General features: G+C 62.6%; 51 protein-coding genes and 3 pseudogenes (1 of these 54 only partly in view). 28 read left to right on the forward strand and 26 right to left on the reverse strand.

Annotation, left to right across the window (positions count from 1 at the left end; all coding sequences use genetic code 11):
* The first annotated feature begins 267 nt into the window (after positions 1-267).
* The 12 genes from ACF8EA_RS10820 (at position 268) to ACF8EA_RS10875 (ending at position 12,040) form a co-directional block, all read left to right on the forward strand.
* Positions 268-837: a YqgE/AlgH family protein gene (locus ACF8EA_RS10820; protein ID WP_021783751.1), complete on the forward strand. Its 570-nt coding sequence runs from the start codon at positions 268-270 to the stop codon at positions 835-837.
* On the forward strand, positions 837-1,262 hold the full coding sequence (gene ruvX / locus ACF8EA_RS10825) for a Holliday junction resolvase RuvX (RefSeq protein WP_003249316.1): 426 nt from the start codon (positions 837-839) through the stop codon (positions 1,260-1,262). Before ACF8EA_RS10820 ends, ruvX begins: the two co-directional genes overlap by 1 nt.
* A 49-nt stretch (positions 1,263-1,311) precedes the next feature.
* Positions 1,312-1,830: a bifunctional pyr operon transcriptional regulator/uracil phosphoribosyltransferase PyrR gene (pyrR, locus tag ACF8EA_RS10830; RefSeq protein ID WP_021783750.1), complete on the forward strand. Its 519-nt coding sequence runs from the start codon at positions 1,312-1,314 to the stop codon at positions 1,828-1,830.
* 12 nt (positions 1,831-1,842) lie between these two features.
* The gene (locus tag ACF8EA_RS10835; RefSeq protein ID WP_021783749.1) at positions 1,843-2,847 is read left to right on the forward strand and encodes an aspartate carbamoyltransferase catalytic subunit; all 1,005 of its coding nucleotides are present in this window, start codon (positions 1,843-1,845) and stop codon (positions 2,845-2,847) included.
* Positions 2,844-4,115 carry a dihydroorotase gene (locus ACF8EA_RS10840; RefSeq protein ID WP_084850237.1) on the forward strand — a complete coding sequence of 424 codons (1,272 nt, stop codon included), beginning with the start codon at positions 2,844-2,846 and terminating at the stop codon, positions 4,113-4,115. Before ACF8EA_RS10835 ends, ACF8EA_RS10840 begins: the two co-directional genes overlap by 4 nt.
* Positions 4,116-4,325: 210 nt before the next feature.
* The gene (gene hslV / locus ACF8EA_RS10845) at positions 4,326-4,856 is read left to right on the forward strand and encodes an ATP-dependent protease subunit HslV (protein ID WP_003249309.1); all 531 of its coding nucleotides are present in this window, start codon (positions 4,326-4,328) and stop codon (positions 4,854-4,856) included.
* A 76-nt stretch (positions 4,857-4,932) separates the two neighbouring features.
* Entirely contained in the window at positions 4,933-6,276 is a 1,344-nt protein-coding gene (gene hslU, locus ACF8EA_RS10850) for an ATP-dependent protease ATPase subunit HslU (RefSeq protein WP_003249308.1), read from the forward strand.
* 166 nt (positions 6,277-6,442) lie between these two features.
* The gene (locus tag ACF8EA_RS10855; RefSeq protein WP_392521998.1) at positions 6,443-6,820 is read left to right on the forward strand and encodes a gamma-butyrobetaine hydroxylase-like domain-containing protein; all 378 of its coding nucleotides are present in this window, start codon (positions 6,443-6,445) and stop codon (positions 6,818-6,820) included.
* A 268-nt stretch (positions 6,821-7,088) separates the two neighbouring features.
* Positions 7,089-8,768, forward strand: coding sequence for a class II poly(R)-hydroxyalkanoic acid synthase (gene phaC / locus ACF8EA_RS10860; RefSeq protein WP_084850236.1), 1,680 nt, complete (start codon positions 7,089-7,091; stop codon positions 8,766-8,768).
* A 62-nt stretch (positions 8,769-8,830) separates the two neighbouring features.
* Positions 8,831-9,682 (forward strand): poly(3-hydroxyalkanoate) depolymerase, encoded by an 852-nt coding sequence (gene phaZ, locus ACF8EA_RS10865; RefSeq protein ID WP_021783746.1) that lies wholly within the window; start codon positions 8,831-8,833, stop codon positions 9,680-9,682.
* 48 nt (positions 9,683-9,730) lie between these two features.
* Positions 9,731-11,413 (forward strand): class II poly(R)-hydroxyalkanoic acid synthase, encoded by a 1,683-nt coding sequence (phaC, locus tag ACF8EA_RS10870; RefSeq protein ID WP_031322405.1) that lies wholly within the window; start codon positions 9,731-9,733, stop codon positions 11,411-11,413.
* Between the two features lie 12 nt (positions 11,414-11,425).
* On the forward strand, positions 11,426-12,040 hold the full coding sequence (locus ACF8EA_RS10875; protein ID WP_021783744.1) for a TetR/AcrR family transcriptional regulator: 615 nt from the start codon (positions 11,426-11,428) through the stop codon (positions 12,038-12,040).
* Positions 12,041-12,151: 111 nt separating this feature from the next.
* Here ACF8EA_RS10875 and ACF8EA_RS10880 read toward each other — a convergent pair whose 3' ends face one another.
* Positions 12,152-12,943, reverse strand: a complete 792-nt coding sequence (locus tag ACF8EA_RS10880) for a phasin family protein (protein ID WP_101196370.1) — start codon at positions 12,941-12,943, stop codon at positions 12,152-12,154.
* Between the two features lie 10 nt (positions 12,944-12,953).
* Entirely contained in the window at positions 12,954-13,373 is a 420-nt protein-coding gene (locus ACF8EA_RS10885; protein ID WP_014592667.1) for a phasin family protein, read from the reverse strand.
* A 179-nt stretch (positions 13,374-13,552) separates the two neighbouring features.
* On the opposite strand from ACF8EA_RS10885, the gene ACF8EA_RS10890 reads away from it, so the two are divergent.
* Complete coding sequence (locus ACF8EA_RS10890) at positions 13,553-18,313, forward strand: hypothetical protein (RefSeq protein ID WP_392522000.1); 4,761 nt, start codon at positions 13,553-13,555, stop codon at positions 18,311-18,313.
* Between the two features lie 18 nt (positions 18,314-18,331).
* On the opposite strand, the gene ACF8EA_RS10895 is transcribed toward ACF8EA_RS10890, so the two are convergent.
* Entirely contained in the window at positions 18,332-18,607 is a 276-nt protein-coding gene (locus tag ACF8EA_RS10895) for a polyhydroxyalkanoic acid system family protein (protein ID WP_003249289.1), read from the reverse strand.
* A gap of 124 nt (positions 18,608-18,731) precedes the next feature.
* On the opposite strand from ACF8EA_RS10895, the gene ubiE reads away from it, so the two are divergent.
* The 13 genes and pseudogenes from ubiE (at position 18,732) to ACF8EA_RS10960 (ending at position 28,934) form a co-directional block, all read left to right on the forward strand.
* A complete protein-coding gene (gene ubiE / locus ACF8EA_RS10900; protein ID WP_009682367.1) occupies positions 18,732-19,502 on the forward strand; it encodes a bifunctional demethylmenaquinone methyltransferase/2-methoxy-6-polyprenyl-1,4-benzoquinol methylase UbiE in 771 nt (256 codons plus the stop codon).
* Positions 19,502-20,125, forward strand: a complete 624-nt coding sequence (locus ACF8EA_RS10905; protein ID WP_021783741.1) for an SCP2 domain-containing protein — start codon at positions 19,502-19,504, stop codon at positions 20,123-20,125. Before ubiE ends, ACF8EA_RS10905 begins: the two co-directional genes overlap by 1 nt.
* Positions 20,122-21,744, forward strand: coding sequence for a ubiquinone biosynthesis regulatory protein kinase UbiB (gene ubiB, locus ACF8EA_RS10910; RefSeq protein WP_103443686.1), 1,623 nt, complete (start codon positions 20,122-20,124; stop codon positions 21,742-21,744). Before ACF8EA_RS10905 ends, ubiB begins: the two co-directional genes overlap by 4 nt.
* Positions 21,745-21,816: 72 nt before the next feature.
* Positions 21,817-22,209 (forward strand): phosphoribosyl-AMP cyclohydrolase, encoded by a 393-nt coding sequence (gene hisI, locus ACF8EA_RS10915; RefSeq protein WP_021783739.1) that lies wholly within the window; start codon positions 21,817-21,819, stop codon positions 22,207-22,209.
* A 1-nt stretch (position 22,210) separates the two neighbouring features.
* A complete protein-coding gene (locus ACF8EA_RS10920) occupies positions 22,211-22,546 on the forward strand; it encodes a phosphoribosyl-ATP diphosphatase (protein WP_003249283.1) in 336 nt (111 codons plus the stop codon).
* A gap of 81 nt (positions 22,547-22,627) precedes the next feature.
* Positions 22,628-22,900, forward strand: coding sequence for a twin-arginine translocase TatA/TatE family subunit (locus ACF8EA_RS10925; RefSeq protein ID WP_016489564.1), 273 nt, complete (start codon positions 22,628-22,630; stop codon positions 22,898-22,900).
* Between the two features lie 3 nt (positions 22,901-22,903).
* Complete coding sequence (tatB, locus tag ACF8EA_RS10930) at positions 22,904-23,281, forward strand: Sec-independent protein translocase protein TatB (RefSeq protein ID WP_010955576.1); 378 nt, start codon at positions 22,904-22,906, stop codon at positions 23,279-23,281.
* A complete protein-coding gene (gene tatC / locus ACF8EA_RS10935) occupies positions 23,278-24,066 on the forward strand; it encodes a twin-arginine translocase subunit TatC (protein WP_103469607.1) in 789 nt (262 codons plus the stop codon). Before tatB ends, tatC begins: the two co-directional genes overlap by 4 nt.
* Entirely contained in the window at positions 24,063-24,770 is a 708-nt protein-coding gene (locus ACF8EA_RS10940; protein WP_021783737.1) for a 16S rRNA (uracil(1498)-N(3))-methyltransferase, read from the forward strand. The genes tatC and ACF8EA_RS10940 overlap by 4 nt, the downstream gene beginning before the upstream one ends.
* A gap of 218 nt (positions 24,771-24,988) precedes the next feature.
* Positions 24,989-25,933: pseudogene (locus ACF8EA_RS10945) on the forward strand (methyl-accepting chemotaxis protein); the annotation flags it as partial.
* Positions 25,934-26,074: 141 nt separating this feature from the next.
* Positions 26,075-26,788 carry a methyl-accepting chemotaxis protein gene (locus ACF8EA_RS10950; protein ID WP_392522026.1) on the forward strand — a complete coding sequence of 238 codons (714 nt, stop codon included), beginning with the start codon at positions 26,075-26,077 and terminating at the stop codon, positions 26,786-26,788.
* Positions 26,789-26,990: 202 nt separating this feature from the next.
* Positions 26,991-28,031: pseudogene (locus ACF8EA_RS10955) on the forward strand (methyl-accepting chemotaxis protein); the annotation flags it as partial.
* 198 nt (positions 28,032-28,229) lie between these two features.
* Complete coding sequence (locus ACF8EA_RS10960) at positions 28,230-28,934, forward strand: methyl-accepting chemotaxis protein (RefSeq protein ID WP_373604728.1); 705 nt, start codon at positions 28,230-28,232, stop codon at positions 28,932-28,934.
* 109 nt (positions 28,935-29,043) lie between these two features.
* Here the strand turns inward: ACF8EA_RS10960 and ACF8EA_RS10965 are convergent, their stop codons facing one another.
* The 18 genes and pseudogenes from ACF8EA_RS10965 to hutC form a co-directional block, all read right to left on the reverse strand.
* Entirely contained in the window at positions 29,044-29,778 is a 735-nt protein-coding gene (locus ACF8EA_RS10965; protein ID WP_003249271.1) for an amino acid ABC transporter ATP-binding protein, read from the reverse strand.
* Positions 29,771-30,733, reverse strand: coding sequence for an amino acid ABC transporter permease (locus tag ACF8EA_RS10970; protein ID WP_021783734.1), 963 nt, complete (start codon positions 30,731-30,733; stop codon positions 29,771-29,773). The genes ACF8EA_RS10965 and ACF8EA_RS10970 overlap by 8 nt, the downstream gene beginning before the upstream one ends.
* 79 nt (positions 30,734-30,812) lie before the next feature.
* A complete protein-coding gene (locus ACF8EA_RS10975; protein ID WP_033730273.1) occupies positions 30,813-31,610 on the reverse strand; it encodes a transporter substrate-binding domain-containing protein in 798 nt (265 codons plus the stop codon).
* Between the two features lie 238 nt (positions 31,611-31,848).
* Complete coding sequence (mdoH, locus tag ACF8EA_RS10980; RefSeq protein ID WP_021783732.1) at positions 31,849-34,422, reverse strand: glucans biosynthesis glucosyltransferase MdoH; 2,574 nt, start codon at positions 34,420-34,422, stop codon at positions 31,849-31,851.
* On the reverse strand, positions 34,415-36,154 hold the full coding sequence (locus ACF8EA_RS10985; protein ID WP_392522002.1) for a glucan biosynthesis protein G: 1,740 nt from the start codon (positions 36,152-36,154) through the stop codon (positions 34,415-34,417). Before ACF8EA_RS10985 ends, mdoH begins: the two co-directional genes overlap by 8 nt.
* Positions 36,155-36,417: 263 nt before the next feature.
* Complete coding sequence (gene dtd, locus ACF8EA_RS10990; protein ID WP_021783730.1) at positions 36,418-36,855, reverse strand: D-aminoacyl-tRNA deacylase; 438 nt, start codon at positions 36,853-36,855, stop codon at positions 36,418-36,420.
* On the reverse strand, positions 36,852-37,823 hold the full coding sequence (gene pip, locus ACF8EA_RS10995; RefSeq protein ID WP_392522004.1) for a prolyl aminopeptidase: 972 nt from the start codon (positions 37,821-37,823) through the stop codon (positions 36,852-36,854). The genes dtd and pip overlap by 4 nt, the downstream gene beginning before the upstream one ends.
* A gap of 168 nt (positions 37,824-37,991) precedes the next feature.
* The gene (gene hutG / locus ACF8EA_RS11000; protein WP_392522006.1) at positions 37,992-38,795 is read right to left on the reverse strand and encodes an N-formylglutamate deformylase; all 804 of its coding nucleotides are present in this window, start codon (positions 38,793-38,795) and stop codon (positions 37,992-37,994) included.
* 10 nt (positions 38,796-38,805) lie between these two features.
* The gene (hutI, locus tag ACF8EA_RS11005; protein ID WP_053870496.1) at positions 38,806-40,011 is read right to left on the reverse strand and encodes an imidazolonepropionase; all 1,206 of its coding nucleotides are present in this window, start codon (positions 40,009-40,011) and stop codon (positions 38,806-38,808) included.
* Between the two features lie 30 nt (positions 40,012-40,041).
* Positions 40,042-40,194: pseudogene (proY, locus tag ACF8EA_RS11010) on the reverse strand (proline-specific permease ProY); the annotation flags it as partial.
* A 27-nt stretch (positions 40,195-40,221) separates the two neighbouring features.
* The gene (hutH, locus tag ACF8EA_RS11015) at positions 40,222-41,754 is read right to left on the reverse strand and encodes a histidine ammonia-lyase (protein WP_392522008.1); all 1,533 of its coding nucleotides are present in this window, start codon (positions 41,752-41,754) and stop codon (positions 40,222-40,224) included.
* Between the two features lie 13 nt (positions 41,755-41,767).
* The gene (hutH, locus tag ACF8EA_RS11020) at positions 41,768-43,300 is read right to left on the reverse strand and encodes a histidine ammonia-lyase (protein ID WP_392522010.1); all 1,533 of its coding nucleotides are present in this window, start codon (positions 43,298-43,300) and stop codon (positions 41,768-41,770) included.
* A gap of 8 nt (positions 43,301-43,308) precedes the next feature.
* Complete coding sequence (locus ACF8EA_RS11025) at positions 43,309-44,139, reverse strand: glycine betaine/L-proline ABC transporter ATP-binding protein (protein ID WP_392522012.1); 831 nt, start codon at positions 44,137-44,139, stop codon at positions 43,309-43,311.
* A complete protein-coding gene (locus tag ACF8EA_RS11030; RefSeq protein WP_392522014.1) occupies positions 44,136-44,987 on the reverse strand; it encodes an ABC transporter permease in 852 nt (283 codons plus the stop codon). Before ACF8EA_RS11030 ends, ACF8EA_RS11025 begins: the two co-directional genes overlap by 4 nt.
* A gap of 26 nt (positions 44,988-45,013) precedes the next feature.
* Entirely contained in the window at positions 45,014-45,982 is a 969-nt protein-coding gene (locus tag ACF8EA_RS11035; RefSeq protein ID WP_392522016.1) for an ABC transporter substrate-binding protein, read from the reverse strand.
* Between the two features lie 107 nt (positions 45,983-46,089).
* Positions 46,090-47,769, reverse strand: a complete 1,680-nt coding sequence (gene hutU / locus ACF8EA_RS11040; protein WP_392522018.1) for a urocanate hydratase — start codon at positions 47,767-47,769, stop codon at positions 46,090-46,092.
* A 384-nt stretch (positions 47,770-48,153) separates the two neighbouring features.
* Complete coding sequence (locus ACF8EA_RS11045) at positions 48,154-48,729, reverse strand: HutD family protein (RefSeq protein ID WP_392522020.1); 576 nt, start codon at positions 48,727-48,729, stop codon at positions 48,154-48,156.
* On the reverse strand, positions 48,726-49,436 hold the full coding sequence (hutC, locus tag ACF8EA_RS11050) for a histidine utilization repressor (RefSeq protein WP_392522028.1): 711 nt from the start codon (positions 49,434-49,436) through the stop codon (positions 48,726-48,728). The genes ACF8EA_RS11045 and hutC overlap by 4 nt, the downstream gene beginning before the upstream one ends.
* Positions 49,437-49,578: 142 nt before the next feature.
* Between hutC and ACF8EA_RS11055 the strand changes: the two genes are divergently transcribed.
* Positions 49,579-50,943, forward strand: coding sequence for a formimidoylglutamate deiminase (locus tag ACF8EA_RS11055; protein WP_392522021.1), 1,365 nt, complete (start codon positions 49,579-49,581; stop codon positions 50,941-50,943).
* A gap of 156 nt (positions 50,944-51,099) precedes the next feature.
* On the opposite strand, the gene ACF8EA_RS11060 is transcribed toward ACF8EA_RS11055, so the two are convergent.
* The 5 genes from ACF8EA_RS11060 to ACF8EA_RS11080 all read right to left on the reverse strand — a co-directional run bounded on the left by ACF8EA_RS11060 (position 51,100) and on the right by ACF8EA_RS11080 (position 56,448).
* Complete coding sequence (locus ACF8EA_RS11060) at positions 51,100-51,672, reverse strand: lipocalin family protein (RefSeq protein ID WP_392522023.1); 573 nt, start codon at positions 51,670-51,672, stop codon at positions 51,100-51,102.
* Entirely contained in the window at positions 51,669-51,923 is a 255-nt protein-coding gene (bamE, locus tag ACF8EA_RS11065) for an outer membrane protein assembly factor BamE (RefSeq protein WP_009681214.1), read from the reverse strand. The genes ACF8EA_RS11060 and bamE overlap by 4 nt, the downstream gene beginning before the upstream one ends.
* Before the next feature lie 227 nt (positions 51,924-52,150).
* Complete coding sequence (locus tag ACF8EA_RS11070; RefSeq protein ID WP_021783720.1) at positions 52,151-52,747, reverse strand: DUF924 family protein; 597 nt, start codon at positions 52,745-52,747, stop codon at positions 52,151-52,153.
* Positions 52,748-52,750: 3 nt separating this feature from the next.
* Entirely contained in the window at positions 52,751-53,761 is a 1,011-nt protein-coding gene (locus tag ACF8EA_RS11075; protein ID WP_003249230.1) for a class 1 fructose-bisphosphatase, read from the reverse strand.
* 236 nt (positions 53,762-53,997) lie between these two features.
* Positions 53,998-56,448 (reverse strand): glycogen/starch/alpha-glucan phosphorylase, encoded by a 2,451-nt coding sequence (locus tag ACF8EA_RS11080; protein ID WP_392522025.1) that lies wholly within the window; start codon positions 56,446-56,448, stop codon positions 53,998-54,000.
* Positions 56,449-56,632: 184 nt separating this feature from the next.
* On the opposite strand from ACF8EA_RS11080, the gene ACF8EA_RS11085 reads away from it, so the two are divergent.
* On the forward strand, positions 56,633-56,967 hold the 5' portion of the coding sequence (locus ACF8EA_RS11085; RefSeq protein WP_049870388.1) for a YkgJ family cysteine cluster protein. The gene runs 70 nt beyond the window's last position; the window shows 335 of its 405 coding nt (coding positions 1-335); the start codon lies at positions 56,633-56,635; its stop codon lies off the right edge, out of view.

Below are 56,967 nucleotides of genomic sequence, written 5' to 3' on the forward strand. Positions count from 1 at the left end.
CGTTTGTTTCGGGCCAATTATTTCTGGGGGATTTGCGCGCGTACGCCTTGGCGCATGACGCGATATCGTGTGGTACGGACCAGGCGGTCGCGCGCGCCTGTCACAGGCGTTACTGGCCCGAAACAAACGTAGGAGCGAGCGCAGCTCGCGATGCGCCGCGCGGGCGGCGCTCGATCTCGAAGACACCAAAACCCTCACGACAACCGCCAACCAGACGACACAAATCCGCACCTTGTCAGTCTCGCCACCTGGCGCCACACTATCCCCATGAAAACCCTCGCACCCAGCTACCTCAAGCACCAGTTCCTGATCGCCATGCCACACATGGCCGATCCGAACTTCGCCCAGACCCTCACGTACATCGTCGAGCACAATGAGCATGGCGCCATGGGCCTGGTGGTCAACCGGCCACAGGAGCTGAGCCTGGCCGACATCCTCGAGCAACTGCGCCCGGACGAAACCCCGCCGGCCAGCACCTTGCAGGTGCCGATCTACCAGGGTGGCCCGGTACAAACCGACCGCGGCTTCGTGTTGCACAGCAGCGAGTGCAGTTTCCAGGCCAGCGTGGCGCTGGAGGGGCTGTCGCTGACCACGTCACAAGACATATTGCTGGCTATCGCCGCCGGGGTGGGCCCGAAGCAGAGCCTGATCACCTTGGGCTATGCCGGTTGGGAAGCGGGCCAACTGGAAGCGGAGCTGGCCGACAACGCCTGGCTGAACTGCCCGTTCGACCCGGACATAGTCTTCGGCATGGCCAGCGACCTGCGCCTGGAGGCTGCGGCCGCCAGCCTGGGGATCAACCTGCACCTGCTGACCAGCCAGGCGGGCCACGCCTGATGGCTGAGCTACGCCTGCTGCTGGGCTTCGACTATGGCAGCAAACAGATCGGCGTGGCCGTCGGCCAGGTGATTACCGGCCAGGCCCGCGAACTGTGCACCCTGAAGGCGCAGAACGGCGTACCGGACTGGGCCCAGGTGGAAAAGCTGATTGCCGAATGGAAGCCAGATGCCATTGTGGTCGGCCTACCGCTGAACATGGACGGCACTCCCAGCGAAATGAGCGCCCGTGCCGAAAAGTTCGCCCGCCGCCTGAACGGCCGCTTCAACCTGCCCGTGCACACGCACGACGAGCGCCTGACCACCTTCGAGGCCAAAGGCGAGCGCATGGCCCGTGGCGGCCAGCGTGGCAGCTACCGCGACAACCCGGTCGATGCCATTGCCGCTGCCTTGTTGCTGCAAGGCTGGCTGGAGGCCAATACCTGATCATCTTTGCCGCCGGGCCCACCCGGCGCACCCTTCCGAGGAGCCCGCAATGAGCCTACCCAATCCCGCCGAGCTGATCCGGCAGATGGCTGTCGACCTTCGTGCCCACCTGGCGCGCCGGGCAATCACCGAGCCCCGTTACATCGGTATCCGCACCGGCGGAGTCTGGGTTGCCCAGGCCCTGCAGGAAGCGATGGGCGACACCAGCCCCATGGGCACCCTGGACGTGTCGTTCTACCGCGACGACTTCAGCCAGAACGGCCTGCACCCGCAAGTGCGCCCGTCCGAGTTGCCGTTCGAGGTCGAAGGCCAGCACCTGGTGCTGGTGGATGACGTGCTGATGAGCGGTCGTACCATCCGCGCGGCGCTCAACGAACTGTTCGATTACGGCCGCCCGGCCAGCGTTACCCTGGTCTGCCTGCTGGACCTGGATGCCGGCGAACTGCCGATTCGCCCGAACGTGCTCGGCGCCACCCTGTCGCTGGGCGCCCATGAACGGGTAAAATTGACCGGACCCGCACCGCTCGCCCTCGAGCGCCAGGACCTCGCCTCCGCTTCCGCCCTTTAAGAGTCCCCCGCGATGACGCCAATCGACGCCAAGCGCCCGCTGCAGCTCAATGATCAGGGCCAGCTGCGCCACTTCCTCTCGCTTGACGGTTTGCCCCGCGAACTGCTCACCGAGATCCTCGACACCGCCGACTCCTTCCTGGAAGTCGGCGCCCGGGCTGTGAAAAAAGTCCCGTTGCTGCGCGGCAAGACTGTGTGCAACGTGTTCTTCGAGAACTCGACCCGTACCCGTACCACCTTCGAACTGGCAGCCCAGCGCCTGTCGGCCGACGTGATCAGCCTGAATGTGTCGACCTCCTCGACCAGCAAGGGCGAGACCCTGTTCGATACCCTGCGCAACCTCGAAGCCATGGCCGCCGACATGTTCGTCGTGCGCCATTCCGACTCCGGCGCCGCGCACTTCATCGCCGAGCACGTGTGCCCGGAGGTTGCCGTGATCAACGGCGGCGACGGCCGTCACGCGCACCCGACCCAGGGCATGCTCGACATGCTCACCATCCGCCGCCACAAAGGCAGCTTCGAAAACCTGTCCGTGGCTATCGTCGGCGACATCCTGCACTCGCGTGTGGCCCGTTCCGACATGCTCGCGCTGAAAGCGCTGGGTTGCCCGGACATCCGCGTGATCGGGCCGAAAACCCTGATCCCCATCGGTATCGAGCAGTACGGCGTGAAGGTCTACACCGACCTCGCCGAAGGCCTGAAAGACGTCGACGTGGTGATCATGCTGCGCCTGCAGCGTGAGCGCATGGCCGGTGGCCTGCTGCCCAGCGAAGGCGAGTTCTACCGCCTGTTCGGCCTGACGACTGCACGCCTGGCCGCAGCCAAGCCCGATGCAATCGTCATGCACCCGGGCCCGATCAACCGTGGCGTGGAAATCGAGTCGGCGGTTGCCGACGGCAAGCATTCGGTGATCCTCAACCAGGTCACCTACGGCATCGCCGTGCGCATGGCCGTGCTGTCCATGGCCATGAGCGGGCAGAACGCGCAACGTCAATTCGACCAGGAGAACGCCCAGTGACCATCAGTATTCTCGGCGCCCGGGTCATCGACCCCAACAGCGGCCTGGACCAGGTCACCGACCTGCACCTGGACGGCGGCCGCATTGCCGCCATCGGTGCCGCACCGGCCGGTTTCAGCGCCAGCCGCACGATCCAGGCTGATGGCCTGGTCGCAGCGCCCGGCCTGGTCGACCTGGGCGTGTCCCTGCGCGAGCCGGGTTATAGCCGCAAAGGCAACATCGCCAGTGAAACCCGCGCTGCCGTGGCTGGGGGCGTCACCAGCCTGTGCTGCCCGCCGCAGACCAAGCCGGTGCTGGACACCTCGGCGGTAGCCGAACTTATCCTTGACCGTGCCCGCGAAGCCGCCAACAGCAAGGTCTACCCGGTCGGCGCCCTGACCAAGGGCCTGGAAGGCGAGCAACTGGCCGAACTGGTGGCCCTGCGTGACACCGGTTGCGTAGCATTTGGCAACGGCCTGAAGGAAATCCCCAACAACCGTACCCTGGCCCGCGCCCTGGAGTATGCCGCCACCTTCGACCTGACGGTGGTGTTCCACTCCCAGGACCGCGATCTGGCCCAGGGCGGCCTGGCCCACGAGGGTGCCATGGCCAGCTTCCTCGGCCTGCCGGGCATCCCGGAAAGCGCCGAAACCGTGGCCCTGGCGCGCAACCTGCTGCTGGTGGAACAGAGCGGCGTGCGTGCGCACTTCAGCCAGATCACCAGCGCCCGTGGCGCGCGGCTGATCGCCCAGGCCCAGGCCTTGGGCCTGCCTGTGACCGCCGATGTAGCGCTATACCAGCTGATCCTCACGGACGAGTCGCTGCGCGATTTCTCCAGCCTGTACCACGTGCAGCCGCCGCTGCGCACCGCTGCCGACCGTGACGGGTTGCGCGAGGCGGTGAAGTCGGGGGTGATCCAGGCCATCTCCAGCCACCACCAGCCGCACGAGCGCGACGCCAAGCTGGCCCCGTTCGGCGCCACCGAGCCGGGTATCAGCAGCGTCGAGTTGCTGCTGCCACTGGCCATGACCCTGGTGCAAGACGGCCTGCTCGACCTGCCGACCTTGCTGGCCCGTCTGAGCAGCGGCCCGGCTGCCGCCCTGCGCCTGCCGGCCGGGGAGCTGAAAGTGGGCGGCGCGGCCGACCTGGTGCTGTTCGACCCGCAAGCGTCCACCGTTGCCGGCGAACAATGGTTCTCCCGTGGCGAGAACTGCCCGTTCATCGGCCACTGCCTGCCGGGTGCGGTGCGTTATACCTTGGTCGACGGGCACGTCTGCCACGAGGCCTGAGTAACATGCTTCGCGGGCATGCCCGCTCCCACAGGATCACCACAATTCCAAGGCATGTGGTAACCCTTTGGGAGCGGGCATGACCGCGAATGCCTTCACATAGTCCCCCGCCAAGCGCGACCATTCATCCCCCCCGGTTGAAATCCTTCCCCCCACCCCCATATGAGTCTGCATCAGGCACTTTCGCCCCGCTGCGTGGAGACTCTCCCCTTGACCACAATCGTTTCTGTCCGCCGTAACGGCAAAGTCGTCATGGGCGGCGACGGCCAGGTATCCCTCGGCAACACCGTGATGAAAGGCAACGCCAAGAAGGTGCGTCGTCTGTACCACGGCCAGGTCATCGCGGGCTTCGCCGGCGCCACTGCCGACGCCTTCACCCTGTTCGAGCGCTTTGAAGGTCAGCTGGAAAAACACCAGGGTCACCTGGTACGCGCCGCCGTCGAGCTGGCCAAGGAATGGCGTACCGACCGCTCCCTGAGCCGCCTGGAAGCCATGCTGGCCGTGGCCAACAAGGATGCATCCCTGATCATCACCGGTAACGGTGACGTGGTCGAACCCGAAGACGGCCTGATCGCCATGGGTTCCGGCGGCGCCTATGCCCAGGCCGCAGCCCGTGCCCTGCTGAACAAGACCGACCTCTCGGCCCGCGAAATCGCCGAGACCGCCCTGAACATCGCCGGCGACATCTGCGTGTTCACCAACCACAACCTGACCATCGAGGAGCAGGACCTGGCCGACTGATTCAGCTGTTCTGGCGCCCCTTCCCGGCGAAGGGGCTTTTCCACGCTGACTCACCTGCCCAAGGACCGTATTGATCATGTCCATGACCCCCCGCGAGATCGTCCACGAACTCAACCGCCACATCATCGGCCAGGACGACGCCAAGCGCGCCGTGGCCATTGCGCTGCGCAACCGCTGGCGGCGCATGCAGCTCCCTGCCGAGCTGCGTGCCGAAGTCACCCCCAAGAACATCCTGATGATCGGCCCTACCGGCGTCGGCAAGACCGAAATCGCCCGCCGTCTGGCCAAGCTGGCCAACGCGCCGTTCCTCAAGGTCGAAGCCACCAAGTTCACCGAAGTGGGCTACGTGGGCCGCGACGTCGAGTCGATCATCCGTGACCTGGCCGATGCCGCGCTGAAGATGCTGCGCGAGCAGGAAATCATCCGCGTGCGCCACCGCGCCGAAGACGCCGCCGAAGACCGCATCCTCGACGCCCTGCTGCCCCAGGCGCGCGTCACCAGCTTCAGCGAAGAAGCCGCACAGACCAGCAGCGACTCCAACACCCGCCAGCTGTTCCGCAAGCGCCTGCGCGAAGGCCAACTGGACGACAAGGAAATCGAGATCGAAGTGGCCGATGCCGTCGGTGTCGAAATTGCTGCGCCGCCCGGCATGGAAGAAATGACCAACCAGCTGCAGAGCCTGTTTGCCAATATGGGCAAGGGCAAGCGCAAAGCGCGCAAGCTGAAGGTAAAAGAAGCGCTGAAGATGGTTCGCGATGAAGAAGCGAGCCGCCTGGTCAACGAGGAAGAGCTCAAGGCCAAGGCCCTGGAAGCGGTCGAACAGCACGGCATCGTGTTTATCGACGAGATCGACAAGGTTGCCAAGCGTGGCAACGTTGGCGGTGCCGACGTATCCCGCGAAGGCGTACAGCGCGACCTGCTGCCGCTGATCGAAGGCTGCACCGTCAACACCAAGCTGGGCATGGTCAAGACCGACCACATTCTGTTCATTGCCTCGGGTGCATTCCACCTGAGCAAGCCGAGCGACCTGGTGCCCGAGCTGCAAGGCCGCCTGCCGATCCGTGTTGAACTGAAGGCACTGACCCCGGAAGACTTCGAGCGCATCCTGCAAGAGCCGCACGCGTCGCTGACCGAGCAGTACCAGGCATTGCTGAAGACCGAAGGCCTGAACATCGAGTTCCTCGCCGACGGCATCAAGCGCCTGGCCGAGATTGCCTACCAGGTCAACGAGAAAACCGAAAACATCGGTGCCCGCCGCCTGCACACCCTGCTCGAGCGCTTGCTCGAAGAGGTGTCGTTCAGTGCGGGCGACCTGGCCAGCACCCATGACGAAGCGCCGATCCAGATCGACGCAGCGTATGTGAACAGCCACCTCGGTGAGCTGGCGCAGAACGAAGACCTGTCGCGTTACATCCTGTAAGACCGGTTTCGACAGCTTCGCGGGCAAGCCCGCTCCTGCACATGTCACCACATTCCTTGGGCCTGTGGTGATCCGTGCAGGAGCGGGCTTGCCTGCGAAGAGGCCCTTGAATCCCTTTCCCATAAGCTGGAAGCTGTGCTTCATCAGCTCCCGAGAGATTCTGCCCATGGCCCGCCTGCCTACCGCCATCAACCTGCACAAAGCCTCCAAAACCCTCAGCCTCACCTACGCGCCCGGCGAGGTCTACCACCTGCCCGCCGAATTCCTGCGCGTGCACTCTCCCTCCGCCGAGGTCCAGGGCCACGGCAACCCCATCCTGCAGTTCGGCAAGATCAATGTCGGCCTCAGTGACCTGGAACCTGCCGGCCAATATGCACTGAAACTGACCTTCGACGACGGTCATGACAGCGGCTTGTTCACCTGGGAATACCTTGAGCAACTGTGCCTGCGCCAGGAACAACTGTGGGCGGAATACCTCGACGAGTTGCACAAGGCCGGCAAATCCCGCGACCCAGCCGAATCTGTGGTCAAGCTCATGCTCTAGCGCAAGGCCTGCGGGGTTTAGAGCGCATTTTCTAAATTCATCTGTTTGAATGGCTTGCAGACAGCCCAGTGAAGGGCTGTCTTGCGCATTACACGAAAGTCGGGTAACCAATGGGTGTGGCAAGTTCCCTGCATCACTTTGCAGGTCGTCAGAACCCACGCAGCACCGCTGTTCCTTATCACTGGTCACCCGAGTAGCAGTACCGGGCTCAGGGCTGTGCACCCACCACAGCAACCGGTACTCGTCTCAGGACAACGGAGCGTCGTAGATGAGTAACAAGAACAACGATGAGCTGCAGCGGCAGGCCTCGGAAAACACCCTGGGGCTGAACCCGGTCATCGGCATCCGCCGCAAGGACCTGTTGAGCTCGGCACGCACCGTGCTGCGCCAGGCCGTGCGCCAACCGCTGCACAGCGCCAAACATGTGGCTCACTTTGGCCTGGAGCTGAAGAACGTGCTGCTGGGCAAATCCAGCCTGGCCCCGGAAAGCGACGACCGTCGCTTCAATGACCCGGCCTGGAGCAACAACCCGCTGTACCGCCGCTACCTGCAAACCTATCTGGCCTGGCGCAAGGAGCTGCAGGACTGGGTCAGCAGCAGCGACCTGTCCCCCCAGGACATCAGCCGCGGCCAGTTCGTCATCAACCTGATGACCGAGGCCATGGCGCCGACCAATACCCTGTCCAACCCGGCTGCGGTCAAACGCTTCTTCGAAACCGGCGGCAAGAGCCTGCTCGATGGCCTGTCCAACCTGGCCAAGGACATGGTCAATAACGGCGGCATGCCCAGCCAGGTGAACATGGATGCCTTCGAAGTGGGCAAGAACCTGGGCACCAGCGAAGGCGCGGTGGTGTACCGCAACGATGTGCTGGAGCTGATCCAGTACAGCCCCATCACCGAGCAGGTGCACGCCCGCCCGCTGCTGGTGGTGCCACCGCAGATCAACAAGTTCTATGTGTTCGACCTCAGCCCGGAAAAGAGCCTGGCGCGCTTCTGCCTGCGCTCGCAGCAGCAGACCTTCATCATCAGCTGGCGCAACCCGACCAAGGCCCAGCGCGAGTGGGGCCTGTCCACCTACATCGATGCGCTGAAAGAAGCCGTCGACGCGGTGCTGGCGATTACCGGCAGCAAAGACTTGAACATGCTTGGCGCCTGCTCCGGCGGCATCACCTGTACCGCACTGGTGGGCCACTATGCCGCCATTGGTGAGAACAAGGTCAACGCCCTGACCCTGCTGGTTAGCGTGCTGGACACCACCATGGACAACCAGGTCGCATTGTTTGTCGACGAGCAGACCTTGGAGGCAGCCAAGCGCCACTCCTATCAGGCGGGCGTGCTGGAAGGCAGCGAAATGGCCAAGGTGTTCGCCTGGATGCGCCCCAACGACCTGATCTGGAATTACTGGGTAAACAACTACCTGCTCGGCAATGAGCCCCCCGTATTCGACATCCTGTTCTGGAACAACGACACCACGCGCCTGCCGGCCGCCTTCCACGGCGACCTGATCGAAATGTTCAAGACCAACCCGCTGACCCGCCCCGACGCCCTGGAAGTGTGCGGCACCGCGATCGACCTGAAACAGGTCAAATGTGACATCTACAGCCTCGCCGGCACCAACGACCACATCACCCCATGGCCGTCATGCTACCGCTCGGCACATCTGTTCGGCGGCAAGATCGAATTCGTACTGTCCAACAGCGGGCATATCCAGAGCATCCTCAACCCGCCGGGTAACCCGAAGGCACGCTTCATGACCGGTGCCGACCGCCCGGGCGACCCGGTGGCCTGGCAGGAAAACGCCATCAAGCATGCAGACTCCTGGTGGTTGCACTGGCAGAGTTGGCTGGGCGAGCGTGCCGGCGCGCTGAAAAAGGCACCGACCCGCCTGGGCAACCGTGCGTATGCCGCCGGTGAAGCCTCCCCAGGCACCTACGTTCACGAGCGTTGAGTTACAGCGCCGTGGCGGCCTGCAAGGCGCCACGGTGTTTACTTCACCCAAGAGTCACGTGCATGCCGCAACCCTATATTTTCAGGACCGTCGAGCTGGACAACCAGTCCATCCGTACCGCTGTTCGCCCCGGCAAGCCGCACCTGACGCCGTTGCTGATCTTCAACGGCATCGGCGCCAACCTCGAGCTGGTGTTTCCGTTCATCGAAGCACTTGATCCGGACCTGGAAGTCATCGCCTTCGATGTGCCCGGGGTCGGCGGCTCGTCCACACCGCGCCACCCGTATCGCTTCCCTGGGCTGGCCAAGCTGACCGCGCGGATGCTCGACTACCTCGACTACGGCCAGGTCAACGTCATCGGCGTGTCCTGGGGCGGCGCCCTGGCCCAGCAGTTTGCTCACGATTACCCCGAGCGCTGCAAGAAGCTGGTGCTGGCCGCCACCGCTGCCGGCGCGGTCATGGTGCCAGGCAAGCCCAAGGTGCTGTGGATGATGGCCAGCCCCCGGCGTTACGTGCAGCCGTCGCATGTCATCCGCATTGCACCGATGATCTATGGCGGCGGCTTCCGACGTGACCCAGACCTGGCCATGCACCATGCCGCCAAAGTGCGCTCCGGCGGCAAACTGGGCTACTACTGGCAGCTGTTCGCCGGGCTCGGCTGGACCAGCATCCACTGGCTGCACAAGATCCAGCAGCCCACCCTGGTACTGGCCGGCGACGACGACCCGCTGATCCCGCTGATCAACATGCGCCTGCTGGCCTGGCGGATTCCCAATGCCCAGCTACACATTATCGACGACGGCCATCTGTTCCTGATCACCCGGGCAGAAGCCGTCGCCCCGATCATCATGAAGTTCCTGCAGGAAGAACGTCAGCGTGCGGTCATGCATCCCCGTCCGGCCTCGGGGGGGTGAAACAGCTGCGGCCTGACAGGGAAATGGATTAGACGAGGGAGTGTTGCCATGAAAGACAAACCGGCCAAAGGATCGACAACGCTCCCCGCCACCCGCATGAACGTGCAGAACGCCATCCTCGGCCTTCGCGGCCGCGACCTGCTTTCCACGCTACGCAACGTCGGCCGCCACGGCCTGCGCCACCCGCTGCATGCCGCGCACCATCTGCTGGCGCTTGGCGGGCAGTTGGGGCGGGTAATGCTGGGGGACACGCCCTACCAGCCGAACCCGCGTGACGCACGCTTCAGTGACCCGACCTGGAGCCAGAACCCGTTCTACCGCCGCGGCCTGCAGGCCTATCTGGCCTGGCAGAAGCAGACACGCCAGTGGATCGATGAAAGCCACTTGAACGACGATGATCGAGCCCGCGCCCATTTTCTGTTCAACCTGATCAACGATGCGCTGGCGCCCAGCAACTCACTGCTCAATCCGCTGGCGGTCAAGGAGCTGTTCAACACCGGCGGCCAGAGCCTGGTGCGCGGCGTGGCCCACCTGCTCGACGACCTGCGTCACAACGATGGGCTGCCGCGTCAGGTGGACGAGCGCGCCTTTGAAGTGGGCGTTAACCTGGCCGCAACCCCTGGCGCAGTGGTATTTCGCAACGAACTGCTGGAGCTGATCCAGTACTCGCCGATGAGCGAAAAGCAGCACGCACGCCCACTGCTGGTCGTGCCGCCTCAGATCAACAAGTTCTACATCTTCGACCTCAGCGCTACCAACAGCTTTGTCCAGTACATGCTCAAAAGCGGCTTGCAGGTGTTCATGGTCAGTTGGCGCAACCCCGACCCACGCCACCGTGAATGGGGCCTTTCCAGCTACGTGCAAGCCTTGGAGGAAGCGCTCAATGCCTGCCGCAGTATCAGCGGCAACCGCGACCCCAACCTGATGGGCGCCTGTGCCGGCGGCCTGACCATGGCCGCACTGCAAGGCCACCTGCAAGCCAAGAAGCAATTGCGCCGGGTGCGCAGTGCCACCTATCTGGTCAGCTTGCTGGACAGCAAGTTCGAAAGCCCGGCCAGCCTGTTCGCCGATGAGCAAACCATCGAAGCGGCCAAGCGGCGCTCCTATCAGCGTGGCGTGCTGGACGGTGGCGAAGTGGCACGGATCTTTGCCTGGATGCGGCCCAACGACCTGATCTGGAACTACTGGGTCAACAACTACCTGCTCGGCAAGACACCGCCGGCTTTCGACATCCTGTACTGGAATGCCGACAGCACGCGCCTGCCCGCCGCGCTGCATGGCGACCTGCTGGAGTTTTTCAAGCTCAACCCCTTGACCTACGCGTCCGGGCTGGAGGTGTGCGGTACGCCGATCGACCTGCAGCAGGTCAATATCGACAGCTTTACCGTGGCCGGCAGCAACGACCACATCACGCCATGGGATGCGGTGTACCGCTCGGCGTTACTGCTGGGTGGCGAGCGGCGCTTCGTGCTGGCCAACAGCGGGCATATCCAAAGCATCATCAACCCGCCAGGCAACCCCAAAGCCTACTACCTGGCCAACCCCAAGCTGAGCAACGACCCGCGCGCCTGGTTCCACGATGCCAAGCGCAGCGAAGGCAGCTGGTGGCCGTTGTGGCTGGAGTGGATCACCGCCCGCTCCGGCCTGCTCAAGGCGCCGCGCACTGAACTGGGCAACGCCACTTACCCACCGCTAGGCCCCGCGCCAGGCACCTACGTGCTGACCCGATGAGCTGCTGACTGGATGAAAACCCGCGACCGTATCCTTGAATGCGCCCTGCAGCTGTTCAACCAGCAGGGCGAACCCAACGTATCCACCCTGGAAATTGCCAACGAACTCGGCATCAGCCCAGGCAACCTGTACTACCACTTCCATGGCAAGGAGCCGGTGGTACTGGGCTTGTTCGAGCGTTTTGAAGAAGCGTTGATGCCGCTGCTGGACCCGCCGCTGGAGGTGCGTCTGGACGCAGAGGATTACTGGCTGTTTCTGCACTTGATCGTCGAGCGCATGGCTCAGTACCGCTTCCTGTTCCAGGACTTGTCCAACCTGACCGGGCGCTTGCCCAAGCTAGCCCGAGGCATGCGCAGCCTGATCAATGCGATCAAACGCACGCTGGCGGCACTGTTGGCCAGCCTCAAGAGCCAGGGGCTGGTAGAGAGTGATACCCAGGCGCTGGGGCAACTGGTGGAGCAGATCACCCTGACGCTGATGTTCTCGCTGGATTATCAGCGTGTGCTGGGGCGCGAGGGGGATGTGGGGATCGTGGTTTACCAGGTGATGATGCTGGTGGCGCCGCATCTGCAGGCCCAGGCACGGGCGGCGGCGGAGCAACTGGCAGTGAAGTACCTGGAGGGGTAGGCCTACTGGAGATGGAGTGTTGCAGCCGACGCATTCGCGGGTAAACCCGCTCCTACAAGGTTTGGCGCATCTTGTGGGAGCGGGTTTACCCGCGAAGAAGGCGACGCGGTATTAGATCAGGGTACCGGTGCCGGTAGGTGCCGATGGCGTGCTGCTGGCCGGGGTGGCGGCAGGTGCCGGTGCCGGTGCAGCGGTTGCGGCAGGAGCAGCGCTCGCCGCTGGGGCGGCTGGCTTGGCGGCTGCCGGTTTAGCCGGCGCCTTCTTCACCGCAGGTTTCTTGGCCGCTGCCGGCTTCGCCGCAGGCTTGGCTGCTGCGGGCTTGGCTGCAGGTTTTTCCGCTGCGGTTTTGGCTGCAGGTTTGGCCGCTGCGGTTTTGCCAGCAGGTTTGGCCGCCGTCGTTTTCGCCGCAGGCTTGGCTGCTGCCTTGGCCATTGGCTTGGCCGCGGCCTTGCTCGCAGCCGGCTTGGTCGCCGCAGTACGCGAGGAAATCGGCGTAACCGAAGCACCAGTCAACTTCTCGATCTGCTTGGTCAGGCTATCCACCTGCTGGTGCAGTGCCTTGATCTCGTTGCGGCTCGGTACGCCAAGACGCGAGATGGCACTGTTAAGGCGCTTGTCGAAGGCTTCTTCGAGTTCGCTCCACTTGCCCAACGCACGGTCCTTCACGCCCGATACCCGCGAAGTGGTCGAGGACTTTGCAGTCTCGGCAACATCTTCAGCCGTCTTTTTCGCCTGTTTCTCGGCCTTCTCGCCATCCTTCACCAGCGAGTCGAACAGCTTCGGGCCGTCCTGGTCGATCTTCGAATAGATACCCAGCCCCGCCAGCCAGATCTTGCGGGAGTATTTCTCGATCCCGCCGACCCAGGAGCTGCCTTCTTTTTCGGTGTTCTTCTTGCCAGCCATCCTGCTCTCCTTATGGTTTGTGCGCGACACGCTCAAGCAGCTCATGCAACTGTTCAAGCTTGATCGACAACGCCTCAACGTCATGTTTAGACGGAATACCCAGGCGATTCAAGGCGCGACCGACCCGTGCGTCGAAAGCTTTTTCGATCTTGTCGAGTTGAATTTCTACCTTGCCGCGTACGCGGCTCACTTCTTCACCGACTTCATCAAGCTGGTGGTTGGCGGCATCGAGCTCTTTGTCGATGCGCTTCTTGCCGCGAGTCTCGACACCTTCACCCGCCCTGACCAGCTCCTTGAAGTAGTCAGAGCCTTCCTGACCAACGCGGGCGTAGGCGCCGATACCGGCCAGCCAGATCTTGCGCGCATAGCCTCGCACCTCGCCAAGCGTACCCAGGGCTTCGTCTTTTTTCTTCACAATCACTTTGGCCATGCTGTGTACCTCATGCTCATGAGTGGTGGAAAACCGCCCACGGAGGTTGGGCTTGAACATAAGGTAGGGAAGAAAATTAGAAACCTCACCCTAAGGTCTTCGTTGTCGCATCTATATACCGCAAGCCCCTTCGCCCATAGCGCTAGCGTCGCAAGCTTCACCTCACGGACATCGACGCCATGACTGTTGTAGCAAACCCACCCAGGCTGACGTTCAAGCAAAGCGTGGCAGCCTGTTTCTCCAAACGACCCAGCCTGCGGGACGTTTTATCAAAGGAAGCATTCCAGACTTTCAGCGACCGGTATCCATGGTTGCACCGCAACCATCCTCATATCACATCGCTCGACCCTTTCGTCATCCTGCATGCACCGGCCAGCACAGATGATCTGCCACGTCAGAGCGGGCTGCTGGACGAGCTTCTCCGGCATTTCCTGACCAAGGAACGTGTGCAACTGGGCGCCTCAGACAAGCTGAGCATCAGCCCTCCCCATGTGTTTAAAATTCAGGAGCAAGGCCAGGACAACATTCGCCAACCCGAAATCATGCCGGACCTGACGAAGCTCAGCGATGACTTCGATACCGTGCTTGGTGCGTTGATACCGGCCTTCCAGCAAGCCCAGATCGGCTTCTGGAACGGGCTCGACGAAGACAGCCAAGTCTCGCGCATGCTCTGGCTGGAGCACACCATCAAGGCTGCATTGCTCGAGAACCTCCCTCGCCAAGGCCTTGGAGATGATGAAAAAGCGGCAATGTACGCCCTGCTCGACGGGGTATACGACAGCCTGGCTGTCGAGGCGATACAAGTCACGCTCGGAACGGATGGCGGGGCACACACCGTTACCCTACCGGATCTGTTGCTCATCACCACAAGCGGCACCCGCAGCCTGGTTCTGCAATGCAAGCCCTGCGGTTCGGTTCATCGCCATGTCGACCTGCCCAGCTTTGCCACCGCGCTGCAACGGCAGCTAGCGCAACGTTATCGCTTCGAAACGTTGTCCTGGGCACACTCGCCAGTAATCGGACGCCCTTTCGCCTTCCAGGTCAGGCAACTGCTGAACGATATCCTGGACGACATCGGCCGCCTGCGTATTGGCGGCCTGACAACCGTCGACGAACTGGAGCGACAACTGCGCCAGGTGAGCGACCCGTCAGCTTACTTCTTCAACCTGCCATCGCAGGAGCAAGCTGCACCCTCCGTCAGCCCGCCGCGATGGCTGCTCAATGCCAGCGCTGAGGACCGCTACGCCTACCACACTGCACTGCTCGATCTGGCGGCGAGCCAAGGTCGGTCGAAGGGCTGCACATCCCTGGGCGATGTCGAGGATATCCGTGATTACGCCGCTCGCCGCTTGCGTGAGACCCTGCAGACCAGCTACCCAGACAAGGCGGTACACGACCCGAACAAGGTGCACATCCGCATTTCCCAGGCCATCATCGGCGCCGCTACACAAGGGCAGTCACTGTTCTTGTACTCGGTGCCCCTGACCGATTTGGCAGTTTCACGCCTGCGGCTGGAGGCTGGCGAGGTGATGAGCGGGATGAACTTCGAGGACGGCTCGCCTGTGACCGACTGGCTGAGCATCGACCAGATCAGGGGCCTGATTCATCAGGTCGACATCGGCGGTCACTACCCCTCCTACCTGAAGGACCAAGTCAACACCCAGCCGCGCAGGGCCGAGCGAATCCGCCAGCATGCCAGGGAATGGCGTTACGCCCTTCGGTTCAGCACGCTGAAGGCCAAGATCGAGCGACAGCTTGGCGAAGCGGCAAGCCAGGCAATGCTCAGGTTCTGCCAGGGCATGGACAATGGCGTGGACCTTCTGCGCATCGCCCCCCTGGCGTTCCTTTGCGCGCCTGGCGCTTCGGCAAGCGATGTGGCGCACGGGATGTTCATCATCGAAATACCGGCAAGCGGCAGCTGGGTCTTGTACCGCCCATTCTATGCCGACAGGGCGTTGCAGGAATTTCCGAACCTCGAATTGCTGATGGACGCAATCCGCAGCAGGGGCGAACTGCAAGAGAGCGTACTGGCCTGGCTTGAGGATGACGCGCGTCCGACTTACCAGAACGACGGGTTCAAGCACCCGCACCTGCACCCGAACATGACCAAGCTGACGCACCTGCTCAATGTGCCGGTCGAGCTGCTGGACCACCTTTTGCAACGCCTCAGACGCCCGGTCCAGGCCTCGTTCCAGGCCTGGACGGAAGATCTGGACACTCATCTGTTCAACGCCCGTATCGAGACCATGTTATTGGCCTCAGCCAGCAACAGCGTCTCCAATGCCCAGGAAGTGCGGGCTTTGGTGAAGGAGGCTGCGTGGGCGATCTTCAATACCGTCACCCAACTTTGGCATGGCCCGATGACCACCCTGGTGTGGCTGGTGGTGGCGCTGTCGGCAGTCAAGGAAGACGTCGAGGCGCTGATCAAGCGCAGCGGTGACGACAAGATCGTCGCAGCCATAGACCTGGTCACCAACCTGGCCTTGCTCCTTGCCCACCGCCCTGCAACGCCACCTGCCAACAGCGAAGAGCCCGCCAGGCTACGTTTTTCAGGCCCTGCGCCGAAGGAAGAGACCCCGCCCCCAGCGCTCGAGCAGCCACAGGAGAAACCGTGGCAGCCCCCCGTCGAGGCGCCACGGCCCACGCTCGTGCGTGTAGATGGCTGGCATGACGGGCAGCGCCTGAGCAACCTGTCGGTACAGGAGCGCCAGTCACTGGCCCAACTGCAAGCCTCGCAGCCACTCGAAGGGCACGCGCCACTGACAAGGGGCCGTTTGCGTGGGTTGTACAATATTGCCGGCCGTTACTACGCCAAGTTGGGCGATGGCGCCTATGAGGTCATCGAGACGTGGAACGGCATGCAGATCATCGGCCCCGAGCCGAGCAGCAGCGAGTGGGTGTCCCAATGGAATGGCGCCCCGGACGGCTACCATATCGTTGGCCGTGAACGCCAAAAAGGCCCCTGGCTGACGCGCTGGAATGGCCAATGGACCGTGAATCTGAACCTCTCTGGCGGCATGCCAAGGAACAGGCAATCCATCAACGCTGAAAACCGCCAGCGGTTCGACACCTTGAGTACAACCGCCACGGCGAACCAACAAGCGCTGAACCAGATGGCGCCACTTATGGAACGCAGCCAAGTGCAACTGCAGGCTTATGACGACCTCGCGCTGGAGTACAGCCTGGCTGTCGATGCTCTGCCTGCACAGGAGCGCGCTTCACCGCCGCCAGCATTGCAACTTCAGAGGCAGGCACTCAAAGCCCAGCGCCTGCGCCACTTGCCAGAGATCAGGGCATCCGCGCTCTACCTGGAACGGCAGAGCACGCTGTTGCATGGGAACATCGAAGTGTTCAAGGAGATGGCCGAACCACGGTTCAGCAAATTCGACACCCGAGCCCCGAGCCGACGCCGATACGGCAATTGGTACGGCGCAGCCATCGAAAACGACATGCTGCTGTGCCGACGCTTGCTGGAGCAGGTCGACCACCAGGCACTGAGCGCACAGGCCACCGGGCTGCCCCGCGTTCCAGAGACTGCCGAGCAGATACAGCAATACCTCGACTATCGCGAGCGGGTACGCGATTCCTGCCAAGCCAGCCGCCGCCTGCTTGTCGTCAGCCAGCGGCTGGACCGGATCCTGGCGGAAACACTGCAGGACCCCAAGATCGATTTTGCCAATAAAGCCACGAAACTCGCTCAGACCATCCGACGCAGAACGTATTCGACATTGGTCATTCGGGCCCAGCTGCTCAGTGACCTGGCCTACCTCGCCGTGGACAAGAGCCGCCTCTCTGCGGACACGGCCGAGGATTTGCTTGCGATGCGCGCGCCGCTCAGCGGCATCGAATTCAGCAGCACGGTATGGAGCCACGACGGGCTGGCAGCCACCGAAGAGACGGCCCAGGTCAAAGCCGAACTGCTTGAGGATATCCTTCAGAAATACCGTACCGTGCTGGACCGCGCCCAATACATGAAAACGCTGGACTCGCCTGCGCTGGTCGCTGACGTACTGGACGAATACATACGCGAACTGTCCACGATTGCCCAGATCACAGAGCAGCAACTGAGCGCGACCTTGACCAACCTCGACAGCGGCATCAGCCCCCCCTCGCCAACGCCCTATCATCGGCCCGCGACGATCAGACGCCGGGTCATCCGTGTTGACCGAGGTCGACCGCTACTGGTGGAAATCGATCAAATGGGCAACCGTGCTATCCAGCGCAGTGCATTCAACCAGGAGCCTGCGGGCAGCTTCACGCAACGCGACGGGGTGTGGCATGCCGTGCCTGAGCAAGCGCGGCCGGCCCAGCATGACCGCGCACAGCTGCGCCAGCGAGCAAACCGCCTGCTGGCAGAGGTGGATGGAAAAATCGCCTTCGCCGCTCACTATGCCGATGAGCCCAACAGCCTGAGCGACTTTCTGGAATGGCCGGCAGGTGACATGCGCGAAGTGCAGCAGCAACTGACCGAGCTTAACAATCCACTGGATTACGGCTTGGTCGAACTCCTTCGGGCAGCGGTAGACCGCGTCCATCACGAAAAACTTCGGCTACTCACCGACGCGTATCTGAACACCCGACATCCCGACGGCAAGGCCCTTCGCTTCCTGGCTGAGCAGAACCGGATTCGAATCAGGCAAACCGTGATTCGCCGACAGTTACGTCACGCCAATGATTACCTCGACGTCTACGAGGTTCGCGATGTACAAGCGCCACAGCGGTTACTGTGGGAGGCGCATTTTCATTATCCCAGCCTCGAAGCGAGGGGGCATGACTTCGTGAAGGGCCACCTCAAATTCTGGGATGCAGGCGTAAGGGGCCGAAAGGCCATGCTTGAGCGGGCCGCAGACGCACGCGAGCGCATCGCGATCTACCGCGGCGATCTGCGCCTGGAGCAGGTGATTGGTATCATTCCTTTCCCGGCGGACGCGCCACAGTAGCCACAGGGCGGCGCCGGCTCAGGCCAGGGCCTTGTCCAGCGCCCGCTCGATTTCACCTTTGATGGTGCCGCTCATCATCGACAGCATCATGCCCAGCTTCAATTCGACGCGGATGCTGTCGTCGCCAATGTGCACACTGCCATTGGCGCCACTGCGCGCAACGTCCACACGGTCACCGTTCCAGGTGGCCTTGAGGTCGTACTCGCGGCTGAGCTTGTCGACCAGCGCTTCGGCCTTGGCGCGGGCGGCATCACGGCCGAGGGAGTGTTTGCGTTCGACGCTGATCTGGGTCATGCGGACGTTCCTGAAGATGTAGACATAATGCGCATTATGCCCGCCCCTGCCCGCTGGCACACCCCGCCAAGACAAATCCGCCCGTTCGCCCTAGAATGGCGGTAATTTTTTCCGGTGAAGCGATATGAACGACCAGCGCAAAGGCGACCACGCCGAACCCACCACCCATTTCGGCTATCAGGACGTGCCTGAAAGCCAGAAGGCGAAGAAAGTCGCCGAAGTGTTCCACTCGGTGGCAGCCAAGTACGACCTGATGAACGACGTGCTTTCCGGCGGCATGCACCGCCTGTGGAAGCGCTTTACCATCGAGCTGTCAGGCGTGCGCAGCGGCAACCGCGTGCTGGACATCGCCGGCGGTACCGGTGACCTGGCGGCCAAGTTCTCGCGTCTTGTCGGGCCGACCGGACAGGTGGTGCTGGCCGACATCAACGATTCGATGCTCAAGGTAGGCCGTGACCGCCTGCTTGACCGCGGCGTGGCCGGCAATATCGAGTTCGTCCAGGCCGATGCTGAAAAGCTGCCGTTCCCGGACAACCACTTCGACTGCGTGACCATTGCTTTCGGCCTGCGCAACGTCACCCACAAGGACGCCGCCATCCGTTCGATGCTGCGCGTGCTCAAGCCCGGTGGCCGTCTGTTGATCCTGGAGTTCTCCAAGCCGACCAACAAGCTGATGTCCAAGGCCTACGACGCCTACTCGTTCGCTTTCATGCCGCTGGCTGGCAAGCTGATCACCAATGACTCCGAGAGCTACCGTTACCTCGCCGAGTCGATCCGCATGCACCCTGACCAGGAAACCCTGAAGAGCATGATGGTCGAGGCCGGTTTCGACCGCGTCACCTATCACAACATGACCAGCGGCATCGTTGCCGTGCACCGGGGAATCAAACCCTGATGTTGCTGGCCGGGCTGCTCGCCAGCGTCGAACATGGCCTGAACCGCGTCCTGCGCATGGACAGCACGGCCCTGCCGCGGCTGGCCGCGCTGGAAGGCAAGGTCATCGAAATCGACTGCCGCCAACCGGCCCTGCAGCTGTTCATCTTGCCCGACGAAGAAGGCCTGATGCTCGCCGCCCACTGGCAGGGTGAGGTCGACTGCAGCCTGCGCGCCCCCGCCGGTAGCCTGGCGCAACTGGCCCTGGCCAAGGACAAGACCGCCGTGCTGCACAGCCCGCAAGTCGAGCTGCACGGCGACAGCGCCGTACTGCTTGACCTGTTCGGCGTGCTGCAGGACCTGGAACTGGACTGGGAGCACGAGTTGCAACGCTGGCTTGGCCCGGTCGCCACAGCAATGCTGGCCGGCCATATCCGCCTGCGCGCTCGCTGGACTCGCCAAGGTCTGGCACGTTTCAGCCAGAACCTGTCCGAATACCTGGCCGAGGAATCCCGCACCCTGGTCGGCAAGCGCGAGGCCGAAGCCGCCTTCAGCGAACTCGATGCCTTGAAACTTGATACAGAACGCCTCGAAGCGCGCCTCAGGCGCCTGTCCCGATCCCTTGATACCAGCGATAACGCATGAAGCTGCTCGCCGTCCGACGTCTTTTTCGCATCCAGCGTGTGGTGATCCGCTACCGCCTCGATGACCTGCTGTTCGACCAACCCTTGCTGCCCTGGTGGCTGGCCAGCCTGCGCCTGTTGATGCCGTGGCGCTGGCTGCCACGCAAGCCCACCGAGCTCAGCCGTGGCGCGCGCCTGCGCCTGGCGCTGCAGGACCTGGGGCCGATCTTCATCAAGTTCGGCCAGTTGCTGTCCACCCGCCGCGACCTGCTGCCCCCGGACATCGCCGACGAACTGATGCGGTTGCAGGACCGTGTGCCCCCCTTCGACCCGAAAAAAGCCGTGGCCTTGATCGAGGAACAGCTCGGTGCCAAGGTCGGCGAGGTGTTCAGCCGCTTCGACGTCGAGCCACTGGCATCGGCCTCGGTGGCCCAGGTGCACGCCGCACGCCTGAAAACCGGTGAAGAGGTGGTGGTCAAGGTGGTGCGTCCGGGCCTGAAACCGGTCATCGCCCAAGACCTGGCCTGGCTGTTCCTGATCGCCAAGGCCGCCGAACGCGCCTCGGCGGATGCCCGTCGCCTGCACCCGGTGGAAATCGTCGGCGACTACGAAAAAACCATCTACGACGAGCTCGACCTGCTGCGCGAGGCTGCCAACGCCAGCCAGCTGCGGCGCAACTTCGAAGGCTCCGAGCTGATGTACGTGCCCCAGGTGTACTGGGACCTGTGCCGCCCCAAGGTGTTGGTGATGGAACGCATCTACGGCGTACCGGTGACCGACATGACCACCCTGGCCGACCAGCGCACCGACATGAAGCTGCTGGCCGAGCGCGGCGTGGAAGTGTTCTTCACCCAAGTGTTCCGCGACAGCTTCTTCCATGCCGACATGCACCCCGGCAACATCTTCGTCAGCACGGTCAAGCCGTGGAGCCCGCAGTACATTGCCATCGACTGCGGCATCGTCGGCAGCCTCACCGCCGAGGACCAGGACTACCTGGCGCGCAACCTGTTTGCCTTCTTCAAGCGCGACTACCGCCGCGTCGCCCAGTTGCACATCGACTCGGGCTGGGTGCCGGCAAACACCAAGGTGAACGAGTTCGAAGCAGCGATTCGCACCGTGTGCGAGCCGATCTTCGAAAAACCGTTAAAAGATATTTCCTTCGGCCAGGTGCTGATGCGCCTGTTCCAGACCGCACGGCGCTTCAACATGGAAGTGCAGCCACAGCTGGTATTGCTGCAGAAAACCCTGCTCAACATCGAAGGCCTGGGCCGTCAGCTGTACCCCGACCTGGACCTGTGGAGCACCGCCAAGCCGTACCTCGAACGCTGGATGCGCGACCGCTATAGCCCCAAGGCCGTATTCGGCAACCTGCACAGCCAGGTAGAGCAATTGCCGCACCTGGCCGGCATGACCCGCGACCTGCTCGAACGCCTGTCGCAGCCTCACCTGCACGATCCACAATTGCCGGAGCGGCGCCGCCAGGGCGACCGCTGGGCGCTGCGCCTGCTGGGCGCCGGCCTGCTTGGCGGTGGCGCAGTCTTGGCCGCAGGCGCTGCCGAAACCGCCAGCCTGGCCGCCCCGGCCGCCTGGCCCGCCTGGCTGATGCTGGCTGCAGGCCTTTACCTGATCGTGCGCCAATAGCCAGCCGCGCCTGTGGCTGGCACACTAGCGCAAAGGGCCCGGCACAGGAGCGGGCCCGCTTTGGAGTCGACGATGAAAGACTGGCTGGACGAGATCAAGTGGAACAGCGATGGCCTGGTACCGGCAATCGCTCAGGACCACAAGACCGGACGTGTGCTGATGATGGCCTGGATGAACCGTGAATCGCTGGCCCTGACCGCCGCCGAGCAGCGTGCCATCTACTGGTCGCGTTCGCGTGGCAAGCTGTGGCGTAAAGGCGAGGAGTCCGGGCACGTGCAAAAACTGCATGAGCTGCGCCTGGACTGCGACGCCGACGTGATCATCCTGATGGTCGAGCAACTGGGCCATATCGCCTGCCATACCGGTCGTGAAAGCTGCTTCTACCGCGTCTATGAAGACGGCCAGTGGAAAATCGTCGACCCGGTCCTGAAGGACCCGGATGCCATCTACAACGCAGGACACTGACATGAGCGACACCCTCAACCGCCTGGCCGAAGTGCTTGAAGAACGCAAGCAAGCGGCGCCTGACAGCTCCTACGTGGCCAGCCTGTACCACAAGGGCCTGAACAAGATCCTTGAAAAGCTCGGCGAAGAGTCGGTCGAAACGATCATTGCTGCCAAGGATGCCCAAATCAGCAAGGATTACAGCGATGTCATCTACGAAACCGCCGACCTGTGGTTTCATAGCCTGGTGATGCTCAGTGCGCTGGGCCAGCATCCACAAGCCGTGCTGGATGAACTGGAACGCCGCTTCGGCTTGTCCGGGCATGATGAGAAGGCCGCACGCCAGCCATCTGCCTGACGTTTTATTGGGGGCGCCCGCTCCCACAGGCACCGGGTTGCCGGATCGATATGCTGTACACACAATTTTCAGGAGTACGAAATGGGTATCTTTGACTGGAAACACTGGATCGTCCTGCTGGTGGTCGTGGTTCTGGTGTTCGGCACCAAGAAACTGAAGAACTTCGGCAGCGACCTGGGCGAATCGATCAAGGGCTTCCGCAAGGCCATGAACGAAGAAGAGACCAAACCGGCCGAGCAGACTCCGCCGCCTGCCCAACCGGTGCCACCGGTGCAAAACACCGCGCAGCCGCAACAAGGCCACACCATCGAGGGCCAGGCCCAACCGGTCCAAGAGCCGCAGCGGAAAGACTGATCCATGTTCGGCATGAGTTTCAGCGAGCTGCTGCTTGTCGGCCTGGTTGCCCTGCTGGTGCTCGGCCCTGAGCGCCTGCCGGGTGCCGCGCGCACGGCAGGCCTGTGGATCGGGCGGCTCAAGCGCAGCTTCAACAGCATCAAGATGGAAGTGGAGCGCGAAATTGGCGCCGACGACATCCGCCGCCAGCTGCATAACGAGCACATCCTGCAGATGGAAGAGGAAGCCAAGCGCATCCTCAACCCCATGACGCCACCCGCGCAGCCGCCGGTCACCACGGCCAGCGTGCAGCCACCTGCCGGGCTCGAAGCCAAGCCGGTCGAAGCACCCGCTGCCCCGGCCGCACCGTCTGAACCGCCTCAACCGCCGCGAGCCCCATGAGCGAGAATCCGGAACACGACCAGCCAATGCCGCTGGTTTCACACCTGACCGAACTGCGCACCCGCCTGCTGCGCTGCGTTGCCGTCATTTTCCTGATCTTTGCCGGGCTGTTCTCCTTCGCCCAGCAGATCTACACACTGGTTTCCGCGCCACTGCGCGAGCACTTGCCGGCCAATGCAACGATGATCGCCACCGATGTGGCCTCGCCGTTCCTCACGCCGTTCAAGCTGACCATGATAGTGGCGCTGTTCCTGGCCATCCCGTTCATCCTCCAGCAGATCTGGGGCTTTATCGCCCCCGGGCTGTACCGTCACGAGAAGCGCATTGCCATTCCGCTGCTCGTATCGAGCATCCTGCTGTTCTACGCCGGCATGGCCTTTGCCTATTTCCTTGTGTTCCCGCTGATGTTCAAGTTCTTCGCCGCTGCCACCCCGGCAGGCGTAGCGATGATGACCGACATCGCAAGCTACCTCGACTTCGTGATGACGCTGTTCTTCGCCTTTGGCGTGGCCTTCGAAATCCCGGTGGCAGTGGTGCTGCTGGTGTGGATCGGCGTGGTCGACGTGAAGTACCTGAAAAAGGCCCGCCCCTATGTGATCATCGGCTGCTTCGTGGTCGGCATGGTCCTCACCCCACCGGACATCTTCTCCCAGACCCTGCTGGCCGTGCCCATGTGGCTGCTGTTCGAGATCGGTGTGCTGTGCGGCAGCCTGATCCGCAAGCGCAGCGCCCACGACGAAACCGCCGACGACCATAACGACCAGCCACCTGCGACCCAACCGTGAACCTGTTGCTTCTTGAAGAGGCCGACTTCGTTTCGGCCAACCGCGTCGTTCTTGCTGATCGGCGCTTCACCCATATGCAGGAAATCCACCGCGTGGCGGTGGGTGACAACCTGCGCGTGGGCCGTATCAATGGCCTGATGGGCAAGGCCACGGTGCTGCGCCTGGAAAAACACGAAGCCGAGCTGGCAGTGGCCTTCGACCAGCAGCCACCGGCCAAGCTGCCGCTGACCCTGGTGCTGGCGGTGCCTCGGCCCAAAATGCTGCGACGGCTGTTTCAGACCGTGGCCACACTGGGTGTACCGCGGCTGATCCTGCTGAACAGCTACAAGGTCGAGAAAAGCTTCTGGCAAACGCCCTTCCTGCAGCCCGACACCATTCGCGAGAACCTGATCCTGGGCCTGGAACAAGCGCGCGACACCGTGCTGCCCGAGGTTATCATCGAAAAGCGCTTCAAGCCTTTTGTCGAAGACCGCCTGCCCACCATCGCCGCCGGCACCCTGGGCCTGGTCGGCCACCCCGGCCCTTACCCAGCCTGTCCCCGCGCCGTAGAACAAGCCGTTACCCTGGCCATCGGCCCCGAGGGCGGCTGGATCCCCTACGAAATCGACCTGCTGGGCAAGGCAGGCCTGGCGCCGGTGCAGCTGGGTGATCGCATCTTGCGGGTGGAGACCGCCGTCACCGCGCTGCTTTCGCGTATTTTCTGACACAAACACCCCTTTTTTGCCCATCAAGTTTCCCTCTCCCGGGCCGATGGCCTTGGCAACAAAACAGTTATTTGTGCTGCCAAGCCGCCGGGGAGTCGAACATGTATCAATGGTTAGCCCAATCGCTGGGCAATGTGAGCGTCAATCGCAAACTGGGGCTGGGTTTCGGCCTGGTGCTACTGTTGACCTTGGCTATTACCCTGGTTGGCTGGCACGGCATGGACAGCATCATCGACCGTGGCGACAAACTGGGAAACATTTCTGTCGTCCAGCAATACACCCAGGAGCTGCGCATCGCCCGCCAGCTCTACGATCGCCGCCGCGACGACGCTTCGCTGGCAGAGCTGGAAAAAGCCCTGAGCAACCTCGACCGCCAGGTGCAACTGATGCTTGGCCAGATCGAGCAACCCGCCGACCGCCAGCGCCTCGAACAGCAGCGCGAGGCAGTGCGCGTCTACCAGCAGGCATTCAACGAGCTGAAGCAGGCCGAACAACGCCGCGAAGCAAGCCGTGATGTACTGGGTAACAGCGCCGATAAAGTCGTTGAATTGATTGGCCGAGTACAACGTAGCCTGCTGCAAGGTGCAGACATCAATCAGTACCAGCACGCGGTGGACGTCAGCGCATTGCTGCAACAAGCGCGTTTCCAGGTGCGTGGCTACACCTACAGCGGCAATGCCGATTTCCAGCAAACGGCACTGAAGGCCATCGACCAGGCCTTGGCCGAGCTGCGCGCACTGCCGGCCAAAGTGCCAGCCGAACATGCTGCCAACCTGGATGATGCCGCCACGGCCATGGGCGGCTACCGCGATGCCGTGACCCAGTTCGGTGATGCCCAGCGTGCCAGTGAACAAGCGCTGCAAAGCATGGCTGAACAAGGCACGGTATTGCTGCAGGCCAGCCAGACGATGACCACCTCGCAAACCGAGGTGCGTAATGCTGCTGCCGCGCAGGCCAAAACACTGCTCACAGTCGCCACCGTGCTGGCACTGGCCCTTGGCCTGCTGGCCGCCTGGGCCATTACCCGGCAGATCATCATCCCTCTGCGCCAGACCCTGCACGCCGCAGAACGCGTGGCCAGCGGAGACCTGACCCAAAGCCTGCAGGTGCAACGCCGCGACGAACTGGGCCAATTGCAAGCCAGCATGCATCGCATGACCCAAGGCTTGCGTGAACTGATCGGCGGCATTGGCGACGGCGTCACGCAGATTGCCAGCGCTGCCGAGGAGCTGTCGGCGGTGACAGAACAGACCAGCGCCGGGGTCAACAACCAGAAGGTCGAAACCGACCAGGTGGCGACGGCCATGAACCAGATGACAGCCACCGTGCACGATGTGGCACGCAATGCCGAACAGGCTTCGGAAGCCGCCCTGATGGCCGACCAGCAGGCCCGCGAGGGCGATCGCGTGGTGGGCGAGGCGGTGGCACAGATCGAGCGTCTGGCAAGCGAAGTGGTCAACTCCAGCGAAGCGATGAACCTGCTCAAGACCGAAAGCGACAAGATCGGCAGCGTACTCGACGTGATCAAATCGGTGGCCCAGCAAACCAACCTGTTAGCCCTCAACGCGGCAATCGAAGCGGCCCGCGCCGGTGAGGCCGGGCGTGGCTTTGCCGTGGTTGCCGACGAAGTGCGTAGCTTGGCCCAACGCACACAGCAGTCGACCGAAGAGATCGAAGAGTTGATTGCCGGCCTGCAAAGCGGCACCCAACGGGTGGCCAGCGTGATGGACAACAGCCGCCAACTGACCGACAGCAGCGTCGAGCTGACCCGCCGCGCCGGCAGCTCGTTGGAAACCATCACCCGCACGGTGTCGTCGATTCAGGCGATGAACCAGCAGATTGCCACGGCGGCCGAGGAGCAGACGGCGGTGGCCGAGGAGATCAACCGCAGCGTGATGAATGTGCGTGATATTTCCGACCAGACCTCGGCGGCGAGTGAGGAGACCGCCAGCTCCAGCGTGGAACTGGCGCGGTTGGGTACCCACTTGCAAGGGTTGGTTGGGCGGTTCACGCTCTGATCTGAACTAGCGGTCGCCCGGTCGGGCCTCTTCGCGGTTTTACCCGCGAGGAGGCGGCACCGGACGAACTGTTTCCTACTTCTAGCGGCGAAATTTCCTACCTGATTATCAGGTCAAGTCCTACAACTCCGCTGCCGATGGGCAGAGATGTGATGCCAGCCATGCGCCTGCATCCTTTCTCTCACTCGCTCGGAGATTCCCCATGCTTGGCTCCCTCAACCGCAAGCTCGGCAACATCAGTGTCGCCGCCAAGCTGGCCCTCGGCTTCGCCGTGGTCCTGCTGCTCACCCTGGCCACCACCATCAGCGGCTGGCGTGCCCTGGATGGTGCCATCGTGCGCTCACAGCAACTCAGTGAAATAGGCCTGATCAACGACCTGACAAAAGACCTGCGCGCGGAACGCATCACCTACCGCGTGCTCAACGACGATGCCAGCAGAGCGCGCATCAGCAACATCCTCGACCAGCTCAATAGCATGCTGACCACCCTGCAGCAACGCAGCAACGTCGATGAGTCACGGCAGTTGCTGACAGAAAAAATGGCATTGTTACAGAGCCTGCGCGACAACTTCAGCGAACTGCAGCGCAGCGTCGCCAGCCGTGTAGCCCTGCGCGAAGCCCTGCAGTCGCAGGAGCAAGCACTCAGCGTGGCGATTGACGAACTGCAGACCCAGGCCTTGCTGAAAATGCCTGACGACAGTCAGCAAAGTGGTGTGCTGGGCCTGATGGACACCCTCAGCCGGCATGTCGAAGGTGCCAACCAGCAAAGCCTGGTTCCAGCCTACACCTTCGTCCCGGTCGAGGATTTTGCCAAAGTCGGTGATAACGCCCTGGACGCCGCCAACAGTAGCCTTGCGCAACTGCTTGAAGGCCTTGCACCGTTGGGCTTGCCACGTGCCATCAGTGAGCAACCCGGTGTCGAGCTGAGCAAGTACCGCACCAGCCTGGATCAGTACCGCCGCGCCGCCGTACGTGTCGAGCAGTTGCAGAACAACATGGAAAACATGGGCAACGAGCTGCGAACGGTTAGCCTCGAACTGGGCAAACGCAAGGTCGAACAACGCGACAGTGAGGCCCTGGCCGCCCGGTCGCTGCTGACCAGTGTGGCACTGCTGGCAATGGTGGTAGGGGCGCTGGCCGCCTGGCTGATCACCTTGCAGATCACCCAGCCACTGCGCCAGACACTGGCTGTGGCTGCCCGCATCGCCAAGGGTGACCTGAGCCAGGTCGACACCGTGCAACGTCGCGACGAAATGGGCCAGTTGCAAACCAGCATGCGCGAAATGACCTTGAGCCTGCGCGAGCTGATCGGTGGCATTGATCAGGGTGTCGGCCAGCTTTCACAGGCCGCCACGCAGTTGGCGGCCAGTAGCGAAGACACCAAGTTGCGCATCAATCAGCAGCGCGAGGAAACCGACCAGGTGGCCACTGCCATGAACCAGATGAGCGCCACCGTGCAGGAAGTGGCACAGAACGCCGAACAAGCCTCACTGGCCGCGACCAACGCTGACCAGCAGGCACAGGTGGGTGATCAGGTAGTCGCCGAAGCCATCGGCCGTATCGAACAACTGGCCGGGCAGATGGACCATTGCCTGGCGGCCATGCAGCACCTGGCAGGCGAGAGCCAGCGGATTGGCAGCATCCTGGATGTGATCAAGTCGGTCTCCGAACAGACCAACCTGCTGGCGCTGAACGCGGCGATCGAAGCGGCACGGGCCGGTGAAGCCGGGCGTGGATTTGCCGTGGTGGCCGATGAGGTGCGCGGCCTGGCCCAGCGCACGTCGACGGCGACCGAGGAGATCGGCCAACTGATCGACAGCCTGCACAACGGTACCGACGAAGTGACCCGTTTGCTGGACAGCAGCAAGAGCCTGACCGAACAGAGCGTAGAGCTGAGCCGCAGGGCCGGGCACGCGCTGAGCCAGATCACCGACACGGTGTCGAGCATTCAGGGCATGAACCAGCAGATCGCCACCGCCAGTGAAGAGCAGAGTGTGGTGGCCGAGCAGATCAACCGAAGCGTAATCAATGTGCGGGATGTTTCGGATCAGACCAGTGCCGCCAGTGAGCAGACGGCAGCCTCGAGTGGAGAGCTGGAGCATCTGGGGCAGCAATTGCGGGGGATGGTGGGGAGGTTCAGCATCTGACATCACGTCGCCCTCTTCGCGGGCAAGCCCGCGCCCACAGGTACAGCACCCCCTTCAAGGCAGTGGTGGACATGCAGGGCCGAGCTTGCCCGCGAAGAACCCGGCGCGGTTACAGCACCTGGCGCAGGAATGCCTGCGCACGCGGGTCTTTCGGCGCAGCGAAGAACGCCGCCGGGGCCGAATCTTCCAGCAGTTTGCCGTGATCGAAGAACAGCACGCGGTCGGCCACTTCACGGGCAAAGCCCATTTCGTGGGTGACGCAAACCATGGTCATGCCTTCCTGGGCCAGGGTCTTCATCACGTCCAGCACCTCACCGACCATTTCCGGGTCGAGCGCTGAGGTCGGCTCGTCGAACAGCATCACTTTCGGGTCCATGGCCAGGGCCCGGGCAATCGCTACCCGCTGCTGCTGACCGCCGGAAAGCCGGGACGGGAATTCGTTGGCCTTCTGCGCAATACCGACCTTTTCCAGAAGCGCCCGGGCCTTGGCCTCGCGGTCAGCCTTGTTGCGCTTGCGCACCACCTTCTGCGCCAGGCACAGGTTTTCCAGCACGGTCATGTGCGGAAACAGGTTGAAATGCTGAAACACCATGCCGACTTCGCGGCGATAGGCATTGATGTCGGTCTTGGGGTCGGCCAGTTGCAGGCCATCGATGGCCACATGGCCTTGGTCGAAATGCTCCAGGCCGTTGAGGCAGCGCAGGAACGTCGACTTGCCCGACCCCGATGGCCCGAGCACCACCACCACCTCGCCCTTGGCGACCTGAGTGGTGACGTTATCCACAGCCCTTACCACCTGACCACGGGTGTCGAAGACTTTCAGCAGGTCACGGACTTCAATCACTTTGCGCAAGCCTCCGCTCGAGCCGGCTGGCAATGTGCGACAGCGGCAGGTTGATCAGCAGGTACAGGCCTGCCACGCAGAACCAGATCTCGAAGGTTGAGAACGAGGTGGTGATGGCCTCACGGCCACTCTTGGTCAGTTCGGTGATGGCGATCACCGACACCAGCGAGGTGTCCTTGACCAGGCTGATGAACTGGCCGGCCAAGGGCGGCAGCACGCGCTTGAACGCCTGCGGCAGAATCACATGGCGCATCGACTGGCCAGCGTTCAGGCCCAGCGACCGGGCAGCCTCGTTCTGGCCCTTGGCGATCGACTGCACGCCAGCACGGACGATTTCAGCCACGTAAGCACCGGTGAACAATGCCAGTGCCGCCACCCCGGCAAACTCGCGGGACAGGTTGAGCACGGTGCCGATGAAGAAGTAGAAGATGAAGATCTGTACCAACAGCGGCGTGCCGCGCACCAGTTCGACATAGACGGTCGACAGGTCGCGCAGGGTCGGGTTGTTGGACAACCGGCACAATCCGGCGAACAGGCCGATCACCAGGCCCAACGCCCCGGACACCACCGAGATCCACAAAGTGGTCCACAGGCCCCACGCCAGCGGGCCAGCGGCCCAGTGACGGGTTACGCCAATCTGGTCGCCTTCGGCAACATCGTCGCCGCGGCTCAGTTGCAGGCTGTCCTTGGCCACATCGAGCACTTGCTCGGCACCACTTTCGTCCTTCAGCGTGACGCGGGCGTTGTCACCGGAGATGACGATTTCCTGCACAGTGCCGTAGCCGGCAGCGCGTTGTACGTCCTCGGCCTTGTAGGCGAAGTACTGTGGTACGCGGTTCCAGCGCCACTCGTAGGAAATCATCGAGGTGGCCATGTAAAGGCTGAGCGCCAGGCCCACCAGGACCAGGGCGGTCAACCCATGCCAGGGCCACTGGGCTTTCTTGTGTTTGATCACGTGGGGTACTTCCGTAAATGCGAACGCGCAGGGTTTGCCTGCGCGTCGGGGTCATAAAGCCGGGCTTGTGGCCTGGGCCTTATTCCATTTCCTTCAGCCAGTCCTTGTTCTTGAACCACTTGTCGTGAATACGATCGTAGGTCCCGTCGTGCTTGATCTGGTGCAGGAAGTTGTTGATGAAGTTGATGCTGTCGTAGTCGCCTTTCTTCAGGCCGAAGGCCAGCGGCTCGTAGGTGAAGGGCTCGTCGAGGAACAGCAGCTTGCCGGCGCCGGCTTTATCTACCGCCACCACGTTGTACGGTGCGTCATAGACAAAGGCGTCGGCCTTGCCGTTGACCACGTCCATGACCGCTTCCTGCTCGTTGTCGTAGCCGTGGTACTTGGCTTTGCTGATCAGCTTCCTGGCGACCATTTCACCCGTGGTGCCCAACTTGGAAGTGAGGCGGTACTTCTCGTTGTTCAGGTCTTTGTACGACTTGATCTCGCCAGCCAGTTCCTTGCGGATCAGCAGGGTCTGGCCAACCACGATGAAGGGTTCGCTGAAGTTCAGGCGCAGGTTTCGCTCCTGGGTCAGGGTCATGCCGCTGCCGATCATGTCGAACTTGTCGGTCAGCAGGGCCGGGATGATGCCGTCATAGGCGGTGGACACAGCCTCGAACTTGACGCCCATGGACTTGGCCATGGCCTTGAGGATATCGACTTCGAAGCCGATGATTTCGCCACGCTTGTTGGTCATCTGGAACGGCATGTAAGTCGGGTCCATGCCCACCCGCAGGGTGCCGCGCTTGACCGCGTCATCGATGGCGCCCGCCTGGGCCGCGGTCACGGCGACCAGGGCGGTCACACCGACCAGCAGTCGCGAAAGGTATTTCTTGATCATCACCAAGTCCCCTAGCAATAAAAGTAGCGAATCTTATTGTGTTGGCACGGCCGTACTGGCCGAAGCGTCGTATCGGAGAGGGATGCTAACGCATGGCGGCCCGAGGACCTAGAGCCGCGGGGGGACTTTGTTGGCCAAAATGGGGGGCTAGGGCAAAAAGCTTAGCGGGTGAACCCGCTCCTACAAGGGAATGTGTATCCCTGGTAGGAGCGGGTTCACCCGCGAAAAGGCCCGATCAGGCGCCGACGAGTGTCGGTTGGCCTGCGTTTTCCGGGTGCAACGGCAACAGCGGCGAATGCGGGTCATTGTTGATCGACGCACGCCACACATCGATCCATGCCGCATTGTGCTCGGCCCACACCTGCTCGTGCAGGCGGCTCAGTGCCACCGGATCGCTGAGCAGGGCCAGGCGCGTATTGAGGTCCAGGCCTTTCGGCCCGACTTCAATCGCCTTGGCAACGCGCTCTGCACGCAACGCTTCGATCGGTGCCGCCTGGCCATGGCGGGCAGTGGCCATGGCGCAGGCCAGGGCATTCTGCCGCGGGTCGACCACGGCCCGCACGAAGCCATCATGCAAGGCATGCCAGCGGTTTTCGTGGGTGTACTGGTCGGTCGCCAGCAGCTCTTGTGGGGTGGCGTATTCCTCGGGGATGAGGAACAGCTTCTCGTCCTTGGCCGCCAGGCCCAGGCGGGTGCGGCTGGAAATGACCGATACCGGGATCGACAGCACCAGCGAACCGACGATAGGCGCCAGCCACCACAGGAAGCTCGGGTTCAACCATGCCACCAGTGCGGCCCAGGCAATGCCCAGCAGCGTCTGCGGGCCATGCCGGCGCACGGCTTCGCCCCACGGCGTGGAGTCGTCGTCGCGCTGCGGCGAGTTCCAGGTCGCAGCCCAGCCGAGGAACGCGGCCAGCACGAAGCGGGTGTGGAAGATCATGCGTACCGGTGCCAGCAACATGGAGAACAGCATCTCCATCAGCATCGACAAGGTAACCTTGACTCGCCCACCGAACTCGACGGCGCCCTTGGCCCAGATCAGGATGACGCTAAGCAGCTTGGGCAGGAACAACAGCACGATGGTGGTGGAGAACAGCGCTACGGCCTTCTCCGGGTGCCATTGCGGCCACAGCGGGTAAAGCTGGTATGGCTCGATGAAATACTGCGGCTCCATCAGCGTGTTGGTCGCCAGCAACGCGGTCGACAGCACCAGGAACAGGAACCACAGCGGCGCCGACAGGTAAGACATCACCCCGGTGAGGAACACCGCACGGTGAACCGGGTGCATGCCTTTGACCAGGAACAGGCGGAAGTTCATCAGGTTGCCGTGACACCAGCGGCGGTCGCGCTTGAGCTCGTCGAGCAGGTTTGGCGGCAGTTCTTCGTAGCTGCCCGGCAAGTCGTAGGCAATCCACACGCCCCAGCCGGCACGGCGCATCAGCGCAGCTTCGACGAAGTCGTGGGAAAGGATGGCACCGGCGAATGCGCCCTTGCCCGGCAACGGCGCCAGCGCGCAGTGCTCGATGAACGGCTTCATGCGGATGATCGCGTTGTGGCCCCAGTAGTGCGACTCACCCAACTGCCAGAAGTGCAGACCGGCAGTGAACAGTGGGCCGTACACGCGGGTAGCGAACTGCTGCATGCGTGCGTACAGGGTGTCCATGCCCGAGGCTCTCGGCCCGGTCTGGATGATGCCGGCGTCCGGGTTGGCTTCCATCAGGCGCACCAGGCTGCTCAGGCACTCGCCGCTCATGACACTGTCGGCGTCGAGTACAACCATGTACTTGTACTCGCCACCCCAGCGACGGCAGAAGTCGTCGAGGTTGCCGCTCTTGCGCTTCACCCGGCGCCGACGGCGGCGGTAGAAGATGCGGCCAAAGCCTTTGGTTTCGCGGCACACATCCAGCCAGGCCTGTTGCTCGGCCACGGCAATGTCGGTGTCGTTGGTGTCGCTGAGCACAAAGAAGTCGAAACGGTCGAGGTTGCCGCTGGCGGCCACCGACTCGAACGTTGCGCGCAGGCCGGCGAAGACCCGCGGCACGTCTTCGTTGCAGATCGGCATCACCAGCGCGGTGCGCGCCTCGGGCGCGATTGGCTCGTTGCCTGCGCTGCTGCCCGAAATCTTGTATTTGTCGCGCCCGGTGAGCAGCTCGAGGAAGCCCATCAGCGCGGTCCAGAAGCCCGCCGACACCCAGCAGAACAGGATGCCGAAGAGGATCAGGATAGAAGTCTGCAGGGCATACGGCCACACCTGCACCACCGTGTCCCACAGCGACTGGCTGAGGATTTCGTCGAGGTCGACGAACGACCAGCCCTGGTACGGCAGGATGCCCTTCATGTACCAGCCAGCAACGATGGTCTGGCCAATCATCAGGGTCAGCAGGATATAGCGGCGGATCGAACCGACCGTGCGCCAGCGTGCCGGTGGCAGTTCGCGCTTGGGCGGCTGCGGGGCATTGGTACGGCCGGTCATGCGCCGCCACATGCGGATCAGCACGTTGGTGCGCCACGGTTCGGGCACAACCTTGGTGCGCTTGATCGGCGGGGCGATCTTCAGGCACAGGCGGCCGCTGCCATCGACGCCGAGCATTTCGGCGTCTTCCAGCTCGGCGGCGCTGCCCACGGTCAGGCGCGGGCCCACCGAGGCCTGCACGGCCTCGGCAGAGCTGGCGGCCGGGTTGGCCGCCAAGCGTTGGTGCAGCTCACTGAACGAGGTGCAGCTGGCAAGTTCAGCCCGCTGCTGGTCGCTCAGTGGTAGGTGGGCCAGGTACTCGCCAAGCGATTCCGGCCTTGCGCTTGAGTTACTCATCGGCAGGCAACTGATAGCTCCAGGTCTCGGTCAGCACCTTCTCGGTGGTGGCCGGGGCCCCGTTGGTGGGCGCCGCATCGGCGGCAGGTTGTTCGGCCTTGGCAGATGGCTCAGCCTTGACGGCTTTCTCGGCCTTGGCATGCTTGGCTGCGGCCTTGTCCTGCTTGGCGTCCTGGGCAGGCTTGGCGGCTTCGACCGGCACGTCACGCACCAGTGCGGCGCGCATTTCGGTCGATTTGTTGGCTTCCTTTACCTTCAGGCGCAGGGTCAGGCGCCAGCCCTTGGTCTCAGGGTTATAGCGCAGATTGTTCTCGACCACCTCGGCGTTGTCGCCCACGCTGATCTGGCTACGCACCGCGGTGTCTTCCGGCAGGGCAGCCAGGGCCGGGCCGGCGAAGTCGACCAGAAACGCCACGCTGCCGTCTGGCTGGCGGATCAGGTTGGACTGCTTGACGTCACCGGTGGAACGCAGGGTCTGCTTGACCCAGCCTAGATCAGGGGCCTGGAACTTCGGCTCGTCAATGGTCCAGTGCAGGCGGTAGGCGTACTCGATCGGCTTGCCGGGCTCCGGCAGCTTCTCCGGGCTCCAGAAGGCCACGATGTTGTCGTTGGTCTCGTCGGCGGTCGGGATTTCGACCAGGTCCACGCTACCCTTGCCCCAGTCACCCTTCGGCTCGATCCAGGCGCTTGGGCGCTTCTGGTAGTTGTCGTCGAGGTCTTCGTAGTCGCTGAAGGCGCGCTGGCGCTGCATCAGGCCGAAACCACGCGGGTTCTCGACGCTGAAGTTACTCACGGCCAGGTGCTTCGGGTTGTTCAGCGGGCGCCACAGCCACTCGCCATTGCCGGCGTGAATCGACAGGCCTTCGGAGTCATGCAGGGCCGGGCGGTAGTTGAGCACCTTGGACGGCTGATTGGGGCCGAACAGGTACATGCTGGTCAGCGGAGCAATGCCCAAGCGGCTGACATGCTCACGCAGGAACACGCGGGACTGCACGTCGACCACGGTGTCGTTGCCCGGACGCAGGATCAGCTTGTAGGCGCCGGTGGAGCGCGGCGAATCCAGCAGCGCGTAGATCACCAGGTGCTTGTCGGCTGGCTTGGGTTTTTCAACCCAGAACTCGGTGAAGCGCGGGAACTCTTCGCCCGAGGGCAGTGCGGTGTCGATGGCCAGGCCACGGGCAGACAGGCCGTACACATGGCCCTTGCCGACTACACGGAAATAGCTGGCGCCAAGCAGGGTCATGATCTCATCCTGCTTGTCGGCCTTGTTGATCGGGTACAGCACACGGAAACCGGCGTAACCGAGGTTTTTGGTGGTTTCCGGGTCGTGCGGCACGTCACCGAACTCGAAGCGGTCCGGGTCGTACTTGATTTCCTGGACCTTGGTGGCGGTGACCTCGTTGATTTTCACCGGGGTATCGAAGTGCATGCCCTGATGATAGAACGACAGTTTGAACGGGGTCTTGTCCTTGGCCCACTCGGCCTTTTCCTGCAGGAAACGGATTTTCTGGTAGTCCGCAAACTTCATGTCGCGGAACACGGCCGGCAGGTTGCTTTTGGGTGCGTCGTACTTCTGGCCGGCCAGATCCTTTGCCTTGGCTGCAACATCGTCAAGATTGAATGCCCACAGCTGGCCCGCGCTCATCAGGCCAACCAGAGCCACACTGGCCATCAGCGCCTTGCGTAGCCGAACGCCGGGGATTCTTGATGCTTTTTGGGGACTAACAATCACGAGCAACCCTCGCCGAAAACAGATCATGAAACCAACGGCCAGCGACAAATGCCGGGTTGGCGAGCACTGTTCGGACCCCGTGAGGGCGTAATGATTCCCCAAACGGATCCAGACAATGCTCGAGTCAGAGTGAAACGGACCTGCGAACGCAGGTCCATGCAGCGCGCGATTATCCAGCAGGTTGCGTGACAACGCATCAGGCTGGAGCAACTATTTATCGTATAAAACCCCTTGTTTTCCTGTGAACAAAGGGGTTTTTGACCTCATATTTGTAACATAAATGTTACGGGGCCATCATTGACCAGGTGCACCTGCATATCCGCCCCGAATCGGCCGCTGGCCACGTCGGCGTGCTGAGCCTTTGCCTGCTGCAAAAGATAGTCGAACAACTCGGCGCCGAGGGCCGGTGGCGCCGCTGTCGAGAAGCTTGGACGCATGCCGTTGCGGGTATCGGCGGCCAAGGTGAACTGTGACACCAGCAACAGGCCACCCCCGACATCCTTGAGCGACAGGTTCATCTTGCCCTGGTCGTCGCTGAATACACGGTAGTTCAGCAGCTTGTGCAACAGCTTATCGGCCTGTTCGCGGGAATCGTCAGGCTCGACCGCGACCAGCACCAGCAACCCCTGGTCGATGGCACCGACCACCTCCCCCGCCACTTCAACCCGCGCACCGCGCACGCGCTGCAACAGGCCCTTCATGCTTCTTCCAGGGGCAGGTCGAGCAGGCGTCGGGCCATCTGGTCGGCGGCACGCACCAGGGCATCGGTGATGCCAGGCTCGGAAGCCGCGTGACCGGCGTCACGGATCACTTTCAGCTCACTGTTCGGCCAGACCTGGTGCAACGCCCAGGCGTTGTCCAGTGGGCAGATCACATCGTAGCGCCCATGCACGATCACCGCCGGCAGGTGGGCGATCTTGGGCAGATCACGGATCAGCTGGTCCGGTTCGAGGAAGGCGTTGTTCATGAAATAGTGGCATTCGATGCGAGCGATCGACAGCGCCCGCTGCGGTTCGGAAAAGCGGTCGACCACCAGCGGGTTGGGGCGCAGGGTGGCGGTACGGCCTTCCCAGGTGGACCACGCCTTGGCGGCGTGCATCTGGGCGATCTGGTCGTTACCGGTCAGGCGCTTGTGGAAGGCCTTGACCAGATCGCCGCGTTCCTCCGGTGGTATCGGTGCGATGTAGTCCTGCCAGTAGTCGGGGAACAGGCGGCTGGCGCCTTCCTGGTAGAACCACTCGATTTCCTGCGGCCGGCACAGGAAGATGCCGCGCAGGATCAAGCCATGCACACGTTCGGGGTGAGCCTGAGCGTAGGCCAGGGCCAGGGTCGAGCCCCAAGAACCACCAAACAGCACCCACTTATCTATGCCAAGGTGTTCGCGAATGCGCTCCAGGTCTTCGACCAGGTGCCAGGTGGTGTTGTTCTCCAGGCTCGCATGGGGCGTGGAGCGGCCACAGCCGCGCTGGTCGAAGGTGATGATGCGGTACAGGTTGGGGTCAAAGTAGCAGCGGCTCTGGGCGTCGCAGCCAGCGCCAGGGCCTCCGTGGATGAACACCACGGGCAAACCTTCCGGCGAGCCGCTTTCGTCGACATAAAGCACATGCGGCGCTTCCACGGCCAGATCGTGCCTGGCGTAGGGTTTGATCTGCGGGTAGAGGGTCTGCATTGCGCACTCCGTGTGAGGATTATTCGGCCGTGGGCCATCATAAACCTGAATTGCGCTTTCAGCACCGTCCTTGCTGACGCGTTCGAACGGCGCGAATGGCCATTGCGCAGATTTCCGACAATGGCCTCCCACGGCGCCTGGCGACGCCGATAGCGTCGCCGCCTCCACTCAACGCTTGTAACGCTCGTCGCCCCACGCGAGCAGCGCTTGCAGCAGCTGCCTCAATACCGCTTGTGTCGGTTGCGCCAGATCATCCCGGTAGGCAAACGGCTCGACTTCCTCCATATAGGTGCTTTGCGCCAGCTCCAGTTGCACAGCATGGATATGGTTGGCCGGGTCGCCATAATGCCGGGTGATGTACCCGCCTTTGAACCGACCGTTGAGCACATGGCTGTAACCTTGCATCCCGGCGCACACACCCTGCAGCCGCTCAGCCAGTGCCGGATCGCAACTGGCGCCGTTGAAAGTACCCAGATTGAAGTCCGGTAACCTGCCGTCAAACAGGTGCGGGATCAGCGAACGGATCGAATGGGCATCCCACAGCAGCGCATAACCAAACTGCTCTCGCAAGCGGTCCAGCTCGCGACGAATGGTAGCGTGATAGGGGCGCCAGATCTGCTCCAGATAGCGTTTACGTTCTTCGCCAGACGGTGCCAGCCCATCCTTGAACAGGGGTTCGCCACCGAACAGCGTCGCCGGGTACAAGCCCGTGGTGGCGCCGGCGTACAGTGGCTTGTCGTCGTCCGGCCGGTTCAGGTCGATGACGAAGCGTGAATACTCTGCAGCCACCACGCTGGCGCCCATCTCACGGGCAAAGTCATACAGCTGCGGGATGTGCCAGTCGGTGTCCGGCAAGCTTTGCGCCTGGTCGACCAGGCCGTCGCGCACGGCGTCGCTCAGGCGCAGGCCAGCGTGCGGCATGCTGATCAGCAGCGGCAGGCGACCTTGGTGAAAACTCAGTACCTTGTCCATCGTGCCTCGCTCAGTTGGAGATTTCATGGCCCATGCGCACTACGCGCTTGGGCAGGTCGCCACCCAGCCAGTAGGCCAGGTCGGCGGGGCGTTCGATCTGCCAGGCGACGAAGTCGGCCACCTTGCCCACTTGCAGCGAGCCGTGGCTGTCACCCAGGCCCAGCGCCGTGGCAGCGTGGACCGTAACGCCGGCCAGGGCTTCTTCCGGCGTCATGCGGAAGCAGGTGCAGCCCATGTTCAGCATCAACCGTAGCGACAACCCTGGCGAGGTGCCGGGGTTAAGGTCGCTGGCCAGGGCAATCTTCACCCCGTGCCGGCGCAATGCATCCATTGGCGGCAGCTGGGTTTCACGCAGGAAGTAGAAGGCACCCGGCAGCAGTACGGCGACTGTGCCGGCGTTTGCCATGGCCATGGCGTCTTCCTCTGTCATGAACTCCAGGTGGTCAGCCGACAGAGCCTGGTAACGCGCGGCCAGGCTTGAGCCGTGCAACGATGACAGCTGTTCGGCATGCAGCTTGACCGGCAGGCCCAGTTCGCGTGCCTTGATGAACAGTCGTTCGACCTGGGCCGGCGAGAACGCGAGGTGTTCGCAGAAGGCGTCCACCGCATCTACCAGGCCTTCGGCGGCCAGGGCCGGCAACATTTCATCACAGATGTGCGCGATGTAGTCATCGGCCCGGGCTGCGTACTCCGGGGGCAAAGCGTGCGCTGCCAGGCACGTGGCACGCACCGTCAGCGGCAGCTCGTCAGCCAGGCGCCGGGCCACTCGCAGCATCTTGCGCTCGTTGGCCAGGTCCAGGCCGTAGCCGGACTTGACCTCGATGGTGGTCACGCCATCGCGCATCAGTGCCTGAACGCGCTGGCGAGCACTGGCGAACAACTCGTCTTCGCTGGCCGCACGGGTAGCCCGCACAGTGCTGGCGATACCGCCACCCTGTGCGGCGATTTCGGCATAGCTCACGCCCTGCAGGCGCTGCTCGAACTCGCCGCTGCGGTTGCCGCCGAACACCGCATGGGTGTGGCAGTCGATCAGCCCAGGGGTGACCCAGGCACCACCCAGGTCAACCGTGCGGTCAGCTTCGACTGGCGCCAGCTCGGCGCGTGGGCCTATCCACTCGATCAGCCCGGCGCTGGTGACGATCGCCGCATCCTCGATGGCCGAGTAGCGGCCGTCGGCCATGGTTGCAACATGGCAATGCTGCCAGAGGGTTCTCATGCACAATCTCCTATGCTAGCGGTGCAGCTCGGCCGGCTGAGTGTCCGGCAAATAGCCGAGATCACCAAAGATGAACACCATGAGCACAATGGCCATGGCTGGGCCGTGTGGCCAGAACGGTACCGGTAACTTGAGCTGGGCCACTTCCTGACGGCTCATGCTGCGGCGCATGGCTGCCTGCGAAGGACCGCCAAGCGGCCTTAGGGGCCATTACAAGCTTGGCAGCACACCCGCCAGTAACAAGCCGGTCAGACTCCCCTTGGCCAACAGTTCCACGGCCTTCTCGATATCCGGCGCGAAGAAACGGTCACGGTCGTAGTGCGGTACCTCGCTGCGCAGCGCCTGGCGCGCCTGCTCCAGCTTGGCCGAAGTCTTAAGGCCTTTGCGCAGGTCCAGGCCCTGGCAAGCGCCCAGCCATTCGATGGCCAGCACGCCACGGGTGTTTTCGGCCATTTCCCACAGGCGCTTGCCGGCCGCCGGAGCCATCGACACGTGGTCTTCCTGGTTGGCCGAAGTTGGCAGGCTGTCGACGCTGTGCGGGTGCGACAGGGCTTTGTTTTCGCTGGCAAGGGCGGCAGCGGTGACCTGGGCGATCATGAAGCCGGAGTTGACCCCGCCGTTTTCCACCAGGAACGGCGGCAGCTGGGACATGTGTTTGTCCATCATCAGCGAGATGCGGCGCTCGCTGAGCGAGCCGATTTCAGCGATGGCCAGGGCCAGGTTGTCGGCGGCCATGGCCACCGGCTCGGCGTGGAAATTGCCGCCGGAGATCACATCACCTTCGGCAGCGAACACCAGCGGGTTGTCCGACACGGCGTTGGCTTCGATGCCCAGCACTTCGGCGGCCTGGCGCAGCTGGGTCAGGCAGGCACCCATGACCTGCGGCTGGCAGCGCAGCGAGTACGGGTCCTGGACCTTGTCGCAGTTCTTGTGCGACAGCGACACTTCACTGGAGTCGCCCAGCAGGTCGCGGAAGCAGGCCGCGGTGTCAATCTGGCCACGCTGGCCACGCACTTCGTGGACACGCGCATCGAACGGCGAACGCGAACCCAGCGCAGCTTCGACGCTCAGGCCGCCGCAGGCGATGGCAGCGGCATACAGGTCTTCGGCCTGGAACAGGCCACGCAAGGCATAGGCGGTGGAAGCCTGAGTCCCATTGAGCAGGGCCAGGCCTTCTTTGGCGGCCAGGGTCAGCGGTTCGAGGCCGGCAATCGCCAGGGCTTCGGTGGCCGGCAGCCACTGGCCCTTGTAGCGAGCCTTGCCTTCGCCCAGCAGCACCAGCGACATATGCGCCAGCGGCGCAAGGTCACCGGAGGCACCTACCGAACCTTTCAGCGGGATGTGCGGGTAGACTTCGGCGTTGACCAAGGCAATCAGCGCGTCGATGACTTTGCGGCGGATGCCGGAGAAGCCACGGCTGAGGCTGTTGATCTTCAGCACCATGATCAACCGCACCAGGTCGTCATCCAGCGGCGCGCCGATGCCGGCGGCGTGGGACAGCACCAGCGAACGCTGCAGGTTTTCCAGGTCATGGCTGGCGATGCGGGTCGAGGCCAGCAGGCCGAAACCGGTGTTGATGCCATAGGCAGTGCGGTCTTCGGCAATGATCTGTTCGACGCAGGCGACGCTGGCGTCGATGGCCGGCGCGGCGCTGGCATCCAGGCCCAGGCGTATCGGCGCTTGGTGGATGCGGCGCATCTGGGCCAGGCTCAGCTGACCAGGAATGAGGTTCAAGGCGTCCATGTAAAGTCTCCTTTCAATTGTTCGGGTGCTTGACCAGCAGCACAGGCTGCGGCGCCAGCGAGGATTTCAGTAGTGCGGCGGCGCGGGCGATGTCCGGGGCCAGCCAGCGGTCTTCCAGGTACGCCGGCACCTGCTCGCGCAGCAGGCGCCAGGCGGCATGGGTGCCAACGCCGAACTGTTGGTCCTTGAGAAATTCGAAAGCCTGGGCGGCCAGCAGGTACTCGATTGCCAGAATCTGGAAGCAGTTCTCCAGTACCTGGTGCAGCTTCAGCGCGGCATTGGTGCCCAGGCTCAGATGGTCTTCCTGCAACCCGGAGGTGACGTAGTTGTCGAGCACCGCCGGCTGCGCCAGATGGCGGTTCTGCGCGCACAGTGACGCGGCGACATACTGGGCGATCATCATCCCTGAGTTGACCCCTGGGTTACTGACTAGAAACGCCGGCAGGCCGCTGACGAGCGGGTTGACCAGGCGGTCCAGGCGGCGCTCGGCGATCGCGCCGATCTCGGCCATGGCAATCGCCAGCAAGTCGGCCGCCATTGCCACCGACTGGCCGTGCGGGTTGGCCTGTGAGACCACCCGGAAGTCGTCCGGAGTGCCCAACAGCAGCGGGTTATCGTTGGCGCCGTTGAGTTCGGCCTCGATCTGCTTCACCACATGCGCCAACTGGTCGCGGGCGGCGCCATGCACCTGCGGGATTGAGCGGATGCTCAGGGCGTCCTGGGTACGGATGCCTCTGCTGGCAGCGATTACTTCGCTGTCGGCAAGCAATGCCCGCAGGTTCTCGGCCACCACCTGCATGCCAGGATGTGGCTTGAGGGCGATGATCTCGGGGTCGAAGGCGGCGATCTGGCCGCGCAGCGCTTCAAAACTCATGGCACCGATCACGTCGGCCCATTGCAGCAGACGGCAGGCATCGTCCAGGGCCAGGCTTGCCAACCCGGTCATGCATGGCGTGCCATTGACCAGACACAGGCCGTCCTTGGCGCCCAGTTGTACCGGCGTCAGTCCTGCATCGGCCAGGGCCTGGGCGGCATCGACAATCTCTCCCCGGTAGCTGACCTGGCCGATGCCCAGCAGGCATACGCCGACATGGGCCATGTGGGTCAGGTAGCCTACCGAGCCCTGTGACGGCACCTGCGGGGTGATACCGTGGTTGAGCAACGCAAGCAATGCCTCGACCACGCGGCGCTGAATGCCGGACTTGCCATGGCTGTAGTTGCAGATGGCAGCGCAAATGATCGCCCGGGTTTGTTCGTCGGCCAGCGCCGGGCCAACGCCACAGGCGTGGCTGAGCAGAGTGTTGCGCGACAGCTGGCTTAGCTGCTCGCCCTGCAGCGACACATTGCAAAGTGCACCCAGGCCGGTGTTCACACCATAGGCGCGCTCACCGCTTTCAACGATATGGTGGACGATCGCCTCGGCATTGTCGATGCGCGCCCAAATCTGTGGTGCCAGCTCAAGGCGCGCCCTTTGGCGTGCGACCGCTGCAATGCTCTGCCAACGCACTGTAGCGCCGCTGAGGATTACAGTTTCATCCTGCAACATGCTGCCGCTCATACCGCCACCGCGCGGCGCTGGACAAAGCGGTCGACATATTCATCGGCCGGGTCGTGGAGGATCTGATGCGGCGTGCCGACTTGGATCAGGCGGCCGTCCTTAAGGATGGCGATACGGTTGCCTATGCGCACGGCTTCATCCAGGTCATGAGTGATGAACACGATGGTCTTGTGCAGGGTCTTCTGCAGCTCCAACAGCTGGTCCTGCATTTCTGCGCGAATCAGCGGGTCGAGGGCGCTGAACGCCTCATCCATTAGGATGATGTCGGTATCCGCCGCCAACGCCCTTGCCAGGCCGACGCGTTGGCGCATGCCGCCGGACAACTGGTGCGGGTATTTCTTCTCGTAGCCCTTCAGACCGACAGTCTCGATCCATTGCTGGGCGCGCTCGGCACACAGTTGCTTGCTCTCGCCGCGTACCATCAGGCCATAGGCGACGTTGTCCAGCACATTGCGGTGCGGCAGCAGGCCGAAGCTCTGGAATACCATGCTGATCTTGCGCCGACGAAATTCGCGCAAAGCGTCCATGTCGTACTGCAGGATGTCCTCGCCATCGACCAGGATCTGCCCGCTGGTGGGATCGATCAGGCGGTTGAAATGGCGTACCAGCGTCGACTTGCCTGAGCCGGACAGGCCCATGATCACGAAGATTTCGCCGCTGCCGATGGACAACGACAGGTCGTTGACGCCGACCACGCAGCCGGTCTGTGCCAGCACTTTGTCCTTACCGTGGTTGTTACGGATCAACTGCAGGGCCTCGTCGGCGCGATCGCCGAAGATCTTGAACACATTTTTCACTTCGATCTTGCTGATCGGCTGCATGCTCATTTGCTCACCTCGTGGCGTGGCCGGCCATAGGCCTGGGTAATGCGATCGATCACCACCGCGAGAATCACGATGGCCAGGCCCGCTTCCAGGCCCCGGCCGACATTGAGGGTCTGGATACCGACCAGCACGTCCTCGCCCAAGCCACGGGCACCGATCATCGAGGCAATCACCACCATCGACAGGGCCATCATGGTGGTCTGGTTGATACCGGCCATGATGCTCGGCAGCGCCAGCGGCAGTTGCACGCCAAACAGTTGCTGCCAACGGTTGGCACCAAAGGCGTTTATCGCTTCCATCACTTCGCCGTCGACCTGACGAATCCCCAAGTCGGTCAGCCGGATCAGTGGCGGCGCGGCATAGATCACCGTGGCAAAGATCGCCGGCACTTTGCCCAGGCCGAAGAGCATCAGCACCGGGATCAGGTACACGAAGCTGGGCATGGTCTGCATGATGTCCAGCAGCGGCATCAGCACCGCGCGCAGGCGGTTGCTACGCGCCGACAGAATGCCCAGGGGGATGCCCACCAGCACCGAGATAAGCGTGGCCACCAGCATCAGCGCCAACGTCTGCATCAGTTTGTCCCAGAGGCCGACGGCACCCACCAGGAACAGCAGGCCGGTGATCATCAGGGCCGGCAGTACCCGCCGGGTGGCATGCCAGGCGACGACTGCCACCACGCCAAGCATCAGCCACCACGGAGTCGCACGCAGCACGCCTTCAAGGCTGACGATCGCCCACAGCAGGGTGTCGGAGATGTGCCGAAACACATCCCCATAATTGGTCACCAGGGCGTCAACCCAGCCGTTGACCCAGTCGGCGATGGAGAATGTCAGATTGTCAGGAAACATAGGTTCCACTCATCAGCTGAGGACGCTCAAAGCGCCGCGTTGATCTTCTTGGCAGCCTCTTCGCTGACCCAGGCCTGCCAGACTTCAGGATGTTCCTTGAGGAACGCCTTGGCCAGCACAGGCGATTCGATCCGGTCCTTGGCCATGCGTGCGAGGTTCTGATTCAGCAGATCGATCGGCAAATTGACCTTCTGCAGTACCTCGACCAGCTCCGGCGCTTCATCGTGGAAGGCTCTGGACAGGCCAACCTTGATCGACACGGTCTTGTCCGCGCCCTCTTTTTCCTGCAGTTTGACCAGGTCGACCTGGCCCATCAGAGGGGTTGGTGTCCAGTAGTAGAACAGGATCGGCTCGCCGCGCTTGTAGCTCGACAGCACCGCAGCATCCAGCGCAGGACCGGTGCCGGGGCGGAAGTTGGTGTAGCTGCTTTCCAGGCCGTACTCCTTGAGCATCCTGGTGTTGTCCCGTTCACAGGTCCAACCGGCCGGGCAGTTGTAGAAACGGCCCTTGCTGGGCTCTTCCTGGTCCTTGAACACGCTGGCATATTTGCCCAGATCGGCCACGCTCGTGAGGCCCGGTGCCTTGGCTTCGAGCTTGCGCTTGGCGTCGCCCTCGATCACGTAGCGCGGCACGTACCAGCCCTCCTGCGCTCCGACTACCGGAGCACCGACACCGACCACCTTGCCGGCGGCTTCGGCCTTTTTCCAGACCTCGCTGCGGCCAACCCATTCTTCGGCAAACACCTGAATGTCATTGGTGCCCAAGGCGTTTTCCATGGTAATGGAGTTGCCGGGCAGACTGTCGGTGGCGCAGCCGTAACCGTTCTTCAGCACGAATTGCATCACGTCGGTCAGCAGCATGCCGCTTTCCCAGTTCAGCCCGGCAAATTTCACCGGCTTGCCAGACTCGCACCAGCCAGCGGCCTGGCTGCTACCAGCAACGCCGAGCAGGCCGAGGGCGAATAGCGAGGCAAGCAAGGTCTTATTGGTTTTCATTGCGTGACGCTCCCAAACTTGAAAGTGGAATTCGGCAGTCCTTGCAAGAAAAAGCTGGATCCAGAAGGGTGCTGAGTGGATAAACCCACGTAGCACCCTATGGACTATCAGCCAGTAATCATCGGCAGGTTCAGGCCCTGCTCTTTGGCGCAATCGATCGCGATCTGGTAACCGGCGTCAGCGTGTCGCATCACCCCAGTGGCCGGGTCGTTGGTCAGCACGCGGGCGATACGCTCGGCCGCTGCGTCGCTGCCATCACACACAATGACCATGCCAGAGTGCTGAGAGAAGCCCATACCCACGCCGCCGCCATGGTGAAGCGAAACCCAGGTGGCGCCGCTGGCAGTGTTAAGCAGCGCGTTGAGCAACGGCCAGTCGGACACGGCATCCGAACCGTCCTGCATGGCCTCGGTCTCGCGGTTGGGACTGGAAACCGACCCTGAGTCGAGGTGGTCGCGGCCGATTACGATCGGTGCCGACAGCTCGCCGCTGCGCACCATCTCGTTGAACGCCAGGCCCAGCTTGGCACGCAACCCAAGGCCAACCCAGCAGATGCGGGCCGGTAAGCCCTGGAAGCTGATGCGCTCACGGGCCATGTCCAGCCAGCGGTGCAGATGGGCATCGTCCGGAATCAGTTCCTTGACCTTGGCGTCGGTCTTGTAGATGTCCTCCGCATCGCCGGACAGCGCGACCCAGCGGAAAGGGCCGATACCGCGGCAGAAAAGCGGACGGATGTATGCGGGGACGAACCCAGGGAAGTCGAAGGCATTGGCTACGCCCTCCTCCTTGGCCATCTGGCGGATGTTGTTGCCGTAATCGAAGGTCGGCACGCCTTGCTTCTGGAAATCGAGCATGGCCTGCACATGCACGGCCATGGACTGTTTGGCAGCCTTGACCACAGCGGCGGGCTCGGTCTGCGCTCGGTCGCGATACTGCTCCCAGGTCCATCCCGCCGGCAGGTAGCCGTTGAGCGGGTCGTGGGCGCTGGTCTGGTCGGTGACCATGTCCGGGCGCACGCCGCGCTTGACCAGTTCGGGCAGGATCTCGGCAGCGTTGCCATGCAGGGCGATGGAGATGGCCTTGCCTTCGGCCGTGTACTTGGCAATGCGGGCCAAGGCGTCGTCAAGGTCTTGGGCCTGCTCGTCCACGTAGCGGGTTTGCAGGCGGAAATCGATACGGCTTTGCTGGCATTCGATATTCAGCGAGCAGGCGCCGGCCAGAGTCGCTGCCAGTGGCTGGGCCCCGCCCATGCCGCCCAGGCCCGCAGTCAGCACCCACTTGCCTATGAGGCTGCCCCCATAGTGTTGGCGGCCGGCCTCGACGAAGGTTTCGTACGTGCCTTGAACGATGCCTTGGCTGCCGATGTAGATCCAGCTGCCGGCCGTCATCTGACCGTACATAGCCAGGCCCTTGGCATCCAGTTCGTTGAAGTGCTCCCAGTTGGCCCAGTGTGGTACCAGATTGGAGTTTGCGATCAGCACCCGCGGGGCGTTGGCGTGAGTCTTGAACACACCAACCGGTTTGCCCGACTGCACCAGCAAGGTTTCATCATCATTCAGATGGGTCAGGCTTTCGACGATCTTGTCGTAGCAAGCCCAGTTGCGCGCGGCGCGGCCAATGCCGCCGTAAACCACCAGCTCCTTCGGGTTCTCGGCAACCTGCGGGTCAAGGTTGTTCATCAGCATGCGCAGCGGCGCTTCAGTCAACCAGCTCTTGGCCGTCAGCTTGTTGCCACGCGGGGCGCGGATCTCGACGTCACGGAATTTGTTCAGCTTATTGTCAGTCACGAAAAGTGCTCCTCGAGCGATCTATCCAAAAACCCGACGCGATCGGCGGGCCGGTGGGGCGGTCTGTACAGGGCGAATGGGACGGCCTATCCACTTTCGCCCACTTAGCTTTACTTGTACATACAAGCATATGCAATTGAACGGCCAAGTTGCTTCGCCGGGCGTTATTGCAGACACCGCAATGGCGTTTCAGCCCGCATGTCGCAAGGGCTGCAGGGAAGTTGAAAAAGCTGACGAGGAGCGTGGCGAGGCAAAAAACAAGCAGAAGGCATTGCGCCATCTTGGGGCATTCGGTAACAGATCAGACCTTTTCGGGGCGTTACCGGGTAACTCTTGGTGGGTTTACACGGCCCTTTTGCGGGAGTGCGAAGGGCCGGCGGGCATTCATGCCAACGGGGTCAGCTCGATGACACAGCAACGCCCAAGCACCTCCACCTCCAGTAGACGGTCGTTACCGCTCAATTGCATGCAGTCATACAACCCCAGTGGCGACTGCTGCTGGCCGTCGACACCTACCTGCAATTGCGCCTGGCCACTGAAAATCAATACGGTGCTGGCGGCACTGAAAAGCCGGCTACCACCGTTGTACCATTGCAATCGCGCACGGTAACGCAGCGGTGCGTAGATCAGATTGAAGTCGCGGATCGCCCCGCCCAACAGCGAGCAATTCACTTGGCTTTCACCGCTGAACGCATAGGCGTCGAAAGGCACGAGCGGCCGGCTGAGCTGACCATCCACCGTAAGACGCATACCATCCCCATGCAGTACGGTGATGATGCGCTGGTACCCGGTAAAGGTGGAGAACCCACCAGAGGCCTCGATATCGGCTATCGACAGGCGCCAGCCGAAGCCCTCGAGCCCGTCACCTGCATCTCGGGTGATTTCCTCGGTAAAGCCACCACCATTCTTCCACGGCATGCGCGGGTAATCTTTGGCACGCAACCATTGCAGCTCGCTCATTTGCTGAAGCGTCCTTCCAGGCGATGACGGGAACCGGGGTGGATCAATCGCGCCGCCGTGACAGGCTGGCGACCAGACCAGGTGCGGCGGCGAATCAACAGGCACGGCTCACCTTGCTCGATCTGCAGGAGCTGGCATTCGTCCGGCTCGGCGAGAATGGCTTCGACAACGTGCTCGCCTTCGGTCAGTGGCGCTACCTGGGACAGGTAGGCGTAGGGCGTCAGTAGGGTGAAATCCTGCTTGAGATAGTCCGGTGCGATCTGTGCATTGACGTAACGGTCTTCGATCTGCACCGGAACGCCATTTTCATAATGCACGATCAGCGAATGGAACACGCGCTGGCCTTCGCGCATGTCCAGGGCCAGGGCGCGTTCGGAGCCCGCGGCTTCCTCAGCCAGGGTGATCACCTGGCAGTTATGCTGGTGGCCACGTGCAGCAATCTCGTCGGCGATGTTGTTGACTTCGAAGAGCGCCGAACGGGTCTTGGGTTCGGCAACGAAGGTGCCGACCCCTTGCATGCGCACCAGCAGCCCTTCGGCGGTAAGCTCGCGCAACGCACGGTTGATGGTCATGCGGCTGAAGCCCAGCTGGCTGACGAGCTCACTTTCGGACGGCACGCGATGGTGCGGCGGCCAGCTGCCATTCTCGATCTGCTGGATGATCATCTGCTTGACCCGGGCATACAAAGGCGCCGGGCCCTCGCCCATTTGGGCCACCAGCGGGGAGACAGAAGGTGTCGGCACGGCGTTTGATCCTTGTGCGAATAGATTGATGGTAGCTTGCCGGAGTTTACCCGGCAGGCAAACGGCTGTATATGTATATACAAGCTGAACAATAACAGGACTGCCAATGCCCGCCTATTACGCCGAACGCGCCCTCCTGCCCAACGGCTGGGCCCATAATGTCCGTTTCGAGGTAGCCGATGATGGCTCCCTGGCGGCAATCGAAGCCGATGCAAATGCCGAAGGCGCCGAGCGCCTTGCCGGCCCTGTGCTGCCCGGCATGCCCAACCTGCACTCACATGCCTTCCAGCGCGCCATGGCAGGCCTGGCGGAAGTTGCCGGCAACCCCAACGACAGTTTCTGGACCTGGCGCGAGCTGATGTATCGCCTGGTCGGGCAGATCAGCCCCCAGCAGCTTCAGGTCATCGCTCGCCAGTTGTACATCGAGATGCTCAAGGCCGGCTACACCTCTGTGGCCGAATTCCATTACGTACACCACGACCAGGCCGGCAAGCCCTACGCCGACCCGGTCGAACTGTCGCTCCGCATCAGCGCGGCTGCGGCCGATAGCGGCATTGGCCTGACCTTGCTGCCGGTGCTGTACAGCCATGCAGGCTTTGGCGGCCAGGCGCCGAACGACGGGCAGCGGCGCTTCATCAACTCCACTGAACAGTACCTGCAGTTGCAAGCGCAACTCGCCCCGCTGCTGGCCGCGCAACCCGCGCAGCACCTGGGCCTGTGCTTCCACTCGCTAAGGGCGGTAACACCTGGGCAGATCACCGAAGTGCTGGCGGCCAGCGACAGGCAGTGCCCGGTGCATATCCACATCGCCGAACAACAGAAGGAAGTTGACGACTGCCTGGCCTGGAGCGGCCTGCGCCCACTGCAGTGGCTGTACAAGCACGTGGACGTGGACCGCCGTTGGTGCCTGGTACACGCTACCCATGCCGAACCGGACGAAGTAACTGCCATGGCCCGCAGCGGCGCGGTGGCCGGGTTGTGCCTGACCACCGAAGCCAACCTGGGCGACGGGATTTTCCCGGCAGTGGATTTCCTGGCACAGGGCGGGCGCATGGGTATTGGCTCGGACAGCCATGTGTCGTTAAGCGTGGTGGAGGAACTGCGTTGGCTGGAATATGGCCAGCGCCTGCGGGATCAACGGCGCAACCGCCTGTATCGCGGCGACCAGCCGATGGTCGGGCGCACGCTGTATGACGCGGCGCTGGCCGGTGGTGCGCAGGCGCTGGGGCAGGCGGTCGGTGAGCTGGCGGTGGGCAAGCGCGCCGACTGGCTGGTGCTCGATGGACAGGACCCGTACATCGCCATGGCGGAGGGCGACGCCATTCTCAACCGCTGGCTGTTTGCCGGTGGCGATCGCCAGGTGCGCGATGTGATGGTGAATGGGCAGTGGGTGGTACGCCAGGGGCGGCATGCGCAAGAAGAAGAAAGCGGGCGGGCGTTTACCGAAGTGTTGCGCGAGCTTTTGGGCTGAGTGTACCGGGGCTGCGTTGCAGCCCTTCGCGGGCAAGCCCGCTCCCACAGGTTGGACTGCCCCCCCAAAAAACGTCTTGTGGGCAGTCCAGGGCTCAGCGCAGAACCTGTGAGAGCGGGCTTGCCCGCGAAGGGTTGCAACGCAACCCCGAAAAACTCAGTGCATTTTTACTATTTGCTGATCGGACGCCCGCCAGATCAAGCGGCTGGTGTCATACCCCTGCTGCCGCGCCCTGGACAGCAGGTTCTCGCGCTCCCAGGCAGGCAGCGTCGGCGTACGCGACAATATCCACAGGTATTTGCGGTCCGGGCTGCCGACGATGGCCGTACGGTAGTGCTCGTCCACATAAAGAATCCAGTACTCACCCCGCGCCACGCCTGGCACCAGCTTGGTGAACCAGTTATCGAACTCGACCCACAGCTTGTCGGTGTGCCCCGGCTCCTGGATATTCGCATGCCCTTCGGCGCGTAGCCATTCATCACCCATGGTGCGGCAGCGGTTGAGCACGCCATAACTGCCATCAGGCCTGAGGTTGTAATGGGCCTCGGACTGCTCGCAGCCTTCCTGATAGCGCATGGGCAGGCGCGCCAGCTCGTACCATTTGCCCTGGTAGCGCTTGAGGTCGACATGGCCGGCGGTTTTCGGTGCCAGCGGGTCGTGCGAGGAACCTGCACAACCGCCCAGCAGCAACGCCAGGCAAACCCCCATCAGCAGGTACGCACGCCTCATTTGAGACCCTGCCCGGAATACATCAGCACCTTGTCAGCTGCGTACTGCACGCTGATGAAGCTCTTCTCGTCCCCCCAGGTGCAGCTGCTCATGCCCAACGCGCCAGAACACTCGGTCGGCGTGCCGAGCAACTGCTCGACCTCGGCCTTGCTCATACCGGCCTTGATCTTGGAATAGTTTTCCTGGTTGATCTTGCTGCAGGCGGTCAGCACGACGCACAGCGACAACAGGGCGAGGGAACGCAACGACATGAAGGGACACTCCTGAAAGATGATACAGGCGAGTGGCCTGCAGTGACCTTCGACGTAAAAATCCCTCCCAGGTTCCCTGCCCCACCCCCTTTGCCCCTACACCATTGGTCGGATGGCCACTACTGTGCGATTAATCACAAAGCATTAGTCATGCGCACAATAAAAAAGGCCGCCCCTGTTGGAGCGGCCTTGCGTCGCGATGGCCTGCACAGCAGGCCCCTTGGGCGTCAGAAGCGAGACCCAGGCTCCAGCAAAAAGTCCATCTCTTCGCTGGTACTCGGCCGCTCCAGCACCAGGTTGCGGTGCGGGAAACGCCCGAACCGGGCGATTACCCGCTGGTGCTGCTCGGCATAGTCGAGGAAGCCTTCGAACAGCCGGCGGTTGGCCTCGGGCTGTTCATCCAGCAGCATTTGATAGCGTTCCACGCACAGGTTCTGCCAGTCCAGCACCTCGGCATGCTCCAGCACCAGCAGCACAAACACCCGCTGGATCGGCAGCAGCTGGTAGTCCCAGCCCTTCTGCAGGCCCTGCATGGCCACTACCTGGGCACGCCGATCGCCCTCAAAGGCGCGCGGCGTGTCGCGGTAGATCATGCGTGGCAGCTGGTCGAGCAAAATCAGCAGACCCAGCCAGCCCTGCGGGCTTTGCTGCCACTCGTCGAGCCCACCCGCCAGGGCGTGCTCGACCAGGTCGCCAAACAGCGCATGGGCGTCGGCATCGTAATGCTTGCCGAACCACAGCGTGCTCTTCTCGTCAGCCACGGCCTGGGCACTGGTGCCCCAACCGAACCACCACTCCAGCAACGGCTGCCAAGGTGCGAGCATGACTTACTCCTTGTGGTAGGCGGTGACGCGCTCGACCTCTTCCTTCGAGCCGAGGATCACCGACACGCGCTGGTGCAGGCTTTCTGGCTTGATGTCGAGGATGCGATCGTAACCGTTGGTGGAAGCGCCGCCGGCCTGTTCGATGATGAACGACATCGGGTTGGCTTCGTACATCAGGCGCAGCTTGCCCGGCTTGCTTGGTTCGCGGGCGTCACGTGGGTACATGAACAGACCGCCACGGGTCAGGATGCGGTGCACGTCGGCCACCATCGAGGCGATCCAGCGCATGTTGTAGTTCTTCTTCAGCGGGCCGGTCTCACCTGCCAGCAGTTCGCCCACGTACCGCTGTACCGGTGCTTCCCAGTGGCGCTGGTTGGACATGTTGATGGCGAACTCGGCGGTGGTTTCCGGTACGCGGATGTTTTCGTGAGTCAGCACGAAGCTGCCCAGTTCACGGTCCAGAGTGAAGCCCTTGACGCCGTTGCCCAAGGTCAGGATCAGCATGGTCTGTGGACCGTAGATGGCATAACCGGCAGCAACCTGCTCGGTACCTGGCTGCAGGAACGCTTCTTCGTTGAGGCTTTCGTTCTGGCTCAGGTACTGGTTAGGGCAACGCAGAACCGAGAAGATGGTACCGACCGAGACGTTGACGTCGATGTTCGACGAACCGTCCAGCGGGTCGAAGACCAGCAGGTAGGCGCCTTTCGGGTACTTGCCCGGGATCTGGTATGCGTTGTCCATTTCTTCGGAAGCCATGCCAGCCAGGTGACCGCCCCACTCGTTGGCTTCCAGCAGGATATCGTTGGAAATCACGTCAAGTTTCTTCTGGACCTCGCCCTGCACGTTTTCAGTGCCCATGCTGCCCAGCACACCACCGAGGGCGCCTTTGGATACGTGATGGCTGATTTCCTTGCACGCACGCGCTACCACTTCGATCAGGAAGCGCAGATCGGCAGGGGTATTGTTGCTGCGGGTCTGCTCAATCAGATAGCGACTCAGGGTAACGCGGGACATGTATGGCTCCGAACGGATTGGGGGATGAAAACCCCCGCAGTTTACAGGGAGAGTGGCGGGCTAGCGAGTGATGAGACTCGCCACGGCTCTCAGACGGCACAATAGGTCGGTAGTTCAGCGCGCGCCAGGCCGGTGGTCTGGTTGTGGGGCCATTCGCGGGCGCGCCCTCCCCCACAGGTTGATGAGGCCCCTGCAGGAGCGGGTTTACCCGCGAACAAGCCAGCATGGGCGCTGCATCAATCCAGCGCCTTCCAGATCTCGGTCGCATACTCACGGATAGTCCGATCCGACGAGAACCAGCCCATCCGCGCAGTATTGAGCACCGCCTTGCGCCACCACTCCTGCGGCGTATGCCACAGTTCCTCGACCTGCCGCTGGGCATCCCAGTAGGCATCGAAATCGGCGCACACCAGGAAGCGGTCGTAGGCGATCAGGCCGTCGATCAACCCGGTGTAACGAGAGGGGTCATCTGGCGAGAACACACCACTGCGAATAGCCTGCAACACATCGTTCAAGCGGTTGGAAGCGGCTATGGCAGCGCTGGCACCAAAGTCACCGGCACGCTTGCGCCTTTCAACCTGCTGCGCGGTCAGGCCAAAGATGAACATGTTGTCGGCCCCCACCTGTTCGCACATCTCCACGTTGGCGCCATCCAGGGTGCCAATGGTCAGCGCACCATTGAGGCCGAACTTCATGTTGCTGGTACCGGACGCTTCGTAACCCGCGGTGGATATCTGCTCGGAAAGGTCCGCCGCCGGGATGATGCTCTCGGCCAGGCTGACGTTGTAGTTGGGCAGGAACACCACCTTCAGCAGGCCGCGCACCGTCGGGTCGTTGTTCACCACCCGGGCGATGTCGTTGGCCAGCTTGATGATCAGTTTGGCCTGGTGGTAACTGGCCGCAGCCTTGCCAGCGAAGATCTTCACCCGTGGCACCCAGTTGGTGCCAGGGTCATTGCGTATGGCCTGGTACAGTGCAACGGTGTGCAGCAGGTTGAGCAACTGGCGCTTGTATTCGTGAATGCGTTTGACCTGAACGTCGAATAGCGCCTCGGGGTTGACCGTGACGCCGATGCGATCCTGAATGATGCTGGCCAGGGCACGCTTGCTGTGCAGCCGCTGGGCAGCGAACTGCTTGCGAAAAGCGGCTTTGTCGGCGAACGGCACCAGGCCCGCCAGCCGCGTCTGCGGGTCGTCCTTGAGTTCCGGCCCAAGTGCCTCGACCAGCATCTCGGTCAACTGGGGGTTGGACTGGTACAACCAGCGGCGGAAGGTAATGCCGTTGGTCTTGTTGTTGATCCGTTTCGGGTAGAGCTTGTGCAGCTCGGAGAACACCGTGCTCTTCATCAACTTGCTGTGCAGCGCCGACACGCCGTTGACGCTGTGCGAGCCAAGAAACGCCAGGTTGCCCATGCGCACCCGTCGGCCGTTATCTTCCTCGATCAGCGAAACCGCGCGCAGCACGTCGAAGTCGTGCAGGCCTTTGGCGCGCAGGCTGTCAATGTGGTAGGCGTTGATCAGGTAGATGATCTGCATGTGCCGCGGCAACATGCGCTCCATCAGCGCTACCGGCCAGGTTTCCAGGGCTTCTGGCAACAGGGTGTGGTTGGTGTAGGCGAGCGTACCGACGGTCAGCTCCCAGGCCTTTTCCCAAGGCACTTCGTGCTGGTCCACCAGCAACCGCATCAGCTCCGCCACCGCAATCGAAGGGTGGGTGTCATTTAGCTGGATGGCCGCTGCATCAGGCAGGTTGAGCAGGTCCTTGTGCATGTTCAGGTGACGCCGCAGCAAGTCCTGCAGCGAAGCCGAGACGAAAAAGTACTCCTGGCGAAGGCGCAGTTCCTGACCGGCCTCGGTACTGTCGGCTGGGTAAAGCACACGCGAAATGCTCTCGGCACGCGCCACTTCAGCCACCGCCCCCAAGTGGTCACCGGCGTTGAAGCGCTCCAGGTGCAACTCTTCCAGCGCACGCGCACGCCACAGACGCAGGGTGTTGACGCTGGATCCGCGCCAGCCGACTACCGGCGTGTCGTAGGCCACCGCCCGCACCGTCTCGCCAGGCCACCATACCTGGCGCTGGACACCGCTTGCATCGTGGACCGTTTCGACGCTGCCGCCAAAGCTGATCGGGTAGATCACCTCGGCGCGCTCGAATTCCCAGGGGTTGCCGAAATCCAGCCAGTTTTCGGTCTGTTCTTGCTGCCAGCCATCGACCACGGCCTGACGGAACAGCCCGTGCTCGTAGCGGATGCCGTAACCATGGGCAGCGATACCCAGGGTAGACATGCTCTCCATGAAGCACGCTGCCAGACGGCCAAGGCCGCCATTGCCCAGCGCGGCGTCCGGTTCGAGCAGGCGAATGCGCTCAAGGTCCACATCCAGCCCCTCCAGCGCATCGCGCGCGATGTCCAGCAGGCCCAGGTTGCTCAGGCTGTCGTACAGCAAGCGGCCGATGAGAAACTCCAGGGAAAGGTAGTAGACCCGCTTCTGGCTGCGTCGATAAGCCTGCCGGGTGTGATCCATCCAGTGATCGACCATGTGATCGCGTGCAGCCAGGGCAATCGCTTCGAACCAGTCATGGTCGAAGGCGTGCTCGGGGTCCTTGCCGACCGCGTAGGTCAGCTTGTTCAGTACAGCGGCACGAAAATCCGCGACTTCGGCGTCACGTGCTTTGGGTTCCTGGGACATGCGGCATCCTCGGGCAAGTTGACGAAAGCGGAGGGAGAGTGATGAGACTAGACCCTTCGACAGGGAGCGACAGTTACGGTTCGCAGTTTTCATGCCCACTCTGCGATTCCGGCAAAAGGTTGTTCATAAATTGAACAATTCCGGTATCATCGCGCGCCCCAAGACCGTGATCCACCCTATAAAGATGAAAACGACCCTGATCGCCGCCGCCGAAGTCGACCGCCTGGAGACTTGGCAGCGCTACGCCAGCCACATGTGCCACGGCTGCCATTCGACCTGCTGCACCCTGCCGGTAGAGGTGAAGATCAAGGATCTGATCCGTATCGGCGTGGTCGACGAGTTCGAAAAAGACGAACCACCCAAGAACGTGGCCAAACGCCTGCAAAAAGAAGGCATCATCGAGCGCTTCAACCAGAAGTCGGGGATCTTCACCCTGACCCGGATGAGCAACGACGACTGCATGTACCTGGATCGTAAAAGCCGTCTGTGCACCATTTATGACAAGCGTCCGGATACCTG

This window comes from Pseudomonas sp. YQ_5 (genome assembly GCF_043103305.1).
Taxonomy (GTDB): domain Bacteria; phylum Pseudomonadota; class Gammaproteobacteria; order Pseudomonadales; family Pseudomonadaceae; genus Aquipseudomonas; species Aquipseudomonas putida_Y.

Excerpts from the sequence above, each read along its gene's own strand:
- ACF8EA_RS10820 (WP_021783751.1), top strand. The coding sequence starts at position 268 with ATGAAAACCCTCGCACCCAGCTACCTCAAGCACCAGTTCCTGATCGCC.
- ruvX (WP_003249316.1), top strand. The coding sequence starts at position 837 with ATGGCTGAGCTACGCCTGCTGCTGGGCTTCGACTATGGCAGCAAACAG.
- pyrR (WP_021783750.1), top strand. The coding sequence starts at position 1,312 with ATGAGCCTACCCAATCCCGCCGAGCTGATCCGGCAGATGGCTGTCGAC.
- ACF8EA_RS10835 (WP_021783749.1), top strand. The coding sequence starts at position 1,843 with ATGACGCCAATCGACGCCAAGCGCCCGCTGCAGCTCAATGATCAGGGC.
- hslU (WP_003249308.1), top strand. The coding sequence starts at position 4,933 with ATGTCCATGACCCCCCGCGAGATCGTCCACGAACTCAACCGCCACATC.
- ACF8EA_RS10855 (WP_392521998.1), top strand. The coding sequence starts at position 6,443 with ATGGCCCGCCTGCCTACCGCCATCAACCTGCACAAAGCCTCCAAAACC.
- phaC (WP_084850236.1), top strand. The coding sequence starts at position 7,089 with ATGAGTAACAAGAACAACGATGAGCTGCAGCGGCAGGCCTCGGAAAAC.
- phaZ (WP_021783746.1), top strand. The coding sequence starts at position 8,831 with ATGCCGCAACCCTATATTTTCAGGACCGTCGAGCTGGACAACCAGTCC.
- phaC (WP_031322405.1), top strand. The coding sequence starts at position 9,731 with ATGAAAGACAAACCGGCCAAAGGATCGACAACGCTCCCCGCCACCCGC.
- ACF8EA_RS10875 (WP_021783744.1), top strand. The coding sequence starts at position 11,426 with ATGAAAACCCGCGACCGTATCCTTGAATGCGCCCTGCAGCTGTTCAAC.
- ACF8EA_RS10880 (WP_101196370.1), bottom strand. The coding sequence starts at position 12,943 with ATGGCTGGCAAGAAGAACACCGAAAAAGAAGGCAGCTCCTGGGTCGGC.
- ACF8EA_RS10885 (WP_014592667.1), bottom strand. The coding sequence starts at position 13,373 with ATGGCCAAAGTGATTGTGAAGAAAAAAGACGAAGCCCTGGGTACGCTT.
- ACF8EA_RS10890 (WP_392522000.1), top strand. The coding sequence starts at position 13,553 with ATGACTGTTGTAGCAAACCCACCCAGGCTGACGTTCAAGCAAAGCGTG.
- ACF8EA_RS10895 (WP_003249289.1), bottom strand. The coding sequence starts at position 18,607 with ATGACCCAGATCAGCGTCGAACGCAAACACTCCCTCGGCCGTGATGCC.
- ubiE (WP_009682367.1), top strand. The coding sequence starts at position 18,732 with ATGAACGACCAGCGCAAAGGCGACCACGCCGAACCCACCACCCATTTC.
- ACF8EA_RS10905 (WP_021783741.1), top strand. The coding sequence starts at position 19,502 with ATGTTGCTGGCCGGGCTGCTCGCCAGCGTCGAACATGGCCTGAACCGC.
- ubiB (WP_103443686.1), top strand. The coding sequence starts at position 20,122 with ATGAAGCTGCTCGCCGTCCGACGTCTTTTTCGCATCCAGCGTGTGGTG.
- hisI (WP_021783739.1), top strand. The coding sequence starts at position 21,817 with ATGAAAGACTGGCTGGACGAGATCAAGTGGAACAGCGATGGCCTGGTA.
- ACF8EA_RS10920 (WP_003249283.1), top strand. The coding sequence starts at position 22,211 with ATGAGCGACACCCTCAACCGCCTGGCCGAAGTGCTTGAAGAACGCAAG.
- ACF8EA_RS10925 (WP_016489564.1), top strand. The coding sequence starts at position 22,628 with ATGGGTATCTTTGACTGGAAACACTGGATCGTCCTGCTGGTGGTCGTG.
- tatB (WP_010955576.1), top strand. The coding sequence starts at position 22,904 with ATGTTCGGCATGAGTTTCAGCGAGCTGCTGCTTGTCGGCCTGGTTGCC.
- tatC (WP_103469607.1), top strand. The coding sequence starts at position 23,278 with ATGAGCGAGAATCCGGAACACGACCAGCCAATGCCGCTGGTTTCACAC.
- ACF8EA_RS10950 (WP_392522026.1), top strand. The coding sequence starts at position 26,075 with ATGAACCAGATGACAGCCACCGTGCACGATGTGGCACGCAATGCCGAA.
- ACF8EA_RS10960 (WP_373604728.1), top strand. The coding sequence starts at position 28,230 with ATGAGCGCCACCGTGCAGGAAGTGGCACAGAACGCCGAACAAGCCTCA.
- mdoH (WP_021783732.1), bottom strand. The coding sequence starts at position 34,422 with ATGAGTAACTCAAGCGCAAGGCCGGAATCGCTTGGCGAGTACCTGGCC.
- dtd (WP_021783730.1), bottom strand. The coding sequence starts at position 36,855 with ATGAAGGGCCTGTTGCAGCGCGTGCGCGGTGCGCGGGTTGAAGTGGCG.
- pip (WP_392522004.1), bottom strand. The coding sequence starts at position 37,823 with ATGCAGACCCTCTACCCGCAGATCAAACCCTACGCCAGGCACGATCTG.
- hutG (WP_392522006.1), bottom strand. The coding sequence starts at position 38,795 with ATGGACAAGGTACTGAGTTTTCACCAAGGTCGCCTGCCGCTGCTGATC.
- hutI (WP_053870496.1), bottom strand. The coding sequence starts at position 40,011 with ATGAGAACCCTCTGGCAGCATTGCCATGTTGCAACCATGGCCGACGGC.
- hutH (WP_392522008.1), bottom strand. The coding sequence starts at position 41,754 with ATGGACGCCTTGAACCTCATTCCTGGTCAGCTGAGCCTGGCCCAGATG.
- hutH (WP_392522010.1), bottom strand. The coding sequence starts at position 43,300 with ATGTTGCAGGATGAAACTGTAATCCTCAGCGGCGCTACAGTGCGTTGG.
- ACF8EA_RS11025 (WP_392522012.1), bottom strand. The coding sequence starts at position 44,139 with ATGAGCATGCAGCCGATCAGCAAGATCGAAGTGAAAAATGTGTTCAAG.
- ACF8EA_RS11030 (WP_392522014.1), bottom strand. The coding sequence starts at position 44,987 with ATGTTTCCTGACAATCTGACATTCTCCATCGCCGACTGGGTCAACGGC.
- ACF8EA_RS11035 (WP_392522016.1), bottom strand. The coding sequence starts at position 45,982 with ATGAAAACCAATAAGACCTTGCTTGCCTCGCTATTCGCCCTCGGCCTG.
- ACF8EA_RS11045 (WP_392522020.1), bottom strand. The coding sequence starts at position 48,729 with ATGAGCGAGCTGCAATGGTTGCGTGCCAAAGATTACCCGCGCATGCCG.
- hutC (WP_392522028.1), bottom strand. The coding sequence starts at position 49,436 with ATGGGCGAGGGCCCGGCGCCTTTGTATGCCCGGGTCAAGCAGATGATC.
- ACF8EA_RS11055 (WP_392522021.1), top strand. The coding sequence starts at position 49,579 with ATGCCCGCCTATTACGCCGAACGCGCCCTCCTGCCCAACGGCTGGGCC.
- ACF8EA_RS11060 (WP_392522023.1), bottom strand. The coding sequence starts at position 51,672 with ATGAGGCGTGCGTACCTGCTGATGGGGGTTTGCCTGGCGTTGCTGCTG.
- bamE (WP_009681214.1), bottom strand. The coding sequence starts at position 51,923 with ATGTCGTTGCGTTCCCTCGCCCTGTTGTCGCTGTGCGTCGTGCTGACC.
- ACF8EA_RS11070 (WP_021783720.1), bottom strand. The coding sequence starts at position 52,747 with ATGCTCGCACCTTGGCAGCCGTTGCTGGAGTGGTGGTTCGGTTGGGGC.
- ACF8EA_RS11075 (WP_003249230.1), bottom strand. The coding sequence starts at position 53,761 with ATGTCCCGCGTTACCCTGAGTCGCTATCTGATTGAGCAGACCCGCAGC.
- ACF8EA_RS11080 (WP_392522025.1), bottom strand. The coding sequence starts at position 56,448 with ATGTCCCAGGAACCCAAAGCACGTGACGCCGAAGTCGCGGATTTTCGT.